The sequence below is a fragment of the Streptomyces sp. NPDC056296 genome (assembly GCF_042268605.1).
Classification (GTDB): domain Bacteria; phylum Actinomycetota; class Actinomycetes; order Streptomycetales; family Streptomycetaceae; genus Streptomyces.
In genome coordinates this window covers 1-55,394 of the sequence record NZ_JBHJRX010000021.1, presented here as the reverse complement: position 1 = coordinate 55,394, position 55,394 = coordinate 1, and the positions used below count along the sequence as shown (strand labels likewise).

The 55,394-nt window shown below is 72.0% G+C and carries 53 protein-coding genes and 2 pseudogenes (1 of these 55 running past the window's edge); 17 read left to right on the top strand and 38 right to left on the bottom strand.

Going from position 1 to position 55,394, the window contains the following annotated elements; genetic code table 11:
* The 5 genes from ACFCZF_RS17505 to ACFCZF_RS17485 form a co-directional block, all read right to left on the bottom strand.
* On the bottom strand, nt 1–913 hold the 5' portion of the coding sequence (locus ACFCZF_RS17505) for a ThuA domain-containing protein (protein WP_376672399.1). It extends 869 nt beyond the left edge of the window; the window shows 913 of its 1,782 coding nt (coding positions 1–913); the start codon lies at nt 911–913; its stop codon lies off the left edge, out of view.
* A gap of 26 nt (nt 914–939) precedes the next feature.
* Complete coding sequence (locus tag ACFCZF_RS17500) at nt 940–3,816, bottom strand: PQQ-dependent sugar dehydrogenase (RefSeq protein WP_376672398.1); 2,877 nt, start codon at nt 3,814–3,816, stop codon at nt 940–942.
* Nucleotides 3,817–4,121: 305 nt separating this feature from the next.
* A complete protein-coding gene (locus ACFCZF_RS17495; RefSeq protein WP_375918322.1) occupies nt 4,122–4,460 on the bottom strand; it encodes a hypothetical protein in 339 nt (112 codons plus the stop codon).
* Between the two features lie 99 nt (nt 4,461–4,559).
* Complete coding sequence (locus ACFCZF_RS17490; RefSeq protein ID WP_376672397.1) at nt 4,560–5,345, bottom strand: class F sortase; 786 nt, start codon at nt 5,343–5,345, stop codon at nt 4,560–4,562.
* 12 nt (nt 5,346–5,357) lie between these two features.
* Nucleotides 5,358–6,134 (bottom strand): CHRD domain-containing protein, encoded by a 777-nt coding sequence (locus tag ACFCZF_RS17485; RefSeq protein WP_376672396.1) that lies wholly within the window; start codon nt 6,132–6,134, stop codon nt 5,358–5,360.
* A gap of 284 nt (nt 6,135–6,418) precedes the next feature.
* Between ACFCZF_RS17485 and sigK the strand changes: the two genes are divergently transcribed.
* Complete coding sequence (gene sigK, locus ACFCZF_RS17480; protein ID WP_376672395.1) at nt 6,419–7,030, top strand: ECF RNA polymerase sigma factor SigK; 612 nt, start codon at nt 6,419–6,421, stop codon at nt 7,028–7,030.
* Nucleotides 7,027–7,773 (top strand): anti-sigma factor domain-containing protein, encoded by a 747-nt coding sequence (locus tag ACFCZF_RS17475; protein ID WP_376672394.1) that lies wholly within the window; start codon nt 7,027–7,029, stop codon nt 7,771–7,773. The genes sigK and ACFCZF_RS17475 overlap by 4 nt, the downstream gene beginning before the upstream one ends.
* 24 nt (nt 7,774–7,797) lie before the next feature.
* On the opposite strand, the gene sbnA is transcribed toward ACFCZF_RS17475, so the two are convergent.
* From sbnA to ACFCZF_RS17420, 11 genes are all read right to left on the bottom strand, one after another.
* A complete protein-coding gene (gene sbnA, locus ACFCZF_RS17470; protein ID WP_376672393.1) occupies nt 7,798–8,787 on the bottom strand; it encodes a 2,3-diaminopropionate biosynthesis protein SbnA in 990 nt (329 codons plus the stop codon).
* 48 nt (nt 8,788–8,835) lie between these two features.
* Nucleotides 8,836–9,906 carry a 2,3-diaminopropionate biosynthesis protein SbnB gene (gene sbnB, locus ACFCZF_RS17465; protein ID WP_376672392.1) on the bottom strand — a complete coding sequence of 357 codons (1,071 nt, stop codon included), beginning with the start codon at nt 9,904–9,906 and terminating at the stop codon, nt 8,836–8,838.
* Entirely contained in the window at nt 9,903–11,060 is a 1,158-nt protein-coding gene (locus tag ACFCZF_RS17460; RefSeq protein WP_376672457.1) for a TauD/TfdA family dioxygenase, read from the bottom strand. Before ACFCZF_RS17460 ends, sbnB begins: the two co-directional genes overlap by 4 nt.
* 28 nt (nt 11,061–11,088) lie before the next feature.
* Nucleotides 11,089–13,590, bottom strand: coding sequence for an amino acid adenylation domain-containing protein (locus ACFCZF_RS17455; protein ID WP_376672391.1), 2,502 nt, complete (start codon nt 13,588–13,590; stop codon nt 11,089–11,091).
* Complete coding sequence (locus ACFCZF_RS17450) at nt 13,590–16,154, bottom strand: Pls/PosA family non-ribosomal peptide synthetase (protein ID WP_376672390.1); 2,565 nt, start codon at nt 16,152–16,154, stop codon at nt 13,590–13,592. Before ACFCZF_RS17450 ends, ACFCZF_RS17455 begins: the two co-directional genes overlap by 1 nt.
* A 248-nt stretch (nt 16,155–16,402) precedes the next feature.
* Nucleotides 16,403–17,065: a fasciclin domain-containing protein gene (locus tag ACFCZF_RS17445; protein ID WP_376672389.1), complete on the bottom strand. Its 663-nt coding sequence runs from the start codon at nt 17,063–17,065 to the stop codon at nt 16,403–16,405.
* Nucleotides 17,066–17,133: 68 nt separating this feature from the next.
* On the bottom strand, nt 17,134–18,774 hold the full coding sequence (locus ACFCZF_RS17440; RefSeq protein ID WP_376672388.1) for a sulfite oxidase: 1,641 nt from the start codon (nt 18,772–18,774) through the stop codon (nt 17,134–17,136).
* 110 nt (nt 18,775–18,884) lie between these two features.
* The gene (locus tag ACFCZF_RS17435; protein ID WP_375918344.1) at nt 18,885–19,151 is read right to left on the bottom strand and encodes a chaplin; all 267 of its coding nucleotides are present in this window, start codon (nt 19,149–19,151) and stop codon (nt 18,885–18,887) included.
* A gap of 322 nt (nt 19,152–19,473) precedes the next feature.
* The gene (locus tag ACFCZF_RS17430) at nt 19,474–19,740 is read right to left on the bottom strand and encodes a hypothetical protein (RefSeq protein WP_375918346.1); all 267 of its coding nucleotides are present in this window, start codon (nt 19,738–19,740) and stop codon (nt 19,474–19,476) included.
* A gap of 36 nt (nt 19,741–19,776) precedes the next feature.
* Complete coding sequence (locus ACFCZF_RS17425) at nt 19,777–20,784, bottom strand: aminoglycoside phosphotransferase family protein (protein WP_376672387.1); 1,008 nt, start codon at nt 20,782–20,784, stop codon at nt 19,777–19,779.
* Between the two features lie 9 nt (nt 20,785–20,793).
* Nucleotides 20,794–22,113, bottom strand: a complete 1,320-nt coding sequence (locus ACFCZF_RS17420) for an MFS transporter (protein ID WP_376672386.1) — start codon at nt 22,111–22,113, stop codon at nt 20,794–20,796.
* 71 nt (nt 22,114–22,184) lie between these two features.
* Between ACFCZF_RS17420 and ACFCZF_RS17415 the strand changes: the two genes are divergently transcribed.
* Nucleotides 22,185–23,171, top strand: coding sequence for a GlxA family transcriptional regulator (locus ACFCZF_RS17415; RefSeq protein ID WP_376672385.1), 987 nt, complete (start codon nt 22,185–22,187; stop codon nt 23,169–23,171).
* 68 nt (nt 23,172–23,239) lie between these two features.
* Here ACFCZF_RS17415 and katG read toward each other — a convergent pair whose 3' ends face one another.
* Nucleotides 23,240–25,462, bottom strand: coding sequence for a catalase/peroxidase HPI (gene katG, locus ACFCZF_RS17410; RefSeq protein WP_376672384.1), 2,223 nt, complete (start codon nt 25,460–25,462; stop codon nt 23,240–23,242).
* 24 nt (nt 25,463–25,486) lie between these two features.
* The gene (locus tag ACFCZF_RS17405) at nt 25,487–25,933 is read right to left on the bottom strand and encodes a Fur family transcriptional regulator (protein WP_376672383.1); all 447 of its coding nucleotides are present in this window, start codon (nt 25,931–25,933) and stop codon (nt 25,487–25,489) included.
* A 192-nt stretch (nt 25,934–26,125) separates the two neighbouring features.
* Between ACFCZF_RS17405 and ACFCZF_RS17400 the strand changes: the two genes are divergently transcribed.
* Both ACFCZF_RS17400 and ACFCZF_RS17395 read left to right on the top strand, forming a co-directional pair.
* Nucleotides 26,126–27,226, top strand: a complete 1,101-nt coding sequence (locus tag ACFCZF_RS17400; protein WP_375910647.1) for a DUF475 domain-containing protein — start codon at nt 26,126–26,128, stop codon at nt 27,224–27,226.
* A gap of 128 nt (nt 27,227–27,354) precedes the next feature.
* The gene (locus ACFCZF_RS17395; RefSeq protein WP_121746189.1) at nt 27,355–27,777 is read left to right on the top strand and encodes a DUF350 domain-containing protein; all 423 of its coding nucleotides are present in this window, start codon (nt 27,355–27,357) and stop codon (nt 27,775–27,777) included.
* Nucleotides 27,778–27,817: 40 nt separating this feature from the next.
* Here the strand turns inward: ACFCZF_RS17395 and ACFCZF_RS17390 are convergent, their stop codons facing one another.
* The 5 genes from ACFCZF_RS17390 to ACFCZF_RS17370 all read right to left on the bottom strand — a co-directional run bounded on the left by ACFCZF_RS17390 (nt 27,818) and on the right by ACFCZF_RS17370 (nt 31,808).
* A complete protein-coding gene (locus ACFCZF_RS17390) occupies nt 27,818–28,978 on the bottom strand; it encodes an oxygenase MpaB family protein (protein ID WP_376672382.1) in 1,161 nt (386 codons plus the stop codon).
* A gap of 35 nt (nt 28,979–29,013) precedes the next feature.
* Nucleotides 29,014–30,072: a polyprenyl synthetase family protein gene (locus ACFCZF_RS17385; RefSeq protein WP_376672381.1), complete on the bottom strand. Its 1,059-nt coding sequence runs from the start codon at nt 30,070–30,072 to the stop codon at nt 29,014–29,016.
* Nucleotides 30,065–30,349, bottom strand: a complete 285-nt coding sequence (locus ACFCZF_RS17380; protein WP_376672380.1) for a polyprenyl synthetase — start codon at nt 30,347–30,349, stop codon at nt 30,065–30,067. The genes ACFCZF_RS17385 and ACFCZF_RS17380 overlap by 8 nt, the downstream gene beginning before the upstream one ends.
* A 139-nt stretch (nt 30,350–30,488) precedes the next feature.
* On the bottom strand, nt 30,489–30,668 hold the full coding sequence (locus tag ACFCZF_RS17375; protein WP_376672379.1) for a hypothetical protein: 180 nt from the start codon (nt 30,666–30,668) through the stop codon (nt 30,489–30,491).
* Nucleotides 30,669–30,734: 66 nt separating this feature from the next.
* Nucleotides 30,735–31,808 carry a polyprenyl synthetase family protein gene (locus ACFCZF_RS17370; protein WP_376672378.1) on the bottom strand — a complete coding sequence of 358 codons (1,074 nt, stop codon included), beginning with the start codon at nt 31,806–31,808 and terminating at the stop codon, nt 30,735–30,737.
* A gap of 150 nt (nt 31,809–31,958) precedes the next feature.
* Between ACFCZF_RS17370 and ACFCZF_RS17365 the strand changes: the two genes are divergently transcribed.
* Complete coding sequence (locus tag ACFCZF_RS17365) at nt 31,959–33,881, top strand: TerD family protein (protein WP_376672377.1); 1,923 nt, start codon at nt 31,959–31,961, stop codon at nt 33,879–33,881.
* Nucleotides 33,882–33,894: 13 nt separating this feature from the next.
* Here ACFCZF_RS17365 and ACFCZF_RS17360 read toward each other — a convergent pair.
* From ACFCZF_RS17360 to ACFCZF_RS17350, 3 genes and pseudogenes are all read right to left on the bottom strand, one after another.
* A pseudogene (locus ACFCZF_RS17360) lies at nt 33,895–35,213 on the bottom strand (M20/M25/M40 family metallo-hydrolase).
* Nucleotides 35,210–36,607 (bottom strand): cytosine permease, encoded by a 1,398-nt coding sequence (locus tag ACFCZF_RS17355; RefSeq protein WP_376672376.1) that lies wholly within the window; start codon nt 36,605–36,607, stop codon nt 35,210–35,212. Before ACFCZF_RS17355 ends, ACFCZF_RS17360 begins: the two are co-directional and overlap by 4 nt.
* 2 nt (nt 36,608–36,609) lie before the next feature.
* Nucleotides 36,610–37,563, bottom strand: coding sequence for a DUF1177 domain-containing protein (locus tag ACFCZF_RS17350; RefSeq protein ID WP_376672375.1), 954 nt, complete (start codon nt 37,561–37,563; stop codon nt 36,610–36,612).
* A 160-nt stretch (nt 37,564–37,723) separates the two neighbouring features.
* Between ACFCZF_RS17350 and ACFCZF_RS17345 the strand changes: the two genes are divergently transcribed.
* Nucleotides 37,724–38,566 (top strand): IclR family transcriptional regulator, encoded by an 843-nt coding sequence (locus ACFCZF_RS17345; protein WP_375910435.1) that lies wholly within the window; start codon nt 37,724–37,726, stop codon nt 38,564–38,566.
* A gap of 34 nt (nt 38,567–38,600) precedes the next feature.
* Nucleotides 38,601–39,332: a dipeptidase PepE gene (pepE, locus tag ACFCZF_RS17340; RefSeq protein ID WP_376672374.1), complete on the top strand. Its 732-nt coding sequence runs from the start codon at nt 38,601–38,603 to the stop codon at nt 39,330–39,332.
* Nucleotides 39,333–39,435: 103 nt separating this feature from the next.
* Here the strand turns inward: pepE and ACFCZF_RS17335 are convergent, their stop codons facing one another.
* Nucleotides 39,436–40,323 (bottom strand): LysR family transcriptional regulator, encoded by an 888-nt coding sequence (locus ACFCZF_RS17335; protein ID WP_376672373.1) that lies wholly within the window; start codon nt 40,321–40,323, stop codon nt 39,436–39,438.
* Between the two features lie 84 nt (nt 40,324–40,407).
* Here ACFCZF_RS17335 and ACFCZF_RS17330 point away from each other — a divergent pair, with 84 nt between their 5' ends.
* The 5 genes from ACFCZF_RS17330 (at nt 40,408) to ACFCZF_RS17310 (ending at nt 44,091) form a co-directional block, all read left to right on the top strand.
* Nucleotides 40,408–41,310 (top strand): PhzF family phenazine biosynthesis isomerase, encoded by a 903-nt coding sequence (locus ACFCZF_RS17330; protein WP_375910444.1) that lies wholly within the window; start codon nt 40,408–40,410, stop codon nt 41,308–41,310.
* Between the two features lie 98 nt (nt 41,311–41,408).
* Nucleotides 41,409–41,828 (top strand): hypothetical protein, encoded by a 420-nt coding sequence (locus tag ACFCZF_RS17325; protein ID WP_376672372.1) that lies wholly within the window; start codon nt 41,409–41,411, stop codon nt 41,826–41,828.
* A 50-nt stretch (nt 41,829–41,878) separates the two neighbouring features.
* On the top strand, nt 41,879–42,376 hold the full coding sequence (locus tag ACFCZF_RS17320) for a hypothetical protein (RefSeq protein WP_375910450.1): 498 nt from the start codon (nt 41,879–41,881) through the stop codon (nt 42,374–42,376).
* Between the two features lie 70 nt (nt 42,377–42,446).
* Nucleotides 42,447–43,253 (top strand): DsbA family protein, encoded by an 807-nt coding sequence (locus ACFCZF_RS17315; protein ID WP_376672371.1) that lies wholly within the window; start codon nt 42,447–42,449, stop codon nt 43,251–43,253.
* The gene (locus ACFCZF_RS17310; RefSeq protein WP_376672370.1) at nt 43,246–44,091 is read left to right on the top strand and encodes a cytochrome c biogenesis CcdA family protein; all 846 of its coding nucleotides are present in this window, start codon (nt 43,246–43,248) and stop codon (nt 44,089–44,091) included. Before ACFCZF_RS17315 ends, ACFCZF_RS17310 begins: the two co-directional genes overlap by 8 nt.
* 51 nt (nt 44,092–44,142) lie before the next feature.
* On the opposite strand, the gene ACFCZF_RS17305 is transcribed toward ACFCZF_RS17310, so the two are convergent.
* Entirely contained in the window at nt 44,143–45,156 is a 1,014-nt protein-coding gene (locus tag ACFCZF_RS17305) for a TIGR01777 family oxidoreductase (RefSeq protein WP_376672369.1), read from the bottom strand.
* A gap of 170 nt (nt 45,157–45,326) precedes the next feature.
* On the opposite strand from ACFCZF_RS17305, the gene ACFCZF_RS17300 reads away from it, so the two are divergent.
* A complete protein-coding gene (locus tag ACFCZF_RS17300; RefSeq protein ID WP_376672368.1) occupies nt 45,327–46,163 on the top strand; it encodes a lysozyme in 837 nt (278 codons plus the stop codon).
* A 33-nt stretch (nt 46,164–46,196) separates the two neighbouring features.
* On the opposite strand, the gene ACFCZF_RS17295 is transcribed toward ACFCZF_RS17300, so the two are convergent.
* The 8 genes and pseudogenes from ACFCZF_RS17295 to ACFCZF_RS17260 form a co-directional block, all read right to left on the bottom strand.
* Nucleotides 46,197–46,919 (bottom strand): FAD binding domain-containing protein, encoded by a 723-nt coding sequence (locus ACFCZF_RS17295; RefSeq protein WP_376672367.1) that lies wholly within the window; start codon nt 46,917–46,919, stop codon nt 46,197–46,199.
* Between the two features lie 115 nt (nt 46,920–47,034).
* The gene (locus ACFCZF_RS17290) at nt 47,035–47,625 is read right to left on the bottom strand and encodes a hypothetical protein (RefSeq protein ID WP_375910466.1); all 591 of its coding nucleotides are present in this window, start codon (nt 47,623–47,625) and stop codon (nt 47,035–47,037) included.
* Nucleotides 47,622–47,921: a hypothetical protein gene (locus tag ACFCZF_RS17285; protein ID WP_375910469.1), complete on the bottom strand. Its 300-nt coding sequence runs from the start codon at nt 47,919–47,921 to the stop codon at nt 47,622–47,624. Before ACFCZF_RS17285 ends, ACFCZF_RS17290 begins: the two co-directional genes overlap by 4 nt.
* 75 nt (nt 47,922–47,996) lie before the next feature.
* Complete coding sequence (locus ACFCZF_RS17280; protein ID WP_376672366.1) at nt 47,997–48,800, bottom strand: alpha/beta fold hydrolase; 804 nt, start codon at nt 48,798–48,800, stop codon at nt 47,997–47,999.
* A gap of 75 nt (nt 48,801–48,875) precedes the next feature.
* Nucleotides 48,876–49,670, bottom strand: a complete 795-nt coding sequence (locus tag ACFCZF_RS17275; RefSeq protein ID WP_376672365.1) for a hypothetical protein — start codon at nt 49,668–49,670, stop codon at nt 48,876–48,878.
* Nucleotides 49,671–49,770: 100 nt separating this feature from the next.
* Nucleotides 49,771–50,550: pseudogene (locus tag ACFCZF_RS17270) on the bottom strand (class I SAM-dependent methyltransferase).
* A gap of 164 nt (nt 50,551–50,714) precedes the next feature.
* Nucleotides 50,715–51,332, bottom strand: a complete 618-nt coding sequence (locus ACFCZF_RS17265) for a sigma-70 family RNA polymerase sigma factor (RefSeq protein ID WP_376672364.1) — start codon at nt 51,330–51,332, stop codon at nt 50,715–50,717.
* A 196-nt stretch (nt 51,333–51,528) separates the two neighbouring features.
* Nucleotides 51,529–52,266, bottom strand: coding sequence for a hypothetical protein (locus tag ACFCZF_RS17260; protein ID WP_376672363.1), 738 nt, complete (start codon nt 52,264–52,266; stop codon nt 51,529–51,531).
* Nucleotides 52,267–52,600: 334 nt separating this feature from the next.
* Between ACFCZF_RS17260 and ACFCZF_RS17255 the strand changes: the two genes are divergently transcribed.
* Together ACFCZF_RS17255 and ACFCZF_RS17250 are read left to right on the top strand one after the other, a co-directional pair.
* On the top strand, nt 52,601–52,816 hold the full coding sequence (locus ACFCZF_RS17255; protein WP_376672362.1) for a hypothetical protein: 216 nt from the start codon (nt 52,601–52,603) through the stop codon (nt 52,814–52,816).
* A 114-nt stretch (nt 52,817–52,930) separates the two neighbouring features.
* Nucleotides 52,931–53,536 (top strand): flavodoxin family protein, encoded by a 606-nt coding sequence (locus ACFCZF_RS17250; RefSeq protein ID WP_376672361.1) that lies wholly within the window; start codon nt 52,931–52,933, stop codon nt 53,534–53,536.
* On the opposite strand, the gene ACFCZF_RS17245 is transcribed toward ACFCZF_RS17250, so the two are convergent.
* The gene (locus ACFCZF_RS17245) at nt 53,502–53,639 is read right to left on the bottom strand and encodes a hypothetical protein (RefSeq protein ID WP_376672360.1); all 138 of its coding nucleotides are present in this window, start codon (nt 53,637–53,639) and stop codon (nt 53,502–53,504) included. The genes ACFCZF_RS17250 and ACFCZF_RS17245 overlap by 35 nt on opposite strands.
* Nucleotides 53,640–53,978: 339 nt before the next feature.
* Complete coding sequence (locus ACFCZF_RS17240; RefSeq protein WP_376672359.1) at nt 53,979–54,530, bottom strand: hypothetical protein; 552 nt, start codon at nt 54,528–54,530, stop codon at nt 53,979–53,981.
* A gap of 204 nt (nt 54,531–54,734) precedes the next feature.
* Here ACFCZF_RS17240 and ACFCZF_RS17235 point away from each other — a divergent pair, with 204 nt between their 5' ends.
* Nucleotides 54,735–55,298: a Dps family protein gene (locus ACFCZF_RS17235; RefSeq protein ID WP_375910494.1), complete on the top strand. Its 564-nt coding sequence runs from the start codon at nt 54,735–54,737 to the stop codon at nt 55,296–55,298.
* Nucleotides 55,299–55,394: the final 96 nt, after the last annotated feature.

Below are 55,394 nucleotides of genomic sequence, written 5' to 3'. Positions count from 1 at the left end.
CGAGGGTGAACCCGCCGGGGCCGGCCTGCTGCCAGCCGGTGGTGCCGGAGCCGTCGAAGAGGGACGTGTAGCCGCTCTCCGGGCGGCAGTCGGCGTTGGTCATCCCGGCCGCCCAGCGGACGCCGCCGAGCAGGTGTCGGCGGAAGGCCGGGTCGGTGAAGGACTCGTCGGTGTGGCCGCCGCCGGTGTAGAAGGCCCGGCCGCCCTCGTAGTCCTTGCACCAGGCGATCGGGTGGTCGCCGTTCATGTTCCCGCCCGAGTAGCTGGACTCGTCGAGCGAGGCCAGGACATGGGCGGTGGTGCGCGGGTTGGTGCGGTAGTTGTACCACTCGTCGGTCCGCTGCCAGGTGCCGCCCAGGTGCGCGGTGGCGTCGTGCGCCCGGTCCTCGATCTCGACGGTGGCGGACTGGATGGCCGGGTGGGAGTGGAAGAGGGCGCCGGCCAGTCCCTCGTAGAAGGGCCAGTCGTACTCGGTGTCGGCCGCCGCGTGGATGCCGACATACCCGCCGCCGCCGTTGACGTAACTCTCGAACGCCGTCTGCTGGGCGTCACCCAGCACGTCGCCCGTCGTCGACAGGAAGACGACCGCCTTGTACTGGGCGAGATTCCCGGTGGTGAAGGTCCCCGGGTCCTCGGTGGCGTCCACGGTGAAGTTGTTCGCCGTGCCGAGATCCCGCAGGGCCGCGATGCCGTCGTCGATCGAGGAGTGACGGAAACCCGCCGTCCGGGAGAAGACGAGGATCTTGTACGCCGGGTCCGCCGCGGCCTGTGCCGCGGTGTCCGGGACCGCCTGGGCGGCGGTGGTGCGGACGGTGTCGCCGGCGGCGGCACCAGGGAAGGCCGCGGCCTGCGGGGCCACGCACAGCATGGCGCCGACGAACAGGCCGAGGGCCGCTTTCAGCTGGTTGCGCATGTACGGTCGCCTCCTCTCTACGGAATCTACGGAAGGGTCCACTTCTGGTTGGGGCCGGTGTGGCAGGTCCACAGGTGGACCTGCGTCCCGTCGTTCCAGGTACCGCCCGACGCGTCCAGACACTTGCCCGACTGCGGATTGCGCACCGTGCCGTCCGACTGCGCCGCCCACTTCTGCGCACCCGTGCCGTTACAGGTCCACAGCTGGATCCGCGTACCGTCCGCGCTGCCGCCACCGGACACGTCCAGGCACTTGCCCAGCGCCTTCAGCGTCCCGTCACCGCCGACCGTCCAGTCCTGCGCCGCACTCCCGTTGCACGTCCAGATCTGCACTTCCGTACCGTCGGCCGTGCCCGAGTTGTCCACGTCCAGGCACTTGCCGTCGACCCCGGTGACCGGACCGGTGCGGGTGCCGCCTCCCGTCGTGCCGAACGAGAACTCGTCCACGTCGAACAGCGAGCCGGCGCCGCCCTTGAAGACGAGGAAGAGGGTCGTGGAGCCGGCCGGCTGGTTGCTCAGTGCGGCCGTCACGTCCTGGAAGGTCTCCCAGCCGCCGGTCACCGGCACGGTCGCCGTGCCGAGGAGGGTGCCGGTCGGGGATCCGGCGCGCACCTCGATCGTCCCGCCGGCGCCCGCCGAGGAGACCCGGGCGGTGAAGGCCGTGAGGTTGTCGAGGGCGTACGGCCGGAAGGAGATCCAGTCGCCGTTCTCGATGTGGCCGACCGTCCTGCCGCCGTGCGCGGGGGCGTGGGTGACGACCTGGACGCCCGAGGAGTCGCCGTAGTGCTCGGCCTGCCGGTGGCTGGGCTGGGTGATGTGCTGGTCGTGGGTGGTGAGGGCGGGCTGGCCGTTGGCGCCCTGGTCGGTGTACTCGGCGTCGATGACGCCGAAGATGTTGGCGTTGGGATCGTGTTCGCCGTCCGCCAGTGTGTGGAGGGTGCCGGTGCAGCCGGTGGCCGAGGTCTGCGGGTGTCCGTGGCTGTCGTGGCCGATGATGAAGGTGACCTTCACCTTGGCGCAGTCGACGGCGCCGTCCTCGGGGTCGGTCACCGTCACCTTGAACGGGATCGCGGCGCCGAAGTCGTAGACGCGTCCGTCGGTGGGCAGGTCGATGCTCACGGTGGGCGCGGTGTTGCCGACGGTGATCTGCACGGAGGCGGTGGCGGACTTGCCGGTCGCGTCCGTGACCTTGAGCGTGGCCGTGTACTGGCCGTTGGCGGTGTAGGTGTGGGTGGGGTCGGCCGCGGTGGAGGTGGCGCCGTCGCCGAAGTCCCAGGCGTGGGTGAGGGCGTCGCCGTCCGCGTCGGAGCTGCCGGCGGAGGAGAAGGTCACCGCGAGGGGCGCCGTGCCGGAGGTCTTGTTCGCCTTGGCCTGGGCGACCGGGGCGTGGCCGCCGGTGACGTGCTCGATGCGATACAGAGCGGAGTTGGCGTCGCCGTTGAAGTAGCCGGTGCCGTAGTCGAGGACGTAGAGGGCGCCGTCCGGGCCGAAGGCCATGTCCATCACCTGGGTGCCGCTCCAGGGGAAGGCGTTGATGGACTGCACGGCGCCGTCGCCGCCGGTCTCGATGCGCTTGATCCAGCGGCGGCCGAACTCGCCGGCGAAGAAGTCGCCGTCGTACGCCTCGGGGAACTTCACGTCGGAGGTGGAGTTCGCGTCGTAGCGGTAGACGGGGCCGCCCATGGGTGACTCGGAGCCGCCCCCGAACTCGGGTACGGAGCCGCCGTCGTAGGGGATCCAGGCGGGCTGGGCCGGCGGCAGTTCGGTCAGGCCGGTGTTGCGCGGTGAGGTGTTCCGGGGGGCGGCGCAGTCGAACGCGGCGCCCGTGCCGCCGGTGGCGAAGTCGTGGTCGACGTAGGCGTCGTTGTCGCCGGTGCAGTAGGGCCAGCCGAAGTTGCCGGCCTTGGTGATCCGGTTGAACTCGACCTGCCCGGCGGGGCCCCGGGAGGCGCCCGCGGTGCCCGCGTCGGGGCCGTAGTCGCCGACGTAGACGGTGCCGGTGGCCTTGTCGACGCTCATCCGGAAGGGGTTGCGGAAGCCCATGGCGTAGATCTCGGGCCGGGTCCTGGCGGTGCCGGGCGCGAAGAGGTTGCCCGACGGGATGCCGTACGACCCGTCGGCGTTCACCTTGATGCGCAGGATCTTGCCGCGCAGGTCGTTGGTGTTGCCGGACGAACGCTGGGCGTCGTAGGCGGGGTTGCGCGAGGCGCGCTCGTCGATGGGGGTGTAGCCGTCCGAGGCGAAGGGGTTGGTGTCGTCGCCCGTGGACAGGTACAGGTTGCCCTCCGCGTCGAAGTCGATGTCGCCGCCGACGTGGCAGCACAGACCGCGGGAGGCGGGCACGTCGAGGATCTTCTTCTCGCTGCCCGGGTCCAGGGTGCCGTCGGTCCTCAGGACGAACCGCGACAGGCGGTTGACCCCGTCGAACGGGGCGAAGTCGGACGCCGACCCGTCGGCCGGGGCGTCGCCGGCCGGTGTGTCGAGCTCGGGGGCGTAGTAGAGGTACACGAACCGGTTGGCGGAGAAGCCCGGGTCCGCGGCGACGCCCTGCAGTCCCTCCTCGTCGTGGCTGTAGACGTCGACTTTGCCCGCCACGCTGGTGGTGCCCGCCGCGTCGGTCAGCCGGAGGGTGCCGTCGCGCGAGGTGTGCAGCACCGAGCGGTTGGGCAGCACCGCCATCGTCATGGGCTCGCCCGTCTCGGCCACGCCCTTGGCGAGGGTGACCTGTTGGAACTCCTCGGCGGCCGCGGCCTCGGCCCCGCCGCCCGGGTCGGCCGGTACGGCGGCGGCCGGGTCCGCCGGTGCGGCGGCGGCCGGGCTTGTCGGCAGCGCCAGTGCGATGGCACATGCCAGGGCCGGCAGTAAGGAACGGACACGTCTATGTCCGAGCGGTCTCGTGCGCACAGAGTTCTCCCGGGGAGTGTGGGGTGGCGGCAGGCGTGCGAGGCCTGCCGTGAGGGAGTACGGGCGCGCGCCGTCGCGCCTTCGAGCCCGGTCCAGAGAGGTCTATGACCGGTTTATTTCAAGGAAGTTAGCGGCCTTGGTCCGCACCTGTAACCCCTTTCGCGCAAGATCTCGATTCTTCTTCCGCCAAGGGGACAAAGTGTCGTGTGCATCGGATCGGCCGGCGCGGGCATCGTGCCGCGCGCACGCGAGCGCTGGGGGCCGGGCAGATGCCCGCCCCCCAGCGCCTCATGACGGGACGCGCGCTAGTGGCGGCAGTCCCAGTGTCCCTTCTCCCAGACGTGGTCCCAGTGCCCGTGGACGTAGACCCACTTGTAGGACCAGTCATGACCCCATTCGCCGTGGTGCCAGCTCTTGTGCTCGTACCACTTCTTCTCCCAGTGGCCCTTCACCCACTTCTTCTCCCAGTGGCCCTTCTTCCACTCGCAGCGGTCGTGATGGTCACCGGTGACCACGGTCGCCGCCGACGCGGGTGCCGGGGCGGCGCTCGCCGTCCCCGCCATGCCCAGCGTGGCGCCGCCGGCGAGCAGCCCGGTCGCGGCGAGGCCCACCACGGCCCGGCGGATGCCGAGGGATGACGCCATTCGGCTCACCTCCTTCACAGACGGTGTCGAATGCGTCCTTGCACAAGCCATTCGAAGCAGTCGGCGACGTGGATGAGCGGAACGCCGGGAACTTCCCCTCTACTCGGTGTGGGTCAGCGTCGCGTACACGACGATGTTGTCGGCGTACCGGCGCTCGGCGGCGGAGTAGTCACCCGCGCAGGTGATCAGCCGCAGGCCGGCGTGGTCCAGGTCGCGGTAGACCTCCACGGTGGGGAACTCGTCCTTCGGGTACTGCTCGACCCGGTCCACGGTGAAGGTCGCGGTGCGGCCGTCCTCGCGGTCGACGGCGACGGTGTCGCCGGGGGCGAGTTCGCCCAGGCGGTAGAAGACCGACCGGTCGCCGTCCCAGGTGACGTGCCCGGCGATGACGGCGGGGCCGCGCTGGCCCGGCGCGGGACCGGGCGTGTACCAGCCGGCCAGGTCGGGATCGCGCGGGGTCTGCATCGCACCGTTGCCGTCGCGCCCGAGATCCTCCAGGGCGGAGGAGACGCCGATGGCCGGGACGGTCACCCTGGTGGGCGCGGACCGGGGAAGGGCTGCGGCCGGAGCGACGTGACCGGCGTCGTGCCGGTGCTCTTCCGGCGCGGGGCCGGTGCTCCGCCGGTCACCTTCCGGTGGGGGGTCGGTGCCCTGTCGGTCGCCTTCCGGAGCCGGGCCGGTGCTTTGCCGGTCGTCTTCCGGCGCGGGGTCGGTGGAGGCGCGGGCCCCCGGCCCGGCCGGTGCGGTGACCGACGGGGCCGGAGGTGCCGTGCGGGACTCCTCGGCGCCGCGCCACAGGCCCGCGGCCAGGGCGACGCCGGAGAGGACCGCGATCACCGCGCAGACGACCAGCAGCAGGCGCCGCCGGGAAGGCCCGCGGTTCACCGGGCGGCCCGGTCAGCGCTCACCGGCACGCCGCCACACGACCACTGCTCCGACGGCGGCCGCCATCAGGCCCGCCCCGCCGAGGGCCATCATCTGCCCCGCGTCGTCGCCGCCGGTCGCCGCGGTGCCGGTCTCGACTCCGCCCTCGGGCATCTCGCCGATGGACGCCCCGTGGACCATGCCGCAGCTGGCGGGGGCGGTCGCCTCCAGGGGGAGCTTCGGGTCGAGTTGGCTCTTGCCGGCGTCCATGTCGTAGGTGCCGTTGTCGTTGACGTCGATGCCGTGCTGCACGATGTGCAGGTCCTTGAAGTGGTCGGCGACGTCTTGCGAGACGGTGATGGTGCGCTCGTAGGACAGCTTGCCGTCCTTGCCGGCGGTGGGCATCCGGTCGACCGCGAGGCCGCTGTCCTTGCCGGTGTCCCCGCTGGTGGTCAGCGATATGTTGATGTCGCCGTAGGCGGGCAGTCCCTCCACGGTGGAGACGATGCCGTCGCCGTCCTCGTCGGCGCTCGCGTCGGGACAGTGGAAGTCCATGCCCTTGGTCGAGCCGTGGATGTGCTGGGCGTGCGGCGCTCCGGGTGTCAGGCCCTCGGCCTGGATCTTCACCGTGAGCTTCGTGCCCTCCAGGCTGACCATCGCGGTGCCGCTCGCGCCCGAGTCGTTCAGCTGCTTCAGGTCGATCTGGTACGCCTGGCTGTCGGCTGCCAGTGCGGGGGCCGCGGCTGGCAGGGCCAGCGCTGCGGGCAGTGCGGTGAGTGCGGCTATTCGTGCGATGCGTCGGTTCCTCACGCGGTCACTTCCTTACTCACGGTCCACCCGGAGGGGTGGACGGCCGGGGCGGTGCCCGGCACGGGGCCGGGCGGCCGCTGGTACCGGGAATCCGTAGCGCGCGGTCCACCGGATTGGTCGAAGTACGCCCCGTTCCGGACGATCCGCATCCGTAGGGGTCTCGGCTACGAACAATCAGTGAGGGCCCGTCCCCCGCTCACTCACCCGGTGTCACGCGGACGGCTCCCGACCACGTGCGCTCCCCTCGGAAAGGGACCAAGGTCGAGCAGAGCCGAGGAGCGACGATGGATCACCGAAGCGACGCCGACACGGAAAGCGACGCCCAGCCCCGCCCGGGGCGGTCTTCCGGCGATGCCCGGGTGGACGAGTTGCTCACCCGTGCCGCCGGCGGCGACGAGCAGGCGTTCGCCGGTGTCTACGACGCTCTGGCCGCACCGGTGATGGGGCTCGCCTGCCGGGTGCTGCGGGACGAGGCGCAGGCGGAGGAGGTGACCCAGGACGTGATGGTGGAGGTGTGGCGCACCGCCGACCGCTTCCGCCCGGAGCGGGGAGCCGCCCGGAACTGGGTGCTCACTCTCGCGCACCGCCGGGCCGTGGACCGGGTGCGGTCCGTCACCGCGGGCCGGGCCCGCGAGCTGCGCACCGGGGCCCGGGAGCAGGACCGGCCCTTCGACGCGGTCGCCGAGGAGGTCGAGGAACGGGAGGAGCATCGCGTGGTCTTCCGCTGCCTGGCGGAGCTGTCCGGGCAACTGCGGCTGCCCCTGGTGCTGGCGTACTACGAGGGATTGACGTACGCGGAGGTGGCCGATTCGCTGGCCACTCCGGCGGGCACCATCAAGTCGCGGATGCGTCAGGGGCTGCGGCGCCTGCGCGAGTGTCTGGAGACGGGATCATGAGAACCGGCGACGACCCGCACCTCGATGTGGGTGCCTACGCGCTGCACGCTCTCCCGCCCGACGAGGAAGCCGCGTTCGAGAACCACCTCGCGAGTTGCGCGGAGTGCCGGCGCGAGGTCGACGAGCTGACGCGGACGGCGAGCCTGCTGGGCGCGGGCGAAGCCCGTCAGCCGTCCCCCGAGCTGCGTCACCGGGTGCTCGGCCAGATCTCCACCGTCCGTCAGGAGCGCCTGGAGCGTCCCCACGTCAGGGAACGGCCCCGGCGGCGGCAGCGGATTCTCGGGTTCGCGCTGGCCGCCTCCGTGGCGGCCGCGGCGGCTCTCGGCGGTATCGCCTGGTGGCAGCACACGGAGGCCGACAGCGCCCAGGAGGAGGCCGCCGACCTCCACACCGGCGCGGAGGCGCTCGCCGACGTGCTGGCCGCCCCGGACGCCACGATCAACACCGCGGAGCTTCCGGACGGCGCCACGGCGAGCGTGGTCGCCTCGCGGGCCCAGGGCCAGGCCGCTTTCATCGCGTCGGGTCTGCCGCCGCTCACCGACGACCAGGTCTACGAGCTCTGGTACGCGGAGGAGGGGGAGTTCCGGCCCGCCGGACTCCTGTCCGGAGCGGGCGGCCGTCAGGCGCACATCCTCGACGGACCGCTCGAAGGGGCCACCGCCGTCGGCATCACCGTCGAGCCCGCCGGCGGGTCCCAGCAGCCCACGACCGACCCGCTCAGCGTCATCTCCGTCCCCGCGTGACACCGGGGACGGAGATGCCCACTGCTACGACGCCGACACCCCTCGGCCGGGCGGCGCCTGCGGCGCGAGCGCGTCGTCGCCGTAGACGCCCTGTACCCAGTTGCTCTGGTAGACGGTGTCGAGGTAGCGCTCTCCGAGGTCCGGGGCGATCGCCACGGGAGTGAGCCCGCGCCTGCCGTGCCGGGCCAGCCAGCTCGTCGCGCCGCTGACCACCGTGCCGGTGGACCCGCCGAAGAGGAAGCCGCGCCTCGCCAGGCTGCGGCAGGTGCGGATGGTGTCGGTCTCCTCCACGCGCACCGCCTCGTCCACATACGCCTCGTCGAGAAGCGGCGGCCGGACGCTCATGCCCAGGCCCGGGATCATCCGGCGGCCCGGCGGGTCGCCGAAGATGGCGGAGCCGACGCTGTCCACCGCGACGATGCGCACCGGTCGGTGCCAGGAGCGGAACCAGCGGGCGCAGCCCATCAGCGTGCCGGTGGTGCCGACGCCGATGAACAGCACGTCCAGTTGCGGGAACCAGCGGGCGATGGCCGGCGCCGTCCTGAAGTAGTGGGCCTTCCAGTTGTCGGCGTTGGTGTACTGACTCAGCCAGAGGTAGCGGTCGTCCGACGCGCACAGGCCGCGCACGTACGCCAGCCTGGCGCCCAGCAGGCCCCCGGCGGCGCCCTCGTCGGAGACGACGTGCACCTGGCTGCCCAGGGCCTCCATCATCAGCCGGGTGGTCAGGTTGCAACGGGAGTCGGTCACGCAGACGAACCGGTAGCCCTTGCTCGCCGCGATCATGCTCAGGGCCACCCCGAGGTTGCCGGAGGAGGACTCCACCAGGATCGAGTCCCGTTTCAAAGTCCCGCTCCGCTCGGCGGACTCCACCATCTCGGTCGCGGCCTTCAGCTTGATCGAACCGGCGAAGTTGAAACCCTCGCACTTGAGGAAGAGCCGGTGCCCGGACATCGACGCGAGGTCGACGTACAGGTCCTCCTCGTTGAAGGCCTGGGGAACGGATATGACTGGCACGATGGTCTCCTCGGGTGGGACCGGATGGTGGGCGGCGGTCCGCCGTCCTCAGCCGTGGCGCCGCAGTTCGTGGAAGAAGTCGTCGATGACGCGCAGTTCGCCGGAGCGGGCCACCTCGTCGTAGACGAACTTGCCGACGGCGAGGTCCAGCACGCCCAGGCCGAACGGCGAGAAGACCACCGTCCGGTCGGCCGGCACCGTCACCCGGCCGACCATCACGTCGTCGAGCGTGCCGAGCAGGAAGTCGCGGCGGCCGGTGAGGCGTTCGGTGAGGTGCGGTGAGGTGTCGGCCCGCAGGCAGTGGTCGATGTCGTCGACGACGTTGGTGGCGGACAGCAGCACCTGGGGCGCGAGGTCGCGAAGGGATATGTGCAGGACCACCGGGTTGTGGTGGAACCAGGACGGGTCGTCGATGTGAGGTCGGTCGGCGACCGTGGCGAAGACGATCAGGTCGCTGTTGCGGACCAGTTCCTCGGCGCTGTGGTGCACGGTGACGCGGCCGACCGCCCCGGACTGCTCCAGGTACGTCCGGAAGCCGGCCGAGCTGTCGGCGGACACGTCGTGCACGCCGATGGCGTCGAACGACCAGCCGGTGCCGTCGAGATAGGTGTGGATGTAACGGGCGATCAGGCCGGCCCCGACGAAGCCCAGCCGGGTGGGACGCGCTCGCCCCCTGCTGAGCCGGTCGGCGGCCGACGCGGCGGAGGCCGCGGTCCTGGCGGCGCTGATGATCGAACTCTCCATGCAGGCGAAGGGGTAGCCCGTGTCGTGGTCGTTGAGGACGAGCACGGCCGACGCCCTGGGGATGTCCGACGCGACGTTGGTGGGGAAGCTGGAGATCCACTTCAGGCCGTCCACGCTGTTCTCGCCGCCCAGGGAGGCCGGCAGCGCGATGATCCGTGACGTGGGCCGGTCGGTGAAGCGGAGGAAGGAGGACGGGGGATTGACCGAGCGGCCGGCGCCGTGCAGGCGGTAGGTCTCCTCGACGACCTCCATCACGGTCTTCTCCCGGCCCTCCAGGACGCCCTTGACCTGGGCCCCGGGGATGACGGCGAAGGGCGGCACGGACGGTGCGCCGACGCGTGCGGTTGCTGCTGTGGCGGCACGTACGGTGGTCATACCGCTGCCCTCCCGGATCGCGGGGCGGAGCGTTCGGCGTGTGCGGAGTGCGGGTGTACGGGGTTGCCCATCGCCACCAGCAACTCACGCGGTCCCTCGTACGCCTCCCGGCTGTGTGCGGTGCGGATGTTGTCGACGACCATCAGGTCTCCGGCGGCCCAGGGCCGGCGCACGGTGTGCGCCTCGTAGGCCTTGCCGATCTGCTCCACGACGTCCTGGGGCACCGGGTCGCCGTTGCCGTGACGGGTGTTGAAGGGAAGGCCGTCGGGGCCGTACTCCTCGACGAGGAACTCCCGCACTTCCGGGGGCATGGTCCACTCGTTGAGGAACGCGATCTGGTTGAACCAGCAGCGCACGCCGGAGACCGGGTGGCGCACCACGGCGGGGCGGTGCTGCCGGGTGCGCAGCGAGCCGTCCGGCTGCCAGGACCAGTCGATGGCGTTCGCGCGGCAGTACGCCTCGACGGCGCCCCGGTCCTCGGTGCCGAACGACTGGGTCAGCGTGGCGCCGATCTCGTCGTGGTAGGTGCGGGTGAGCAGCCAGCCCTCCCGCTCGAAACGGTCAACCAGTTCGGTGGGCAGCGTGCGCAGTACGGCGGCCGAGTCGGCCACGGCGGTGGCGCCGCCCTCGGTGGGCGGCCGGAGGCAGGCGAACAGCAGCAGGCCGGGGCACCGTGTCGCGTAGCTCAACTCGTGGTGCATGCACATGGGCTGATTGGGCGGCCACACCGATGACGAGTAGACGCCCTCCGCGTGGACGTCGCGGGCGGCGAACGCCTCCCGTTCGGTCGCGGGGCGGTCGGCCAGTCGGTGGAGGAGCGCCTCGACGTCGGCCGGGGTGCGGAGACCGAGGCCGCGGACAGTGAGCGCGCCGTGCTCGGCGACGAGGCCGAGCAGCGTGTCCCGGTGCTCCGCCGCCCAGGTGGCCGGGTCCGGGGTGCTCTGGGCGTCGATGACCGCGAGGCCGTCGACGACCGCAGGACCATCGTTGACCGCGGGGCCGTCGGTGAGCGCAGGGCCATCGTTGACCGCGGGGCCGTCGGTGAGCGCAGAGCCGTCGGTGGCCGCAGGGCCGTCGGCGTCCGGTGGTGCGGTGCTGCCGGTGGGCGGCGCCGACGCGGCGGGGGCCGCGTGCTTGCGGAACAGTGCGGACAGCATGGGTTTCTCCTCAGGAGGTGGGGCTTCAGGGCTCGGCCGGGGGCGGGGTGGTGCCCGTGCCGGTCCGGGCGTCGAGCAGCAGGGCCAGTTCGGCGAGTGCCGGATGGCCGGTGAGATCGCGCAGGGAGATCACCCGGTCCAGGCTGACCGCGAGCCGTACGGCCGACAGGGAGGTGCCGCCCAGTTCGAAGAAGTCGTCGCCCCGGCCGATCCGTTCGGGCGGTAGGCCCAGCACCGCCGCCCATGCCGTCGCGAGCCGTCGCTCGGTCGGGGTCCGCGGGGGCCGGTGCTCCTCCTGGCCGTCCTCGGCCGTGCCGAGCTCCTCGGCGAGCGCGGCCAGCGCCTTCTTGTCGGTCTTGCCGTTGGCCGTGAGCGGCAGGCTCTCCAGTTGGTGGAAGGAGGCCGGGACCATGTACTCGGGCAGCAGCTCGCCGAGCCGCTCCCGGAGGAGGTCGGCGGTCAGGGGCCGGCCGCCCGTGCAGAAGGCGGTCAGCTGTCGGCCGTGGCCCTCCGGGCCGGTCACCACGACCGCGCCGTCGCGGACGCCGTCCACCCGCAGCAGCGCGTTCTCGACCTCACCGGTCTCGATGCGGAACCCGCGGATCTTGACCTGCGCGTCCTCGCGGCCGAGGAACTCCAGCTTCCCGTCCGGCAGCCAGCGGCCGAAGTCGCCTCCCAGGTAGAGCCGTTGGCCCGGTCGGTACGGGTCGGTCCGGTAGGCGAGCCGGGTGCGCTCCGGGTCGTTGACGTAGCCGCGGCCGACGCAGACGCCGGAGAACACGATGGCACCGAGGGCGCCGAGCGGGACGGGGACGAGGTTGTCGTCGACGACGTAGACGCGCACGTTCCGCACGGGGCGGCCGAGCGGGATCCGGTCGGTGACCGGCATGCCGTCCATCACCTCGTGGTTGGTGTCGTCGGACGTCTCGGTCAGTCCGTAGGCGTTGACCAGCCGGACGCCGGGCCCGTCCTTGAACCATCGCTGGACGAGTTCCGTTCTGAGCGCCTCGCCGGTGACCGACACGCACCGCAGGTCCGGCAGGTCGCGCGGGGTGCGTTCGAGCGCGGTCAGGAGGACGTCGAGGTACGAGGGCACGACCTGGAGGACGTTGACCCGGCTCTCGGTGATCGTGTCGAGGAACCGGTCGGCGTCGAGGATCGCGTCCTGCTCGACCAGCAGGGTCCGTCCGCCGGTCAGGAGGCCGGCGAGCAGCTGCCACAGGGAGATGTCGAAGCACTGCGAGGCCGTCTGTGCCACGACCGTGCCTTCGCCGATGTCCAGGTCCTCGATCTTGGCGTGGAGGTGGTTGAGCAGACCGGCGTGCTCGCACATCGCGCCCTTGGGTTCTCCGGTGGAGCCGGAGGTGAAGAACACGTACGCGAGCCGGTCCGCCGGTATGTCCATGCCGAGGCTGGTGCCGTCGGTGGCCCGTTCGGTGAGGTCGGGGACGAGGAGCCTGCGGGTGCCGGGCAGGGAGGTGAGGGCTCGGTCCAGGTTGGCCGTGCTGCCCGGCTCGGTGAGCACGAGGGCGCAGTCGGCGCGGGTGAGCATGGTGGACATGCGGCCGGGCGGATAGTGCGGGTCGACGGGCAGGTAGGCGCCGCCGGCCTTGAGGACGGCGAGCACGGCGGCCGTCCAGTTCAGGTCGCGTCCGGTCACCACGGCGACCGTGTCCTCGGGGCGCAGCCCGCGCGCCAGCAGGGCGCGGGCCAGCCGGTTGGCCCGTACGTCGAGCTCCCGGTACGTCCACCGCCGGTCGCGGTGCACGGCCGCGACGGCCTCGGGATGGCGGCGTACGCGCTCCTCGAACAGTTCGTGGACGCGGCGGTCCGGCAGTTCGCGGCGCGGGCCGGCGAGGCCGTCGAGCTGGAAGCGGATCTCCTCGGGAGACAGCAGGGTGCGCCGGTCGTGCGGGGCGTCCGGGTCGGCGGCGATCTGTTCGAGCGCGGCCAGGTGGTAACCGGCGATCCGGGCGGCGCAGTCGGCGTCCAGCACGTCGGTCCGGTACCGCAGGCCCAGGACGCGCCGGCCGCTCCGCTCCCCCACCGTGACGGCGAGGACGGTGCCGTCCGCGAGGGTGCCGGGTTCGTGCCCGGTCGGGTCGAACACCACCTCGGGAGCCGGGGACGCCTCGGCCTTCGTGGGCGACGGCGTCGACGCCTGCGCCTCCGCCTGCGTGGCCGCGGCCACCAGTCGGCGCCAGGAGCCGGGGCCGACCGTCAACTCCCAGGGTAGCGGCCCGGTGCCGGCCGCAGGCAGGTAGCCGCCGCGGACCGCGGGGTCGCCGGAGAGCAGGGCGAGCACCTTGGCGTGGGCCGCCAGGAGGATCGCGGTGAGCGGCGCGCCCGGTTCACCTGCCCGCCGGTGCAGATCGGCGGTCACTCCGTCGGGGAGGACGAGGACGTGCTCCGCGGTGCCGGGTACGGGTGCGAGGGTCCAACGCGGGACGGTGGTGCGGCCGCCTCCGGTCCCCGTCTCCGGGGCCTCGGCTCCCGGGGCATGTCCGCCGGTCACTGCTGTCGCCATCACAGCCCACCTCCACTGCCATGGGTGCCGTCGGGTACGGGGCGGGCCGGATTCCCCGTCCAGTGAGCGTGTTCGGGGACGGTCTCGCCCTTCATCAGGAAGACGTCCGCGGCCAGTCGCGCCCCGTCGCCGACCGTCACGCCGTAGTGCACGAACGCTCCGACGCCGAGGGTGCAGCCGGCGCCGATCGCGCTGCGGTCCGACTTGAACGTGCCGTCCTCCTGCGAGTGGCACTGCACGGCGCTTCCCGCGTTGAGCGTGCAGCCGTCGCCGATGGCGACCATCGGGCGCTCGGTCAGGCTGAATCCGTCGTCGAACACCCGGGCTCCGATGCGGACGCCGAGCAGCCGCCACACGACGGGCTTGAACGGGGTGCCGTTGAGGACCTGGATGTACGTCTCCGACGGAACCTTCCAGTACCGCTCGCGGTGCCAGAAGCGTCGGTCGTAGATCGAGCAGAACAGCGGCTCCGGGGGGCGCAGGGCCGTGACGGCCCGCTCCACGGCGACGAAGTACAGGAGGGTGAACGGCAGCAGGACCGCGTTGGCCAGGGCGATCACCACCATGCCCCACCGCGGGTACAGGCTCGCCGCGCACGCGAAGAGCACGGTGACGCAGAAGAAGAACAGCCAGCCCGAGAAGAGATGGCAGGCCATCGTCATCGCGTTGTGCCGGTTCTTGGCCGCCAGGCGGCGGCGCAGGCCGTCCCCCTCCTTCAGCTCGTCGAAGGTGGCGTCCCGCGCCACCGACCGCGGAATCTCGAAGGAGGGGGAACCGAGCAGTCCCACGTCATGCCGCAGCGGGCCGTCGACGGGAATCATCACCTTGGTCGCCAGCAGGCAGTTGTCGCCGGTCCTGCCGCCCGGAGGGTAGGCGATCCGGTTGCCCAGGAAGTTGTGCGCCCCGATGGCGGTCCGCGACAGGCGGAAGGACGTGCTGGAGTACTCGCCGTTCATCATCGAGAGGCCGTCCGCGACCATGGTGCCGGTGCCGACCACGCTGGTGAAGGGGGTCTCGTGCTTGACCCGGGTGCCGAAGTTCGAACCGGTCTGCTCGATCCGGCACAGGTCGTACCCGATCCACCGCAGGTAGTGCACGATGCACGTGCTGTCGCCGAACAGCCGTGTGAGCGAAGCCCGGTTGCTGATCAGGAGCGTCGCCCGGTGCAGGGCGTGGTGGACGCCGTAGAGCGGGTACGTCCGGCCCGGGGTGACGCATCGGCTCAGCAGGCGCGGGACGGTGCCCACGACGGCGACGGCGACGAGCACGGCGCCGAAGAAGGTCACGGCCGTGATCACCAGTACGTCGACGTAGAGCACCCAGCCGGCCGGCGTCGCCCGTCCCCGGCTCAGCAGCGTGGACCCTTCCAGGATCGGAGAGAGCAGCGCGTCCAGGCAGCCCACCGCCAGCGGTATGTAGAGCAGCAGCGCGGTGAGCAGGAGGAGGACTCCGTTGACCGCCCGTCGTACGGTTCCGCAGCGGGCGGGCGGCACGGGCTGGAAGTCGGCGTCGGCGGGCTGGGCCGGTGACCCGTGCCAGTGCTCACCGTCCGGGACCCTCTGGCCGGTGTGCAGGGAGGACGCGTGGCCGAGCTGGGAGTTGTCGCCGAGCTGGGAGCCGATGTCCAGGACCGTCACCTCGCTCACGACCACGCTCCGGCCCAGGGTGACCGGTCCGGTCTCGATCACGCCGTCGTGGGCTCGGTAGCAGCTGATGAGTGAGTCCTTGCGGACGATCGTGCCGTCGCCGATCGTCAGCAGGTCGGTGCAGACGGGCACCGTTCGCGACAGGAACGTCACCCCTCGTCCGATCCGCGCGCCCAGTGCTCGGAGGTAGAGCGGGTACAGGGGCGAACCGGCGAACAGTACGAGGGGGCTCGTCCGGATCAGCGCCTTGACCAGCCAGAAGCGAAAGTAGGCGAGGCTCCAGACGTGGAACCGCCGTGGCGTCCACCGGCCGATCAGCAGCCACTTCGCGATCACCGGCAGGGCACACAGGACCACCAGCAGTACGGCGCCGAAGGCCACGGACCGCAGGTAGGAGTCGAGCAGGCCGGTTCCCGCGGAGATCCAGTCGTAGCCCCGGGCGCTGACGAAGGCGAGGAGGAGGGCGTAGCCGAGATAGCCCAGGAGTTGCACGGCTCCGCAGAGCGCGTGGTGCGGGCGGCCCGTCGGCGCCGGCACCTGCGGCCCGGGCTTCTCCGGGGCGGTCGCCTCGGGGGCAGGAACGGGCGGTGCGGTGTCCGCGAGGGCCGCTGTCAGGGCGGTGATGGTCGGATGCCGGTAGATGTCGCGCATCGACACCGACGGCAGATCCGTCCGCTTCCTGACTCGGGCGCAGAAGTGCGCCATGACCAGGGAGTCCGCGCCCAGGTCGTTGAAGAAGTGACTGTCGTGTGGCACCTCGTCGACGTGGGCGACGTCCGCCAGCACCCGCGCGAGGGTCTCTTCCATGTCGGGTGCTGGGGGGTCCATGCCGGGTGCGGGGGGAGCCGCGAGCCCTGGGGGGTGGTGAGTGGTGACCGAGGGGCCGGTGTCCCTCACCTCGAGCTGCTGTCCCGTCATGAGGACTCCCTGGGCTGCTGCCGGTCGAACGTCCTGCTGTCTTGCCAGGTATTCGTCGCCAGGGAGGCGAGGTATGAGGAGACCTCGCATTTTCTTGGCTGGTGAGCAGCTGTCTCACCAGGTGACCGCCTCGTTCACATGGAACAGGGCGGCCGGGTGGAAAACACCGGCCGCCCCTGCGGCTCCGGGTCACCGGAACCGTCCCCGCCGGGCGCCCTTGCGCGATATGCCCGGCAGACAACGGGCCGTCAGCTCTTGGGCATCAGGACGGTGTCGATGATGTACACGTTGGCGTTGGCGGTCTTGACGTTGCCGCAGACGACCTTGGCCGAGTCGTTGACCGTGTAGGACTCGTCCGAGCCGGACGTGGTCAGCTTGGACTTCTGCAGCGTCTCGAAGGAACCGCTCTCCAGGTCCTTCGGGGCGAGCTTCTGGCCCACGACGTGGTAGGTCAGGATGTCGGTGAGCATCGCCTTGTCGTTCAGGACCTTGTCCAGGTCGGCCTTCGGGATCTTGGCGAAGGCGTCGTTGGTCGGCGCGAACACCGTGATGTTCTCGGCGTTGTTCAGCGTGTCGACCAGACCGGCCTTCTTCACCGCCGTCACCAGCGTGGACAACGCCGGGTTGTTCGAGGCGGCGGTCGCGACCGGGTCCTTGGCCATGCCGTCGAACGAACCGGCACCGTCCTTCGGCACCGACGAACACGCCGGACCGAACGGCTCGTCCGCCGGGGCGGCGCTGGTGTCGGAACCGCCCATGCCGTCGTCCGAGGCCGGCGCGGAAGCCGACGCCTTGCTGTCGGACTCCGACTTCGCGGAGTCACCGCTGTCGTCGGAGCAGGCACTGAGCGTGAGCGGCAGGACGGCCACCGCGGCGACGGTTACGGCGATGCGGCGGATGCGGGTCTGCATGGTGTTACTCCTGCGGGGTTGCGCGGCTACTGCCGCTTGAGCGGGGGAAGGGTGGTTGGTCTGGTGAGTCACTCGACCGTCACCACGACGGAGTGCCATCCACTGGCGCCGTCGGGAACGGTGCGGGTGCGCTTCTCGGTCTGCACCTCGCCGGTGCGGTCGGTCGCCCGCACGGTGAGGGTGTGGCCGCCCTTGGCGGCCTGCCAGGCGTAGGACCACTGGCGCCAGGTGTCGCGCGAGTCCTCGGCCGCGAGGGTGGCCTCCTGCCAGGGCCCGTCGTCGACGCGCACCTCGACCTTGTCGATGCCGCGGTGCTGGGCCCAGGCGACGCCGGCCACCATCACGGTGCCCGCCTTCGGCCGGGCGAACGGCTTCGGGGTGTCGATCCGGGACTGGGTCTTGATCGGGGCCTCGCGGGCCCAGTCGCGCTTGACCCAGTAGGAGTCGTACGCGTCGAACGTGGTCAGCTCGATGTCCTTGATCCACTTGCAGGCGGACACGTAGCCGTACAGGCCGGGCACCAGCATGCGGACGGGAAAGCCGTGGTCGAACGGCAGCGGCCGGCCGTTCATGCCGATGGCGAGCATCGCGTCGCGGCCGTCCATGACGTCCTCGACCGGGCTGCCGATCGTCATGCCGTCCACGGAGCGGGCCACCAGCTGATCTGCGGGGCCGCCGGCCGACGGGGGCCGGACACCGCACTCCTTCAGCAGGTCGTCGAGCCGGACGCCGATCCAGCGGGCGTTGCCGACGTACGGGCCGCCGACCTCGTTGGAGACACAGGTGAGGGTGATGTCCCGCTCGATCAGCTCGCGGCGCAGCAGGTCGTCGAAGGTCAGGGTCTTCTCCCGGGTGACCCCCTTGCCGTGGATGCGCAGCCGCCAGGCCGTGGCGTCCACCTTGGGGACGACCAGGGCGGTGTCCACCCGGTAGAAGTCGCCGTTGGGCGTGATGAACGGGCTGACACCGGCGACCCTGACCTGTGCGCCCCGGGGCACCGCGGGTGCGCGTGAGTCGGGCGGCGGCAGGTCGATGTTCTTGCGGGAGGCCACGGCCTCCTGGCCACTGGAACCGTTCAGGACTCGGCCCAGTACGCCCGCCCCGGCCGAGGCGGCGGCAGCGGCGGTCGCCGCGATCACGAAACCGCGCCGGTCCCAGCCTTCGCCGTGCTCTCGCGGTGCCGCGTCCGGTGCGTCCGGTGCGTCCGGTGCGTCCTGTGCTGCCGGCACGTCCCGCGGCGACGCCAGGAGGCGGCCGACGAGGACGTAGAGGAGCCCCGCGCCGACGATCGCCCCCAGGACTGAGGGGAGCGCGTCGGTGAAGCTCGTGGAGTCGGGCCGGCTGGTGGCCGCCGCCGCTCCGACGGCCCCGAAGACCAGGACGCCCGCCGCCCCCGTACGCCGGTGCCGGACGGCGAACATGCCGAGGGCCAGGGCGAACAGCGCCAGGACGGCGAGGATGCCGAGCTGGAGGATCAGCTTGTCGTTGGTGCCGAAGTTGCGGATCGCCCAGTCCTTCACGGCGATCGGCGTACGGTCGATGGCCGCTCCGCCGACCGCGACGACCGGGCCGGCCTGTGGACGTACCGCCACGGCCACCAGTTCGGCGACGGCGAGCGCGGCGAAGCCCGCCAGGAGACCGCTCAGCGCGCCCGGCCCGAGCCGTGTCCTGCTTCCGGGATTCCGCGGTTTCTTCTCTTCGTCGCTCACGTCGGTAATCCGATCCCGCGCGATCGGCGGATTGGCCCGGAACTCAATGGAGTTCAATTCCCTTCCGGACCAATCCACGCGTTCACCGGCTACGGATGATTCCGCTCGCCTCAGTGGCCCATGTCCCAGCCGTCGCTCACGTTGGCGCAGCTGTTGCCGAACGCGGGGTTGAGCAGACCGATGACGTTGACCGTGTTGCCGCAGACGTTCACGGGGACGTGGACGGGGACCTGCACGACGTTGCCCGAGGCGACGCCCGGGGAACCGACCGCCGCGCCCTGGGCGCCGCTGTCCGCCGACGCCGCCGCGGCCCCGCCCAGCACCACGGCACCGGCGGCGGCGAAGAGACCGGCAGTCCTGATCGCGCGAGTCTTCATGGAGCTCTCCTTGCATCTGTGGTCCGGCAGCCGAATGCGCCGGACCCGCCGCATCGCGCGGCGGGCACGGGTAATCCGCGCTGCCGGGAAATCCGGATTGCCGGACCGTGTGGTTGTCACTCGAAGGAGGCAAGGAAGGCGAACGTGAAATCGATCGGGTGCGGGCCGGGCGAAAGAACGGCCGGTTCAGGCGTGCGCCACGGACCGGTACCTGGTCACGGCGATGACCATGAACGTCACGATGATCGCCCCGGCGCTGACGAAGGCGTACGGCAGGGCGTTCTCGCGGTGTGCCGCGTCGGCTGACGCGCTCCACCTGACGTCAGGGCACGTCGCCCCGCCAGTCGAAGCGGTGGGGGTCGCCCGGCCGTGGGGAGTAGGCGGAGCGGCCGCCCGGGCCGTAGCGGCCTATCTCCGTCGCCAGCGACACACCCCGGCCGCGCTCCGGCTCGGTGAGGTCGGTGACGTCCAGGAGCAGACCGTCCAGGGGGCCGCCCACCAGTTGCGCGTAGACGCGTCCGGTCCGCGGCCCGGGGTTGTCGTGGTCGGCGCCGTAGACCCTGCCCCGCATGAACTCCACCTCATCCATGCCTCGCAGCCTCGCATCCGCCACTGACAACGGCGTCTAGACCGGCGGCTCGTCGAGCAGTTCCAGCAGGCAGCGGGCGCCCTCCCCGGTCACCGCGGCACCGGCGGCGCCGTGCGCGGTGGGGAACAGCCTGCCGTAGGCGCCGGCCCGGCTCAGGGCACTCAGCCGCCACGCGAGGCTCACCGCACGCCGTAGTTCCGCCGTGCTCCGGCCGCCGCCCGTCCACGGCTCCAGGTAGGCGTCACGCAGCCGCGGCAGTACGTGCGGCCCGTATCGCTCGCGGGCCTGTCGGGCGGGGACCGGCAGGCTGCAGAAGGGGTGGGAGACGACGGCGTCTACCCAGTCGAAGAACGTGAACCTGCCCGGTCCGGGGTGGAACAACTGGCCGTCGTGCAGGTCCGCGTGGTCGAGGGAGTCCGGGACGTCCACGGCCGCGAGTTCCGCGCACCACTCCAGGAGGCGGGGGCGCAGGGCCCGGAGTCCTTCCCGTTCCTCCCGCCGCAGCGGGGTGTGGTCGAGCCGGTCGAAGACGTCGGGCAGTGCGGTGACCGGCGCGCCGGGGACACCCAGCCGCTCGATCTCCCGGGCGCGCGGAGTCAGGGCGTGCTGCATGGCGGCGTACTGGCGCAGCAGTTCCTCCCAGGCGTCGGGACCGGTCCGCTCCCGGTCGAGTACGTCCCGGAACAGCGGTCCCCCGTCGGGCAGCAGCGACCAGCCGCGGTCGGTGTCCACCGCCAGCGGCTCCAGTAAGTGCTCCGGCACCCAGCGGGCCAGCGCCGCGGTCAGCGGGCCCTCGAAGGCACTGGCCGGCGGATTCGCCTTGAACCAGACCGCGCCGTACCCCTCGACTGACAGGCGCACCAGGACGGACCAGGGCCGCAGCCGTACCCGCCGCTCCCCCGTCGCCCGCAGGCCGCGGGCGGCGAGCGCGCCCTCGGCCCAGCCGAGGGCCGCGGTCCGCCAGGCCTCGTCCTCCCAGGGAGTCACCGCGTCCTGGTACCGCCCCCGGTCCACGACCACCGGCGTCTCCGTCTCGCTCCGCATCACGCCATCTCAGCACCGCGTCCCACGGGCGGCCACCGCTTTTCGCCCCGGCAGGGGCGCCACGGTCGCGCGCGGCCCGGTACGGCGGACGGTGAGGGCGAGGAGGGCCGCGACGGCGCAGGCCGCGCCGAGGACGATCCAGACGGGGTCGTAGCCGGCGAAGGTGTCCCGGGCGACGCCGCCGAGGAAGGCGGCCAGTGCGGCGCCGACCTGGTGGGCCGCGTTGGTCCAGCCGAAGACGATGGCGCTGTCGTCGCCGTAGAACCGGCGGCACAGGGCGATGACGGGCGGCACCGTGGCGAGGTCGAGGAGGCCGAAGAGGACCACGAAGGCCATCATCGGGGGCGTGACGGTCGCGCTCATGATCACGGGCAGCGCCACCAGCAGGAGACCGCGCAGGGTGAAGACGACGGCGAGCAGCCTGCGGGCGTCGACGCGGTCGGTGAGCCATCCCGCGGCGACGGTTCCGGCGACGTTGAAGACCCCGATGAGGGCGAGCAGTGTGGACGCGGTGGTGACCGGCATGCCGTGGTCGTGGGCGGCGGGCGCGAAGTGGGTCCACATGACGCCGTTCGTCGACGCTCCGCAGACGGCGAACGCGGCGGCGAGCAGCCAGAAGGGGGCGGTACGGGCCGCGTGGCCGAGGACGGTGACGGCGCGGCGCGCGGCGCCGGGGACGGGTGGCGGCTTGGGGACGAAGACGGGGCTGCCGTAGGGGCGTCGGCCGCTGTCGGCGGGGTGGTCGCTCAGGGCGAGCCGCACGAGGAGCGCGGTGGCCAGTGCGGCGAGGGCGAGGGTGACCAGGGCGGGGCGCCAGTCGTAGTGGTCGATGGTCCAGGACAGGGCGGGCAGGAAGACCATCTGGCCGAGGACACCGGCCGAGGCGAGGATGCCGGTGACCAGGCCGCGCCGTTCGGTGAACCAGCGGTTCGCCACGGTGGTGGCGAGGGTCATGGACAGGGCTCCGGTGCCCAGCCCGACGAGGAGGCCCCAGAAGAGGGTGAACTGCCAGGCGGCGGCCATGACGGTGGTGAGCAGCGCTCCCCCGGCGACCACGCCCAGGGCGGTGACGGCGATCCGCCGGATGCCGAAGCGGTCCATCAGTGCGGCGGCGAACGGGGCGGTGAGGCCGTACAGGACCATGTTCAGCGACGCGGCGAGGCCGATGGAACCCCGGGACCAGTGGAAGTCGCGCTGCAGCGGGCCCTGGAGGATGCCGGGCATGGTGGAGAAGGCACCGGCGACGACGATCGCGATGCCGGTGACGGCTGCCACCCACCAGGCGCGGTGTCCGTGGAGGGCGCGGGGGTGTCGGGTCAGGTAGCGCATGCACCTCACCCTTCGCCGGGTGCGGGACACAAACCACTGGCCGGATGGACAGCGAGTGAAAGAATCTGGTCATGCGAAACACGACGGTCGACGCGGCGCACCGAGTGGTGGTGTTCGTACGTCCCGGCCTGCTGCCGATGGAGCTGGGGATCGTGCACCGCCTGTTCGGGACGGCCGCCGACGACGGCGGGCGGCCCTTGTACTCGGTGCTGACGTGCGCGTCCGCGCCGGGCGAGGTGGCCACCGACACGGACTTCAGCATCAACGTCCCCCACGGGCCGGAGGTCCTGGAGAGCGCCGACACGGTGGTCGTGCCGGCGGCCGTGGAGGACTACCGGCCGCAGGAGCGGGGGCGGCTCGCCGCGCCGGTGCGCGCGGCCCTGGAGCGGGTTCCGGCGAGGGCCCGGCTGGCGTCCATCTGCACCGGTTCGTTCGTGCTGGCCGCGGCCGGTGTGCTGGAGGGGCGCCGGGCCACCACGCACTGGAAGTCGTGCGCCGAACTGGCCGCGCTGTACCCGGAGGTCGACGTCGATCCGGACGTGCTCTACACCGACGACCGGGGCGTGCTCACCTCGGCCGGTGTCGCGGCCGGGATCGATCTGTGCCTGCACATGATCCGTGACGACCACGGCGCGGAGGTGGCGAACACGGTGGCTCGCGGCACCGTGGTACCGCCCCATCGCGAGGGCGGTCAGGCGCAGTACATCGACCGGCCGATCCGGCAGGTGGACGACTGCTCGACGGCCGCCGCCCGTACGTACGCGCTCCAGCGGCTGGGCGAGCCCCTCACCCTCGAAGAACTCGCCCGGCAGTCGGCGATGAGCGTGCGGACCCTCAACCGGAGGTTCCGGCAGGAGACCGGGGTGACGCCCATGCAGTGGCTCGGCAGGCAGCGTCTCGACTACGCCCGGCGGCTGCTGGAGCGCAGCGACGAGCCGGTCGACCGCGTCGCCGCCCGTTCCGGCTTCGGCACCGGGACCGCGATGCGCCAGCACTTCCGTGAGGTCCTCGGTGTGTCACCGCGCGCGTATCGCAACACCTTCCGCGGGGCGGCGTAGGACCGGGGCGTTCGGGACCGGGGCGTCCGGGCCGGCCGGGTGGGCCGGCCGGTCCGGACGCCGGTGGGTCAGACCAGGTCGAAGCGGTCGAGGTTCATGACCTTGACCCAGGCGGCGACGAAGTCGTGCACGAACTTCTCCTTCGCGTCGTCGCTCGCGTAGACCTCGGCGAGCGCCCGCAGCTCGGAGTTGGAGCCGAAGACCAGGTCGGCGCGGCTGCCGGCCCACTTGATCTCGCCCGTGGCGGCGTCGCGGCCCTCGAACGTGGTCTGGTCCTCGGACGTCGACTTCCACGTGGTGCCCAGGTCGAGCAGGTTGACGAAGAAGTCGTTGGTCAGCGAGCCGGGCGTCCTGGTGAAGGCGCCGAGCTGGGACTGCTGGTGGCCTGCGCCGAGGACCCGCAGGCCACCGACCAGGACGGTCATCTCGGGCGCGCTCAGGGTGAGCAGATTCGCCCGGTCGAGGAGCAGGAACTCGGCCGGCAGCCGGTTGCCCTTGCCGTGGTAGTTGCGGAACCCGTCGGCGGTCGGCTCCAGGGCCTCGAACGACTCGGCGTCGGTGTGCTCCTCCGTCGCGTCCACCCGGCCCGCGGTGAAGGGAACCTCCACCTGGAAGCCGGCTTCCTTGGCGGCCTTCTCGACGGCGGCGGTGCCGCCGAGGACGATCAGGTCGGCCAGGGAGACCCGCTTGGCGCCGGCGCCGGAGTTGAACTGCTGCTGGATGCCTTCCAGGACCCGCAGGACCTGCGCCAGTTCGTCGGGCTCGTTGACCTCCCAGCCGCGCTGCGGCTCAAGGCGGATGCGGGCGCCGTTGGCACCGCCGCGCTTGTCGCTGCCGCGGAAGGTGGACGCCGAGGCCCACGCGGTGGACACCAGCTGCGAGACGGACAGACCGGACTCGAGGAGCTTGGTCTTGAGGGTCGCGACGTCCTCTGCGTCGATGGCCTCGCCCTCGGGCTCGGGCAGCGGGTCCTGCCAGAGCAGGGTCTCCTCGGGGACCTCCGGGCCGAGGTACAGCGACTTCGGGCCCATGTCACGGTGGGTGAGCTTGTACCAGGCACGGGCGAAGGCGTCCGCGAACTCCTGCGGGTTCTCGTGGAACCGGCGGGAGATCGGCTCGTAGACCGGGTCGTAGCGCAGCGACAGGTCGGTGGTGAGCATCTTCGGGCGGTGCTTCTTCGCCGGGTCGTGCGCGTCCGGGACGATCTCCGGGGCGTCCTTCGCCACCCACTGGTTGGCGCCGGCCGGGCTCTGCTCCAGCTCGTACTCGTACTCGAAGAGGTTCTTGAAGAACCCGTTGCCCCACTGGGTCGGGGTCGTGGTCCAGGTGACCTCCAGGCCGGAGGTGATGGCGTCGCCGCCCTTGCCCGTGCCGTGGGTGCTCTTCCAGCCCAGGCCCATCTCCTCCATGGCGGCGGCCTCGGGGTCGTTCCCGACGGCGTCGGCGGGGCCCGCGCCGTGGGTCTTGCCGAAGGTGTGTCCGCCGGCGATCAGCGCGACGGTCTCCTCGTCGTTCATCGCCATGCGGCGGAACGTCTCCCGGATGTCGCGGGCGGCGGCGATCGGGTCCGGGTTGCCGTTCGGGCCCTCCGGGTTGACGTAGATCAAGCCCATCTGGACCGCGCCGAGCGGGTTCTCCAGCTCACGGTCGCCGGTGTAGCGCTCGTCGTCGAGCCAGGTCGTCTCGGGGCCCCAGTAGACGTCCTCCTCGGCCTCCCAGACGTCGGCGCGGCCACCGGCGAAGCCGAAGGTCTCGAAGCCCATCTGCTCCAGGGCGACGTTGCCGGTGAGGACCAGCAGGTCGGCCCAGGAGATGTTCTGGCCGTACTTCTTCTTGACGGGCCACAGCAGGCGGCGGGCCTTGTCGAGGTTGCCGTTGTCCGGCCAGCTGTTGAGCGGCGCGAAGCGCTGCTGGCCGGCGCCGGCGCCGCCGCGGCCGTCGCTGATGCGGTAGGTGCCGGCGCTGTGCCAGGCCATCCGGATCATCAGCGGGCCGTAGTGCCCGAAGTCGGCGGGCCACCAGTCCTGCGAGGTGGTCAGCACCTCGGCGATGTCGCGTTTCACGGCCGGCAGGTCGAGCGCCGCGAACGCCGCGGCGTAGTCGAACTCCTCACCCAGCGGGTTGGCGACGACCGGGTTCTTGGCGAGGATCTTCAGGTTGAGCCGCTCCGGCCACCACTGGCGGTTTCCGCCACCCTGTGTGGGGTGCGGGGCGCGTCCGTGGGCGACCGGGCAGCCACCCGTCTCCTCGGTTTTCGCGTCGGTCACGATGGCGTCGTGGTTCTCGGACATGGGAATCCTTCCAAGCGGGGCGGATCAAGGTGCTGGCGAACTGCCGGTGGTGGAGCAGTCGGGGCACAGGCCCCGGTAGATGACCTCGGCCTCGTCTATCGAGAAGCCGTGGTCGTCGGAGGCGGTCAGGCAGGGCGCCTCGCCGACGGCGCAGTCGACGTCGGCGAGCGCGCCGCAGGACCGGCACAGGACGTGGTGGTGGTTGTCCCCCACCCGTCCCTCGAACCGCGCCGGGCCGCCGGGCGGCTGGATGCGGCGCACGAGTCCCGCCGCGGTGAGCGCGTGCAGGCCCTCGTACACGGCCTGGAGGGAGACGTGACCCACGCGCAGGCGCACCCCGGACGCGATCGCCTCGACGCCGAGGTGATCGCCCTGCCGGACGGTCTCTAGCAGCGCGACACGGGCGGCGGTCACGCGCAGACCGGCCCCGCGCAGTTCCGAGGGTGCGGCCGGGTCCCGGGATGCGGTCATGGCGGTGAACCTACTCCCGTAAACACGAACCCCTCAAGGAAACGAACCGATCCATTTCGGTGACCGTCGGGTGCCGTGCCCGGCCTGCCCCGGTGGCGGCGAACGATCGTGGTAGACAACGTCGGTGAGGGGCACTGGCAACGAAACGCCACATCCCGGCACACCGCGACCACAGGAGTGAGTGAGCAGCCCGTGCTATTGAAGACGTTCCGTTGGGCCTTCGCCGTCACTGCCCTGGGCCTGGCCGCGGGAGTGCTGTACGAGGGGTGGACCGCCTTCGGCCTCGTGGCCATTCTCGCCGTGCTGGAGATCTCCCTGTCCTTCGACAACGCGGTGATCAACGCCGGAATCCTGAAGAAGATGAGCGCCTTCTGGCAGAAGATCTTCCTCACCGTCGGCATCCTGATCGCCGTCTTCGGCATGCGCCTGGTCTTCCCGGTGGTGATCGTGGCGATCAGCGCCCGGCTGAGCCCGTGGTCCGCGGTGCATCTGGCGCTCACCGACAAGCAGCGCTATCAGGAGCTGGTGACGGACGCCCATCCGTCGATCGCCGCCTTCGGTGGCATGTTCCTCCTGATGATCTTCCTCGACTTCGTCTTCACGGACCGGGAGATCAAGTGGCTGGGCCCGCTGGAGCGCCCGCTGGCCAAGCTCGGCAGGGTCGACATGCTGTCGGTCTGCATCGCCCTGATCGTGCTGCTCGTCGCGGCGATGACCGTCGGCGCCCACGCCCACCAGCACGGCGGCACCCACGTCGACAAGACGCAGACGGTCCTGCTCGCCGGGGTCGCCGGTCTGATCACCTACATGGTCGTCGGCGGTCTCTCCGGCTACTTCGAGGGGAAGCTCGAACGGGAGGAGGAGCGCGAGCACGCGGCCGAGGAGGAGGCCGAACGCGCCGGCAAGCCCCGCTCGGCCGTCGCCCTCACCGGCAAGGCCGCGTTCTTCATGTTCCTCTACCTGGAGGTCCTGGACGCGTCCTTCTCCTTCGACGGCGTCATCGGCGCCTTCGCCATCACCAACGACATCGTCCTGATGGCGATCGGCCTGGGCATCGGCGCCATGTACGTCCGGTCCCTCACCGTCTACCTGGTCCGCCAGGGCACCCTCGACGACTACGTCTACCTGGAGCACGGCGCGCACTACGCCATCGGCGCCCTCGCCACCGTCCTGCTGGTGACCATCCAGTACGAGATCAACGAGATCATCACCGGCCTCATCGGCGTGGTCCTGATCGGTGCCTCCTTCTGGTCGTCGGTGCGCCGCAACCGCGCACTCGCGGCGGCCTCCTGACTCCACGTCCGGTCGAATTACCGGATTGTCGGACCGCGGGGGCCGAGGGGCCGAACGGGTGCGCTACATTTTGCAGCGCCTTGACCACGATCACTCACGATCTCTCACGCTACGGAGCCGGCAACCCCATGAGCGACATCGTCAACGGACTCGGCCGTGCCACCGCCTACGGCGGCCTGGGCCTGGTCCTCCTGGTCCTCGGCATCGTCCTGGTCGACGTGCTGACGCCCGGAAAGCTCGGCCGGCAGATCTGGGAGCAGCGCAACCGCAACGCGGCCATGGTGCTCAGCTCCGCGCTGCTCGGCATCGGCGGCATCGTGTTCACCTCCATCTGGACGACGTACGAGGACTTCGGCAAGGGCCTGGTGTCCACCGCGGTGTTCGGGCTGCTGGGCCTCGTGATGATGGCCGTGGCCTTCCTGGTCGTCGACCTGATCACCCCGGGGAGGCTGGGCGAGACGCTGGTCGAGCCCGAGCCCCACCCCGCGGTGTGGGTGACGGCCTCCTGCAACCTGGCCGTTTCCGCGGTCATCTCGGCCTCCATCGCTTGACGCGGTTTCCTCGGTCCGGCCCGCCCGCGCACGCCGTGACTCAGGAGACGGTCGCGGGCGGCGGGGTCCAGCGGCGGGTGCGGGCGGCGCCCCCGGAGACGCCGTAGTCCTTCTTCAGTTGTTCGGGGATGGCGTAGTGCATGACGCGTCCGCGGGTGAGGGAGGACAGTTCGAGGATCGCGGTGAGGTGGCCGAGCCGGTCCAGCGCCCACGCGCCCATGGGTGAGCGGTCCTCGATCGTCTCCAGTACGCCGAGGAGGCGCGGGGCGGCCTTCACGAGGGTGTCCCAGGTGGTGCGGGGTACGTGCAGCCAGTCGGCGCACGTGTCCCCGACGAGGTAGCGGATCAGGGCCGAGACGACCGGGTCGAAGAGGGTGCCGGGGACTACTTCCTCGTACAGGTCGATCAGTTGCCTCGTCAGATGGGCGCCCTCCTCGGAGGGGCCCATGTGGCGCAGCATGTACAGGTCGAGGAACCGCCGTCCTTCGTCGAGCGTGGTGGGCACGGCCGCCTGGTCGACGCCGAGGATGGCACCGACCACGCGCCAGGCGTAGAAGTACGCGTCCGCTCCTTCGGCGGACATGTGGATGCCCAGACGGTGCAGGCTGTCCAGGACGAGCAGGGAGAAGAACATCTGGCCGCCGATCATGTCCTCCTGACAGATCGGTACGCCGAGGGTGTCGGTGTCCCAGCGGTTCTCCCGCTTCAGGTGGTGGCGGATGGCGGCGTGCAGCAGGCGTACCTTCTGGGCGGCCGGGATGAAGCGTCCGCCGGCCTCGAAGGCGTCCGGCTGCATGAGGTAGACGGTGAACTGGCCGGTCTCCGCCATCCGTTTGGAGGGATAGCTCAGCCCGTGGGTGGCCGACAGCAGTTTGGCCACGTGCGGGACGACGTAACAGGCGGGCATCGACGCGAACGACAGCGCGGTGGAGATGTGCACGTTGTTGTCGATGAAGAACAGGCGGGCCTTCTCCATCTCGCCCCAGTCCACCCAGTCCGGTGGGGCGGCCGTCACCCGCAGATACTCCCGGGCCACCCCGGGAAGGCCCTCCGGCAGTTCCTGACCGGTGGTGGAGACGTAGCGCATCAGGGAGTTGAACTTGCCGACCTCGCCGCGCTCGAAAAGGGTGGCGACGACGGCGTCGGCCAGTTCGTCGCCGCTGCTGCGCAGTGCGTCCATCGACGTCTCGGTGTAGGTCATCGCGGTCTCCTCGTCAGTGGATGCGGTCGGTTGCGTCAGTGGACGCGGTCGGTGGCCCGCTGTGCGAGCTCGCGCAGTGCCCGGCGCGCCTGCGGCGATGTCCCGGCGGCGTCCAGGGCGCGGGTGGCCCGCTCCACGCGGGCGACGATCATCCGCTCGACCCGTTGCGGCGCCTTCAGTTCCAGCATGAGGTCGCGTACCTCGCGCAGGTGGTTTCCGTCCAGGTCGCTCCGTCCCAGCACTTGGCGCAACCGCTCCCGTTGGGACGCGTCGGCGGCCCACCAGGTCTCGGCCAGCAGTGCGGTGGGCCGGTGGGCGCGCAGGTCGTCCAGTCCCGCCTTGCCGGTGTGCGCCGGGTCGCCGAACAGGCCGAGCAGGTCGTCGCGGAGCTGGAAGGCCTCGCCGAGCGGCAGGCCGTAGGCGGAGTAGGTGTCCCGCAGTGCGGTGGGGGCGCCGGCGAGCAGGCCGCCGATGAGCAGGGGGTGCTCGACGGTGTACTTGGCGGTCTTGTACCGGACCACCTTCAGGGAGGTTCCGGTGTCCGGCCGGCTCCCGGTGTGGAGGATTTCCAGGCACTCGCCGGCGATGAGTTCGCGGGCGAGCGCGGCCCACAGGCCCCGGGCGCGGGCGAGGTAGGCGGCGGGGAGACCGCTGGTGGCGAACAGCTGCCCGGCGAGCGCCATCAGGTGGTCGCCCACCAGCATGGCCAGGGACCGGGCGGCCCCGCGGGCCCGGCGGCGGCCGTCCCGGGTCAGTACGGCCTCCAGGGCGACGTGGGCGGTGGGCAGACCGTGGCGCAGGGCGCTGTCGTCGATGAGGTCGTCGTGGACGACGGCCGCGGCGTGCACCAGCTCCATGGCGGCCGCCGCCCGCACCAGAGCGTCGCTGTCGGGCTGTCCGGCCGCCCGCCAGCCCCAGTAGCAGAAGGCCGCTCGCAGCCGTTTGCCGTGCCCGGCCGCGTTCCGCAGCTGCTCGGCCACGGGCGCGAGCGCGTCGTCGACGACCACGAGGTGGCCGGCCTCCTCGTCCAGGAAGCTCCGCAGGACGCCGTCGACGCGGGTCCTGAAGCCGGCGGGGTCCCAGCCGTCAGTCATCGCTGCCGTCGGCCGCCCGCCGCGCCCGCACGTGCTGGGCGAGCACCTCCAGGTGGGCGGGCGGCACGTTCGCGCACCGGTCCAGGGCCAGCCTGCCCCGGGCCTGGAGGTCCTGTTCCGCCTCCCGCACCAGTTCGGCGGTGTCCGAGCGGCCGAGGAGCCCGCGCAGCCCGCCCACCGCCGAACCGATCGTGCTCACCGCCAGATCGGCGAGTCCGGCGACCAGCAGAACGGCCTGGCCGTCCAGGCCTGAACCCCGTTGCGTCGAGTGCGTCATGCTTCTCCCCCAGGGATCGCGTCGTCACCGATGCGCCTGGTCAACGGCGCATCAGGTCAGAGCATGACCGGACGCACGGGGCGGAAGATCCCGAATCCTCCTTTGAGCGACATGGGGAACAGGTGTCAGACGGACCGGTTCAGTCGTCCGAGCCCCCTCGTCCGCGCGAGCTCTTCGAGCTGCGCACCAGCTCGCCCGCCGCCAGGGTCACGGCGGACACCGCACGCACCCAGCGCGGACCGCCCCGCGCCGCCCACACGACGCAGACGCACCCGCCGACGACGAGCACGAGGACACCGGACAGAACCACCACACCCATGTTCGTTCCCTTGCCTTCCTTCGGTTCCTTCCCGCGATCCGCGGGCAAGGCCTGTGTTTCCCGGGTTCACCCGGCCCGTTCGACGCTCCACCGCGGCAGACGCTCGAAGAAGGCGACCGCCTCCTCGCGCCACCGCGGACGCCAGCCCTCGGCCACCAGGCGGGCCTGTTCGGCGTACTCCAGCATGTCCGCCCGCATCCGGTCGGCCACACCGCGTCGCTCCCCGATCTCGCGGACCGCGGTGACGGTCTCCGGCGTGCAGGCGGGGTTGCCCAGCGCCTCTTCGACGACGGCGCGCTCGGCGCCGCTCACGGCGGACAGCAGGCGGGCGACGGTGTAAGTGTGCCTCCCCTCGCGGATGTCGGTGCCGGTCGGTTTGCCCATCGCGGCCGCGTCGCCGAACAGGTCCAGGTAGTCGTCGCGCATCTGCCCGCAGATGCCGACCAGTCGCGCGTAGCGACGCAACTCCGTGTCGTAGGAGGCCGGTTGCTCGCCCGCGGCCAGGAGTCCGAGGTACAGGGGGGCGAGGACCGAGTAGCGGGCCGACTTGTGGTCGGCCACGTCGTGCAGGACCTCGTCGTCCAGGACCTCGGAAGCGAAGTCGCGCTCCAGGTCGATGATCTGGCCCACGAACGTGTCGGTCGCGGCGCGTGTCTGGACCTCGACCATGGCCTGACGCACCTCGACCGGGAGGTCGGCGTCCAGGAGTACGCGGAGCGAGAGGGCCAGCGCGAGGTCACCCGCGAGGACGGTGAGCCCGAGGGCCGCCTGCGGGTGCCGGGGGAACCGCTCCCGGTAGGCGTAGTAGGTGGTGGGCCCGCCCCGCCGGGTGGCGCTGTCGTCGATGAGGTCGTCGTGCACCAGGCCGTGGGTCTGGAGCAGTTCGACGCTCAGCGCGGCCGCGTCCAGCCCTTCGGCCGGCTCGTCACTCACCAGGCGCGCGGCCTCGTGGAGTAGCACGACCCGCATCCGCTTGCCGCCGCGCAGGGACAGGTCGCGCAGCAGTTCCAGGCAGTCCGGGGTGAAGCGGCTGGACTTCGGGGCGTCCAACGCCGTACCCAGCGTGTCGAAGTACTCCGCGAAGAGCGTGTTGAACCGTCGCTCGTACCGGGCGACACGGTCCAGCAACTGCTCGGTCATGACGAAGTCCTCCTGTGGGCGGGGTGGATGGCACGCCAGCAGTCTCTCAGGGAGCGCCCGGCCGCCGAGGGCGCGGTCGTGACCGCCGTAAACCGGGATCAATCGGCATTCGAGTTGAAGGAACCGTGGATATGCCTCCATCCTTCCTCCATGTCTCTCACGTCTGCCGCCACCGATCCGTCCGACCTGCGCGACTACGCCTTCGAATGGGCGCTGGTCGACGTGGAGACCTCCGGACTGGTACCACGCCGTGACCGGGTGCTGTCCGTGGCCGTGGTGACGCTGGGCCCGGACGGCGAGCAGACCGGGGAGTTCTCGACGCTGCTGGACCCCGGCTGCGACCCCGGCCCGGTGCACGTGCACGGTCTGACGCCCGAGCGGTTGCGTGGGGCGCCGTCCTTCGAGCAGGTGGCCGAACGGATCGGCACGCTGCTGGAGGGCCGGGTGCTGGTCGCCCACAACGCCCAGTTCGACTACGACTTCCTCGCCCACGAGTTCGCGCGGGCGCGGCTGCGGCTGCCCGTCGCCAGGCGGTTGTGCACGCTGGCCCTGAACCGCCGTGTGGACCCGCCGACCGGCGACCTGCGGCTCGGCACGCTCGCCGCGCACTACGGCGTCCCTCGGTTGAAGGCGCACGACGCGCTGGACGACACGCGGGTGCTGGCCGGTGTGCTGCGCGCCTCGCTGCGGGAGGCGGCGCAACTGGACCTGGCGTTGCCGCTGGTGGCCTGCCCGCCCCGGCAGGACGCGCAGTTCGCGCCGAAGCCGCCCAAGTCACCGTGCGCGTTCCGCAACCCGGGACGGCTCACCGCGGGCGGGTCGCTGAGGCAGGGCATGAAGATCGCCGTCACCGGGGAGACCCGGACGGCCCGGGCGGATCTGCTGCTGCGGGGCGCCGCGGCGGGGCTGAACATGATGACCTCCGTCAGCCGGCACACCAGCGCCCTGGTCACCAACGACACCTCCGCCGGCTCCGCAAAGGCCCGACGGGCGCTGGCCGAAGGCGTTCCCGTCATCGACGAGGCGTCCTTCCTGCGGCTGCTCGGTGATGTCCGGTCCGGCAGCTCGCACGAGGGGGTGCGGCCGGAGACCGACGCCGTCCCCTCCTCGGGTTCCCCCGCGCTGCCGGCCGTCCCGACGCCGCGCGGGCCCGAGGCGGCCGAGGCCGTGGACCCGGAGGCCGACCTCACCACCGCGGCCGTGCGAACGGAGCCGGCGGCCCCGCCGGCAGCCGACCCCAAGTCCGGCAGGCGCCCCGGGAAACCGCGCGGCCCGCTGACCGGACGGCGGGTCCTCGTGCTCGGCGGCACCCACCCCGACGCGGTGGCCGCACGTACGCGCGTCGTGGAACTCGGCGGGGCCGCGGCCATCAACCTGTCCGCCGGCGTCACCGACGTGGTCGTCCTCGACGGCGGCCACACCGACCGCAGGCTGCCCCGCATCACCGCGCTGCTGCTTCCCGTCCACGACGCCGCGTGGCTGGTCGCACCCGTCGTCACGGCGGTACCGCGGGCGGACGACCGGCGTACGGCCGCACATGTGCTGCCGCGCGGCGGCGTCGTCGACCTGCCCCTGCAGAACGGACGGGGCCCGGCGCACCGCTGGACGGTCACCGCGTCCTGGGCGCAGCAGACGGCGTGCGAGATCGACGTGGTCGCCTTCGTGCTGGACGAGGACGGGCAGGTCTCCTTCGACGAGGACTTCGTCTTCTACGGCGCCCCGGAGAATCCGGGCGGAACGGTGCGGCTGCTGAGTGACGGTCCGACCGAGCAGACCGTCAGCGTGGACCTCGCCACGCTGCCGCCCTCGGCCCGCAAGGTCGTCATCGCCGCCGCCGTCGACGGCTCCCCCGCGTTCGGCGACGTCGGTGCCCTGCACATCGTCTCCGGCCCCGGCAGCAGCGCGGCGGCCCTGGCGCAGGCCACGCTGGACGCCGCCACCACCGAGCGCACCATGCTGCTCACGGAGATCTACCGGCGCGGGCAGAGTTGGCGGCTTCGGGCGGTCGGTCAGGGCTACGACCACGGCCTCGGCGCTCTCGCCCGGGGCTACGGCGTCGACGTCGCCGACTGACCGCCGCCCGTGCTCAGCAGCCCTGCCACAGCCGGGTCATCACCCGTACCCCGAAGCGCAGTCCCTCCAGCGGCACCCGTTCGTCGACGCCGTGGAACAGGCGGCCGTAGTCGAGGTCGTGGGGCAGCTTCAGGCCCTTGAAGCCGAAGCAGCGAAGTCCAGCTTGGTGAAGGCCTTCGCGTCGGTGCCGCCCGGGTTGCAGTACGGCACCGGGTGGCCGTCGGGGTCCTCGGCGCGCACGGCGGCGCACATGGCGTCGACGAGCGGGCCGTCGAAGGTGGTCTCCATCGCGATGTCGTGGTTGACCCACTCGCGGGACACCGAGGGCAGGAGCAGCGCGTCGATCGTGTCGATCAGCTCCTGTTCGTGGCCCGGCAGGAAGCGGCCGTCGACGCGGGCCGTGGCCTTGCCCGGAATGACGTTGGTCTGGTAACCGGCCGTGAACATGGTGGGGTTGGCCGAGTTGCGCAGCACCACCTGCGTGAAGTCGGCCACGTGACCCAGCTTGGCCAGTTCGGCGTCCAGGTCCTCCGCGTCGAAGTCGATGTCGACGCCCCGCAGGCGGGCGGCCTCGGCGAGCAGGGCGCGCACCGGCTCGATCAGGCGGACCGAGAAGGTGTGCCGGCCGATGCGGGTGAGGGACTCGGCGAGGTCGGTGACGGCGTTCTCGTCGTTCGGAGACGATCCGTGCCCGGCCCGGCCGGTGGCCGTCAACTCCATCCAGGCCATGCCGCGCTGGGCGTTCTCGATCGGGTACAGGCGCCGGGTCTCGTCCAGGGCGTAGCTGAAGCCGCCGCCCTCGCCGATCGCCTCGGTGACGCCCGCGAACAGCTCGGGCCGGTGCTCGACCAGCCAGTGGGCGCCGTATTTGCCGCCCGCCTCCTCGTCGGCGAGGAAGGCGAGGACGATCTCGCGGGCGGGCCTGGTGCCGGTGCGGGCGAAGTGCCGTGCGGTGGCCAGCATGACGGCCACCGTGTCCTTCATGTCGATGGCGCCCCGGCCCCACAGGTAGCCGTCGCGGATCTCTCCGGAGAACGGCGGCACCCGCCACTCGGCCGGGTCGGCCGGTACGACGTCCAGGTGGCCGTGGACCAGCAGGGCACCGCGCGCCGGATCGGTGCCCGGGATGCGGGCCACGACGTTGGCGCGGCCCGGGGCGCTCTCCACCAGCTCCGAGGCGATGCCGGCCTCGGCGAGGCGGGCCATGACCCAGTCGGCGCAGGCACGCTCGTCGCTGGTGGGATTGGAGGTGTCGAAGCGGATCAGCTCCGCGCACAGGTCGACGACCTCGTGCTGCGCTGCGTCGGAAGCGGGGGCCGGGGTGGTGCTCATGGTGCTCCTACGGGGGCCGTGCCGGACGCGGCCGGGGTGCGGTCGGCGGCGGCGTCGTCGTCGTCGAGGGTGGTGGTGCCGTACGTCCTGATCCAGCCGGCGAGGCCGAGGACGCAGTAGAGGACGAACGCGGTCAGCAGGGAGTTCAGGGCGGGGATGCCACCGTCGTAGAACTTGCCGACGCAGAAGGCGAGGGCCCAGATGACCAGGGACATCGGGACCCAGGTCGGCGAGGTGGCGGGCAGGGTCTGAGCCTCGCGGGTGGCGTCCAGGGGTGCGCGCATGCGGCGCACCACCCAGTACTCGGCGACGATGATGCCGCCCACCGGCGGGATGGCGACGCCCAGCACGGACAGGAAGTCGGTGAAGTGGCTCATGATGCCGACGGCGGACAGGACGGTGCCGGCGATGCCGAGGACGATGGTGACCGCGCCGCGGTGCACGCGCTTCCCGAAGACCACCTGGAAGAAGTTGACGACGCCGAGCGAGGAGCCGTACAGGTTCCAGTCGTTGATCTTCGCCGTGGACATCAGGACGACGAGCACGCCGAAGACGCCGGAGGTGGAGAGCACGATCTGCGAGACCTGGCCGCTGCCGACCATGTGGCCGAGCAGCACACCGGTCATACCGACGATGTACTCGGAGAGGATCATCGACGAGGCGCTCTGCAGGAAGACGTGGCTGCCCTTGCGGTTGTAGCGGGTCATCTCCGGGGAGACGATCGCGCCGGTCATGAATCCGCCCGCGATGGCGGTCGCGGCGACGGCGAGCGGGATGGTCTCGCCGGGCGCCGGGGAGTTGATCAGCTCGGACAGCGAGTGGTCGCTCAGCGCGTCGGTGACCGACCAGGTGACCATCGCGAAGAACAGCGGGGTGACGATCTTCGCGAAGACGGCCATGTACCGGAAGCCGAAGATCACCAGGACGGTGATGGCGAAGCCGGCGGCCATGCACCACAGCCAGGAGGGACCGCCGACGAGCGCGGACACGCTGTCGCCGAAGATCGTGTTCTGGACGCCGAACCAGCCGACGAGACTGACCGAGATGACCAGGCTGACTAGCGCCGAGCCGTTGCGGCCGAAGCCAACCCAGCGGGTGAGCAGCGGGGTCGCCAGACCCTCGCGCATGCCGGCCAGGCCGATGGCGAAGATGACGACTTCGAGGATGACGGCACCGAGGGTGAACGCGAGGAACGCGTCGCCGAAGGACATGCCGACGCCGATGGTGGCGCCGAGGGTGAACTGCGAGATGGAGCCCGACTGCGCGAGCCACTGCAGCAGCATGGTCCAGAAGCCGAGCCGCTTGTCGCGCGGGACGCGGGACAGAGCGTAGTCGTCGCTGCCCACGGCCTTGGCGCCGCCCGCCTCCTCGGCGGTGTTCTTGTGCGCGGCCATGATCACGACTCCCGGGGTTCGCGGCCGAAGGTCTGCAGGTGGGTCAGGGAGCCGTAACGGGACACGAGCGCGTCGAACTCCTGGTCGTCGTGGAAGTCGAGGCGTCCGCCGCCGTAGGCCTTCGCGGTCTCGACGGCGAACCGGGCCGCCGCCGCGATGTCGGTCTCGTGGCTCGCGCCCGTCTGGCAGCCGGGCACCGCCGCCGCGGAGGTGATCGCCAGGCCGACGACCGGAGCGGCGGTCGCCGTGGCCGGCTGCAGGATCGAATTGATGTGGTGTACACCGTTACCGTACGGGGTGATGTCCTGGGTGGTCACCGGGTACGTGACCAACGGCTCACCGGTCACCACGGCCAGCAGTTCCCCGAGCTGCTCGCTCACCTTGAGCACCCAGCCCTCCTTGACGGTGGGCGACAGGGCGAGGCCCTTGTGGTTGATGATCCGGTTGCCCTTGGTGGTGTCGACGGAGAGCACGGCCTCCATCTCGCCGGTGACCTCGTGCCGGTTCATGGTCGCGATGTCGACGGGCGAGTCCATGAACGGCACCGGGTCGTGCGGTGCGGTCGGGGCGTTCGGGCAGATGTGCGTGGCGATGATCACGTCGCCTTCGAGCACGTCTTGGCGGCGGCGCATGTCGAGAAGCTTGGCGGCGGTGGCGAGCGCCGCGACCGCGCCGTCCGCGTCGGAGACCAGGCCGGTCATCTCCGGGCGCGCCCCGATGCCGCCGAGCCGCCCCACCACGCCGAGGGTGCGCGCCGGGCCGCCGCGGGAACGGCCGTCGCGGCCCGGCACCCGCACGAGCACGAAGTCCGTCGAGCCGCGCTCGCCGGTGACGGTGGTGACCTCCGCGCCGGAGCCCTCGGGTCCCGCCACGGAGTCGAGGTGGGCGGCGACGCGCTTGCCGTCGACGTCGGGATCGTCCAGCAGATCCACGAGGTCCAGGACGTACTTCAACATGGGCAGTTCTCCTGATCCGCACCTGGGACGGTGCTGACAGCAGGTTCGGGATCGACTAACGTTCTCCGCAACTGTTTCCCGTTATCTGCAATTCAGGTCTGAATGGTGAGATACACGGGGACGGTCGCACGAGTGAGGCGCACGAGTGAGAGGAGCCGCCGTGGCCGATCGGCCCGTTCAGCCCGTTCAGCCCGCGGACCGCAAGACCCCGGCCGGGGCACTGCAGACCGTCGACCGCGCCCTGCTGGTGCTGCTGGCGTTCGAGCGCACCCGGCCCGACTGGGGTGTGACGGAGATCGCCGGCGAGTTCGGCTGGGACACCTCGGTCGCCCAGCGGCTGCTGTCCACGCTCGCGGGCCGCGGCTTCCTGGTCTCCGACCCGGCGACCCGCCGCTACCGCATCGGCCCGGCCGCGCTGCGCCTGGGCCGCCTCTGGGAGCGTTCGGGCTCCCTGGAGCTGCTCGCGGAACCGGTCCTGCAGGACCTGCGGGCGGCGACCGGCGACACGGTGCTCTTCTGTCTGCCCGACAGCTTCCACATGCGCTGTGTCGCGGCCGTCGAGGGCGAGGAGGGGCCGCTGCGCTACTACCCGCTGGTCGGCGAGCTGTACCCGGCGCACGCGGGCGCCACCAGCAAGTCGTACTACGCCTTCCTGCCCGACGACCAGCGCCACCGGCTGTTCCGCGGGCGCCCCATGGCGCGCTTCACCGAGCGCACGGTCACCGACCCCGATCAACTGGAGCGCGAGTTCCGCGAGGTCCGCGCGCAGGGCTACGCCTGGACCGTCGGCGAGTACGACGCCGGTATCGGCACGGTCGCCATGCCGGTGTTCCTCGGCTCGGAGCCCTACGGCAGCCTCAGTCTCGGCGCGGCCAAGGAGCGCTTCCCCGAGGGACCCGAGGACCGGCTCGAAAGGCTGCGCCGCGCCGCACGGCTGCTGGAACAGCGCCTGACGCATCCGCCGCAGCACCAGCGCCGCCCGCGCTCCCCCCGCACCACCTGACGCACCGATCCACCCCGCCGATGAGGACCAACTCGTGAATCTGCTGCTCCTGTCCAACTCCACCCAGCACGGCCGCGGCTACCTGGAACACGCCCTGGACACCGTGACCGGCTTCCTGCCCCCGGGGGCGCGGCTGGTCTTCGTGCCGTACGCGCTCGCCGACCACGACGCCTACACCGCCAAGGTGCGCGGCGCACTCGCCGGCGCGGGGATCGACGTGCGGGGCGTCCACGAGGGCGGCGACCCGTCGGCCCGGCTCGGCGAGGCGGACGCCGTGTTCGTCGGCGGCGGCAACTCCTTCCGGCTGCTCAGCACGCTGTACCGCACCGGTCTGCGGGAGGCGCTGATCAAGGCGGTCGGTGACGGGCTGCCCTACATGGGCGCCAGCGCCGGCACCAACATGGCGGCGCCCTCGCTGCGCACCACCAACGACATGCCGATCGTAGAGCCCCCGTCCTTCGACGCGCTCGGGCTGGTGCCGTTCCAGATCAACCCGCACTACCTCGACCCGGACCCCGCCTCGACGCACAAGGGCGAGACGCGCGAGGAGCGGCTGACGGAGTTCCTGGAGGAGAACGACGTGCCCGTGCTCGGGCTGCGGGAGGGTTCCTGGCTGCGGGTCGAGGGCGACAGGGCCGTGACCGGGGGCGAACGGGACGCCCGGCTGTTCCGGCGGGGCTCGGCCCCCCGCGAGATCGCCGCGGGTTCGGACGTGTCCGAACTGCTGCGGACCACGGCCGCGTTCGACACGCGGGCCCAGGCGTGACAACGCCGGAGACCCGCGAACCGGGCTCCGGCGTCGCCTCCCGCTGAGGGGGGTGTCCCGACCCTGAGTGTCCCCGCCCGGGCTGTTCCGACCCGGGCACCGCTCAGTCGCCCAGGTACCGCACGAGTGCCCGCGCGACCTCCTGTGCGGCCGGTGCCGCCCACCGCCGGCGGTGCCGGGCCAGCCGCACCGGTACGTCGGGGAAGCGCGGTCCGTCGAGCCGTACCAGCCGCCCCCGTCGCAGCTCCTCCGCCACGGTGGTCAGGGGCAGCAGTGTCAGCCCCAGCCCCGCCGCCACGCAGTTGCGCGCCGCGTCCACGCTCCCGAACCGGGTCAGCCTCGGCCGCCCGCCCGGAACGTCGAGCAACCGCCGTGCCAGCGCGTCGCTGTAGGAACAGCCCTCCTCCAAAAGGAAGAAGCTCTCCGCCGCCAGTTCCGGCCAGCTCGCCGCGTGCGCACGTGCGGCGAGGGGGTGTCCGGGCGCGGATACGAGGGCGAGCGGCTCGCGGGCGACGGGTTCGCCCGTCACGTCGGGGAACTCGGTCTCCTCCTCCAGCAGCAGAGCCAGGTCGAGCCGTCCGGACCTCAGTCCTTCGAGGCACTGCGCGGTCCCGGCCGCGTACAGGTGGACATCCACCTCGGGATGACTCGTCCGCAGGGCGGCGACGATGCCGGGCAGGCGGCTCGCGCACAGGGACTCCGGGCTGCCGACCACCACCCGCCCCGACACGACGCCGGCGTCGTCGCACGCCGCGCGCAACCGCGCCACGGTGTCGAGCACCTCCTCGGCCCGCTCCAGGAGCCGGTGGCCGGTGTCGGTGAGCAGCGCGCCGGTGGGCAGGCGGTCGAAGAGCCGGACGCCGAGATCCCGTTCCAGGGTGCGGATGTGCACGGTGACGGTGGACTGGGCCAGGTGCAGTTCGGCGGCGGCGGCGGTGAAGCTGCCCGTGCGGGCGAGCGTGGTGAAGGTCGTCAGCAGTCGGGTGTCCACGCGGCCATCCTATGCGACTTATCGATGGGGAGTATCGCGATCGATCGTTGGACACGATCGATACCGGGTGGCAGCGTGGGGGTCATGAGCACCGACGTGACGGGAACGAGCGACGTGGCAGACCTTTCCGAGCCGACGAACGAGACCGGCATCCTGCGCTACTCCGCCTTCACCCACGACCCGGTGGGCGGGAACCCGGCCGGGGTGGTCCTCGACGCCTCCGGGCTCGACGGCACGGCGATGCGGGCGATCGCCGCCGAGGTGGGCTACTCCGAGACGGCCTTCGTCACCGGCGGCGACCCGGGGACGCGGCGGTTCCGGGTCCGCTACTTCAGTCCGCTCGCCGAGGTGGCGTTCTGCGGGCACGCGACGGTCGCGCTGGCCGTCGCCCTCGCCGAGCGGATGGGGCCCGGCGAGATCCTCCTCGACACGCCCGCCGGCGAGATCCCCGTGTCGACCGCGGCCGACGACGCCGGCGCGGTGCGGGCCACCCTCACCAGTGTGCCGACGCGTTCCCGCCCGGCTCTCGCCACGGAACTGGACGCGACGCTCCGGGCGCTCGGCTGGGCTCCGGACGACCTGGACCCCGCCCTGCCCCCGCACGTGGCGTTCGGCGGCAACGACCACCTGGTGCTCGCCGCGGCGTCCCGGGCCCGACTGGCCGACCTCGACTACGACTTCGACGGGCTCGCCGAGGTCATGCGGCGGCACGGCTGGACGACGGTGGACCTGGTGTGGCGCGAGTCGCCGGAGCGCTTCCACGCCCGCAACCCGTTCCCCGTCGGCGGTGTCGTGGAGGACCCGGCGACGGGAGCGGCCGCCGCCGCGTTCGGCGGGTACCTCCGTGAACTGGGCCTGGTGACCCGGCCCGGCACGGTCGCGATCCGCCAGGGAGAGGACATGGGCCGCCCCAGCGACCTGCTCATCGACGTGAGCCCGCGGGACCCTCGCACACGGGTCACGGGACAGGCGGTGCCCATCCCTTAGTCGCGTCGGCCGGCTCGGGGGCGGGTATGTAGGGTGGCTTCCGCGTACGTCGCTTCGTACACGTCCCCGAGCAGTCCCAGCGGTAGGAGCCGTCCCCCATGTCCCAGCGCGGCAGGCACACCTCAGCGGTGTCGCTGCTGCGTTGCGTGCTGGCGATGGTCACCGTGACCGTCGCCGTGCTGTGCGTGACGGGTGCGGGCCGCTCGACGGCCGCGAGCGCCGGTGAGGAGAGCGCCGTGACGGCCGCCTCGTCTCCGGTCGCCGTGCTCTCCGTCGACCTGGTCGCCGGGGACGAACTGGGGGCCACCGCGCCTCGCCCGTGCGAGAAGAAGGGCCTGTCCGAGCCGACCTCGACGCGCGGGGATCTCCGCACCGGCGAACCGTCGGCCGCGGGGTCGGCGGACACGAGCACACAGCGCGGAACGCCGCTGTCGTCGACGCCCGCCCACGCGTCCGCCGGGCCCGCCCCGCCACCGCGTTGTGCCAGTGGTGTCTCGACCACCGTTCTGAGGATCTAGACCGGCCCTTCGTGCCGCGTCCGTCTCATCCTCTCGAACGGAGCTTTCCCATGCCATCCTCCTCCCGGTCGCCGCGCCGGGCGGGAGCGGCGCTCGCGTCCTGGCGGGCCGCCCAGTGGTCCGCCGCCGGAGCCGGTGCCGTCCTGACCGCCGTCGTCGTGGGTGTCCCCACCGCGGTCGTGCCCTCCCCCTTCTTCGGCCGGACCGTCCCCGTCCAGTGGTGGAACTATCCGGTGCTCGCCGCCACCGCCGTGCTCGCGGGCGTGGTCCTGGCCACCTTCGTCCGCCTCCCCGGGGCCGTGGACTCGCCGCGGACCGACGGCCCCGGCAGCAGGCTCGGCCCGATCGGCGGCCTGCTGTCCTTCCTCGCCGTGGGCTGCCCCGTCTGCAACAAGGTCGTCCTGCTGCTGCTCGGCAGCTCCGGCGCGCTGACCTACTGGGCTCCGCTCCAGCCGGTCGTCGCCGTCGCCTCCCTGGTGCTGCTTGCCGAGGCGGCGCTGCGCAGGCTGTCGACGGCCGAGGCCTGCCCGCTGCCGGCCCGCGCCTGAGTCCGCACGCCGCGCATCCCCGCGTCTCGCTCTTCTTCCCTCACTTCTCCCCCTTCTGTGGAGTCGATCCATGAACGCTGAATCACGCATGCCCGAGAAGCCCGGCCCGGGCTCCACCCCCGGCAGGGGCCCGCTACCGCGTCGCCGTCTGCGACCGGCCCTCGCCGCCCTCGTCCTCGCGGTCTCCGTCGTCGTCGCCGTCGTCGCCCTGGGCGGAGGCGGGGAGTCCGCCGACCGTCCCGCCACCGCGTCGGCCTCCGACGCGCCGTCCGCGGCCCCTCCCGCCGACCCCGCGCTGCTCGCACTCGCCCGACGGGAGTCCGGTGACCCGTACGCCGTGGGGAAGCCGGACGCGCCCGTCGTACTGATCGAGTACTCGGACTTCCAGTGCCCCTTCTGCGGCCGGTTCGCCCGCGAGACCAAACCCGAACTCCTGCGTGACTACGTCGAGAAGGGCGTACTGCGGATCGAGTGGCGCAACTTCCCGGTCTTCGGCCAGGAGTCGGAGCAGGCGGCCCGGGCCGCCTGGGCGGCGGGACGGCAGGGCCGGTTCTGGCAGTTCCACGACACCGCCTACGCACATCCGCGCGAGCGCAACAAGGGCGACTTCGCCGAGAAGGCGCTGCTCAAGATGGCCGGGGAGGCGGGGATCGAGGACCTCGACCGCTTCCGCGCGGACATGGCCTCCCCGGCGGCCGACGCGGCCGTGACCCGGGACATCGAGGAGGGCTACGCGCTCGGCGTCAGCAGCACCCCCGCCTTCCTCGTCAACGACCGGCCGGTCCTGGGCGCCCAGCCCACGGACGTGTTCGCCGAGGCGATCGAGGCGGCCGAGGCAGCAGCGGAGGCCCGTGCACAGGGCGGCACCGATGAGTGATCCGGGCTTCGTGGTCGCCTTCCTCGGGGGACTGCTGGCGCTGCTCAGCCCGTGCTCGGCACTTCTGCTGCCCGCGTTCTTCGCCTACTCGTTCACCAGCCGCACCCGGCTGCTCGGACGCACCGCGCTGTTCTACGCCGGGCTGTGCCTGACCATGGTGCCGCTGGGTGTGGCGGGTTCGCTGGCCGGACGCCTCTTCTACGGGCATCGCGACCTTCTGGTCACGGCGGGCGGCTGGCTCGTCATCGCCCTCGGGGTGGCGCAACTGCTGGGCCTGGGGTTCGGTTCGCGCCGGCTGCAGCAGTCCGCCGGGGCACGCCGGTCCGGTTCGGCGCTGTCCGTGACGGCGCTGGGCGCGGTGTACGGGCTGGCCGGCTTCTGCGCGGGCCCCATCCTCGGCAGCGTTCTCACGGTGGCCGCGATCGGCGGCGACCCCTGGCGCGGCGGATCACTGCTCGCGGTGTACGCCCTCGGCATGGCCGTGCCGATGTTCGTGCTGGCGGCGTTGTGGGACCGGTTCGACCTGGGCCGGCGGCACTGGCTGCGTGGCCGGCCGGTACGACTGGGCCCGTTGCGGCTGCACTCCACGTCACTGCTCGGCGGGGCGATGTTCATCGCCCTGGGTGCGGTGTTCCTGCTGTTCGACGGGACGTCGGCGCTGCCGTCGCTGATGGGCGTGGACACGGAGTTCGCCTGGGAGCAGCGCCTGTCCCGTCTCGGGGACGCCGTCTCCGACCGGGCCCTGCTGGGCGTGCTCGCCCTCGTCGTGGCCGCGGGGGCCCTGGCCGTCCTGGTGCGCGGGGCCCGGGAGGCACGCCGCGGTGAACGGGGACGCTGACGGCGTCGGCTCGGCACAGAGCGGTGCCTCGCGGGGCCGCCACCCCTCTGCTCAGGGCGTCGGTCCGCCGGCTTCCGGCAGCGGTGTGCGCCGGTCCGGTCGTCCGGGCCGCCGCCCTCCCGGCCGGCCCCCGCGCACCCGCCGTACGAGGTCGTCGGCCGCTCCGGGCCACTCGGGGTGGTCGAAGGCGAACCCCGCCTCGCGCAGCCGGCCGGGGACGACGCGCCGGCTCTTGAGGAGCAGCTCGGTGTCCGAGCGCAGGACGAGGGCGCCGAGTTCGGCCATCCACCGCGTCGCGGGCAGACCCACCGGCATGCCCCACGCCTTCCGCAGGGCGCGCATGAAGGCGCGCTGGGGCAGCGGAGCCGGCGCGGCGAGGTTCACGGGGCCGGTGAGGTCGTCGTGGCCGATGAGGAAGTCGACCGCGCGGACGAAGTCCTGGTCGTGGATCCAGGACACGTACTGCGCGCCGCCCGCGACGGAGCCGCCGAGCCCCAGTCGCGCCAGCCACAGCAGGACGTCCAGGACACTGCCCCGGTCCGGGCTCATCACCATGGCGGAGCGCAGGGCCACCTTGCGGGTGTGCGGGGTGTCGGCCCGCTCCTGTTCGCGCTCCCAGGCCTTGGCGATGTCGACGCTGTAGGACCAGTAGTCCGGAACTCCGGGTTCGGCTCCGCCGAGCAGGCCGGTGGCCTCGTCGTTGGGCGCGTCGAAGCGGTGGGCGTAGACGGTGGCGGTGCTCATCTGCAGCCAGACGCGGGGCGGCTCGGCGGCCGCCGAGATCGCCTCGCCGACGACACGCGCGGAGTCCACGCGCGAGTCCATCATGGCCTTCAGGTTGCCGGGGGTGTAGCGGCAGCTCACGCTGCGGCCGGCCAGGTTGACGACCACGTCGCTGCCGTCGACCTCCTTGACCCACTCCCCCGGCGTCCGACCGTCCCACTGGACTTCGCCCGGCCGCCGCGGCCGCCTGGTGAGCACGACGACCTCATGGCCGGCGGCGGTCCACGCACGCTTCAGCACCGTACCGACCTGCCCGGTCCCCCCGGGAATCACGATCTTCATGGGACGCTCCCTCCCCCTCCTCATGTCTTCGCACGACCGAGCGTATCCCAGATTTGAACACGTTCAAACGCGAGGGACGGCGGGGCCCTACCCCTCGGCAGCCCGGCGCCCAACACCGTCTGGACGCCTGTGGGATGCGGTCGGGCGTGACAGCGGATCGGATGGGTGCCATGCGCAGACCCATAGCCGTGGCGTCCAGCCACTCACGCCGCCTGCTCACGTCAGGCGTCCTCCTCGCCTCCCAGTCACTCCTGCTCACCCTGTCCGCGGCACCCGCGTCGGCCGACGACGCGCGAACGCCCGTCCGCGGTACCGCCTACATGGGCAGTGGTGTTCTCGCCCACGAGGGGGTCCAGGGGCGGCCCGCCGACACCCGCGCCACCCAGACGGAGGGCGTGGACGTCTCCAGCCATCAGGGCAACGTCGCCTGGCCGACCCTCTGGAGCAGCGGGGTGAAGTGGGCCTACACGAAGGCCACCGAGGGGACTTCGTACCGCAATCCCTACTACTCCCAGCAGTACGACGGTTCGTACGACGTCGGCATGATCCGCGGCGCCTACCACTTCGCCATCCCGGACGGCGCCGGCGGCGCGGCCCAGGCCGACTACTTCGTCGACCACGGCGGCGGCTGGTCGAAGGACGGCAAGACACTGCCGGGCGTGCTCGACATCGAGTACAACCCGTACGGGGACACCTGCTACGGCAGGACGTCGAGTCAGATGGTCGGCTGGATCCGGGCCTTCCTCGACCGGTACGAGGAGCGCACCGGCCGCCAGGCCGTGATCTACACCTCCACCAACTGGTGGAAGCAGTGCACCGGGGATTACAGCGGCTTCGGCCCCACCAACCCGTTGTGGATCGCCCGGTACGCCTCGACCGTGGGACCCCTCCCGGCCGGCTGGGACGTCCACACGATGTGGCAGTACACCTCCTCCGGGCCGACCGTCGGGGACCACGACAAGTTCAACGGGACGCTCGATCGCGTCAAGGCGCTGGCCAACGGCTGACGCGGACCGCCGGGTCGCCGGCCGCCCGTGGCGTCAGCGATCGGTGAGAGAGCCCAGGATGTCGGCGACCTGCTCACGCACCACGTCCCGGGCCCCGGGAGGCAGGGCGCCGACGTCCGTACGTTCCAGAGCGCCGAGCACTTCGTCGGCGCCCGCGTCGCACGGTGCGCTCTCGCTGACGACCTCGTAGCCGTCGCGGACGGCGATCCGCAGGCGGTGCCGCCCCTCGCCGTCGGCGTGCACGGCGGTGGCGACGACCAGGGGCGGCGGCCCGCCGGCTTCGGCGGGCTCCTTGCGGTAGCCGCTGGCTATCGGGGTGCGCCAGCCGAGGCCCAGCAGCAGGTGACGCTTGGCCATGACCTCGGCGAGGTCGGTCTCGTAGGCCCGGTCCGGCCCCAGCACCGTGGTACGGGCGTCCAGGACGAGGGCCGCGGGCAGCAGGCAGCGCAGGCTGCTGCCGACGAGGTTGCCACCGACCGTGGCCGTCCGGCGCACCGCTCCGGTGCCCACCGTGCCGGCCGCCCTGCGCAGCACCTCGGGGACGCGGTCGTCGATGCGGTGCAGCACCACGGCCGCCCCGAGCGTCTCGGCTGCGACCGCGGTCGCCTCGGGCAGGTTCCGCAGCGACATGGCCAGTTCCGGGAAACCGTCCCGCTGCCAGGTGGCCCACACGAGGGTGGCACCGCCGACGGGCACCGCTCCCTCGGCCATGCACTCCTGCGCTTCGGACACGGACGTGGGCAGACGCAACAGCATGGCGATCGACCTGCTTTCCCGGGAAGGCGGCGGTGGACGACCCCGCGCCTCCCGCCGCGTGATCACGGCCACTGCGCATTGTCCGTATCGCCACGGGGGCGCGTACAGGGCTCACTCATTCACCATGTGCGCCCAGCGCGCGCCGGACAGGGCGCTTGTAGTAGCGCCACGGGAACGCCCCGGAGCCGACCTGTGTCCACCCCTGCTCCTCCATCCGCCGGTGCCGGGCGCCGACCGCGAAGGGAACCCTGCGGTGTTCCCAGGGGTGGCCGGATTTCTCCACGACATGGAAGAACGGACCGAAGTCCACCACGTGCCAGCCGTCCGTGCCGGCTTCGGCGAGCGCCTGCATCTCGTTGAACGCGGTCAGCGGGGTCAGCACCCGCCGTTCCGCCGCACCGGACGCGTCCGGACCGGGCCGCCCCCGGTCGGCGAACCTCTGCTGCGCGGCCTGCCGGCTCACGCCGAGGACACCGCCCACGGTGTCCCAGCTCTGCCCTGCGGCCCGCGCGCCCTGGACCGCCTCGCGGAGCAGCCTGCTCGTCTCCTCGGCGCCGACGCGACTGGCGGCCACCAGGCGGAGATAGCCCTCGGGATCATGTTCAAGCGACTCGACCAGTCCGTCCGGGGCATCGAGTACGGCGGCAGCGATGCCCTCCCTGATGCGCAGGATCTCCTCCTCGGTGAGCAGTTCGGTCCCGCTCACCGCCGCGCACCCTTCGCCTCGCCGGTGCGCAGCGGCTCCAGGCCGTCGAGCTTCTCCAGGTCCCGCTCCAGCCGCCCGGCGTCGGTGCCGGCCGCGGTGTGCCTCGTCAGGGACGCGGAGAGCAGTGCTCCCATGACGAGGACGACCAGGAGGTCCGCGGCGACCAGGACGAGGAAGGCCGGGGTGCCGAGGTCGTCGACGAGTGAGATCGCCAGGGCGATCAGGGCGGTCACCACAGCGAGCAAGGCGGTGGCGACCGTGGGCACGGTCGGGGAAGGGCGCGTCGGAGTGTGCATGCTGTCAAGGTTTCCTTGACAGCATGCACCTTGTCAAGGAAACCTTGACAGCCCCGGCGGGTGGCCCGCGCCCGATCACATCCGCGCGGCCAGGAAGTCCAGCAGTACGGCGTTGAAGCGCTCCGGTTGCTCGGCACCCGGGAGGTGACCGGCCTTGTCGATGACGGCGAGGGTGGCGTGCGGGACGAGGCGCCGGATGGACTCGGCCTCCGCCACGGGGGTGTAGACGTCGTCCGCGCCCACGACGATCAGGACCGGCGCCTCGACAGCGGCCAGGACGTCCCGGTAGTCGGGGCGTTCGGCACGTCCACGCAGCGCCGCCGCGGCGCCCCGCGGGTCGGTGGCGCACATCATCTCCAGGACGCGGGCGGCCACGTCCGGCATCGCGGTGACGTTGTAGGCGGCGAGCATCTTGTCGATGACCTCGTGCGCGTAACCGTCCATGCCCTCCGCGAGGAGCCTGTCGGCCAGCCGGTTGCGGAACCGCCTGCCCTCGGCGGTCTCGGCGGGAGCGGAGGTGTCGGACAGGACGAGGGCCCGCACCCGCCCCGGGTGACGCAGCTGGAACTCCATGGTGATCTGACCGCCCATGGAGACGCCGCCGACCACCGCGCGCTCGATGTCCAAGTGGTCCAGGAGCGCGGCGAGGTCGTCGGCGAAGTCGGCGAGCAGCACCTTGCCGGTACTCACGCTGCTGCGGCCGTAGCCGCGCAGGTCGGGGGTGACGACCCGGTAGCCGGCTTCCGTCAGCGCCGTCACCTGGGGCGCCCACAGGGTGCGGTTGAAGGGGTGCCCGTGGATCAGGAGGATCGGGAGCCCGGTCGAGGGACCGAGGTCGTCGTAGTCGATCGTGGCGCCGCGCACGGTTGTGGAGTTCATTCCGGGACCCTAACGGGGTGTCACCCGGCGGGGACCAGGGGGCGTACGGCAGCAGGGGTGCGTGCGGATGCTGCCTCAAGGGGCGAGCAGCGCACCGGTCAACTCCGCGCGCAGTTCCTCTCCTTCCTTGCGGACCAGCGCGGGCAGCCGCCCGTTCCACTCCCGCGCCGCGTCGTCCAGCGCCTCGGCGAAGGCCCTGTGCGCGCGGCGCCCCATGACGGCCATCGCGACGGGGAGCAGGGGCCGGGCGAAGGAGCGGCCCCTGACCCGCACCTTCACCGTCACCCGCCAGCGTCCGCCGGGGGCCGGGCGCGGTACGACCGTCACGGTGGCGCGGGCGAGTGCGTGTGTGAGGGTGCCGGTCAGGGGCGCGGCCAGGGGGCGGCGACCTCGGCCCGCCGCCGACGGCCACCATGCGCCGAGATCGAGGTGCAGTCGTACGGTGCCGCCGAGGTACTTCGACCGCTTCTCCCCGCTGGTCCGCAGCGTCGCCGAGAGCCACGCCTCTCGTGGCCGTGCGGCGTTCACGAGCCGGAGTACGCAGGTCGACTCGGCGCGGTGTGCCGGGTCTTCGTCGAGGGTGCCGACCTCCAGCGCCGTCTCGCGGTGACGGTCCCAGGCGAGGACGGTGACCGCCTGGTCGGCGTCCGGTTGCCCGTCCTTCTCGTTCACCGGCCGGTAGCGGGCGCCCGGCCGCAGGTGACTCCCCTCGGACAGGACCAGGCCGGGCAGCGGTCGCCCGCCGGGCAGGCGCAGGTACGCTCCCTCGACGTCGAGCCCTTCCGCGAGGTCGTGGAGCGTGGTGACGCATGACTCGAACCAGCGGCGGGGCACGGGGGCGAGCGTCACGGTGTGCTGAAGGCGGGCCATGGAACCAAGGATGGGCGCTCGGGGGCGCCGGGTCATGGGTGTGGCCCGGCAGTGAGGGGACGACGTCGGCTGCCGGTTTCCGGGGGCTCCCGCTCCTGGTTCACCCGGCCTGGCGTGGGGGCGGCTCGGGCCGGGCGGTGAACGGCCGGTCGCCCGCGGGGCGTCGTGCGACGAAGACGAACTCCCTGCCCGCGCGGTCGGGTGCGTCGCGCACCTCCTCCACCACGTAGCCCTGTGCGTCCAGGTCCGCCTCGACCTCCTGCCGCCCGCGGAAGCGCAACGTCGAGTCGGAGGTCAGCACTTCGCCGTCCGAGCCGAAGACGTAGGTCCAGCGGAAGGAGATCAGCGGCCACCTCACCTCCACCAACCGGCACCAGCTCTCGACCGCGCCCACGCCGGGGATCTCCGTGACCCGGTGGGTCGATGCGGGTTCCACTCCTCCCACGCGCGCCGGTCCGGGTCCCGCGTCTCGAACACCAGGTGCCCGCCGGGGCGCAGGGCTTCGTAGGCGCCCCTCAGCGTCCGGTGCCACATCCGGGTGTCGGTGATCTCCTGGGGAGCGTTCGCCGTCATGGTCGCCAGGTCCACCCGCAGCGCTGGCAGTGAGGTGGCGTCGCCCTCGATCCACCGCACTCGGTCGCCGCCCGCCTTGCCCCGAGCCACCTCGATGGACGCCCGGGCGGGGTCGACGCCGACGGTCTCCACACCGCGGTCGGCCAGCAGCAGGGCGAACACCCCTGTTCCGCAGCCGATGTCCAGCACCCGCCGCGCGCCGAACTCCTCGGCCCATGCGCACGTACGCGTCGAGGTCGCCGCGATCGGGGTCGAGGGCGTCGTACACCGCGGCGAGCCGTGGATGCCGGAAGCACTCGTCAGCCATGCGGCCGACGGTAGCCGAAGCCCTCCACGAAGTCCCCGGCCCGGGGACCGGTACGAGGACACGCGGGCGGGAACAGCGGCAGGCCGTCGCAGGACCGCTCCTCGTCGGCCGGGGTGGGCCCGGGTCACTCGGTGATCCGGGCCCACCGCCGTCCGGACCGGCCGTCACGCGGCGGCGGCCACCGGCACGGGACGCTCGGCGTCGTTCAGCCACTCGATCAGGGAGGCACGGGCGCGGGCGACCCGTGAACGCACCGTCCCTATCGGGCACTCGCTGACGTCGGCCGCCTCCGCGTAGGGCAGTCCCAGCAGCTGGGTGAGGACGAACGCCTCGCGGCGGTCGTCGGGCAGCGCGGCCAGCAGGTCGGCGAGGGCGATGCCGTCGTCGAAGCCGGGCAGATCGCGCGGCTGGGTGCGCTCCACGGCCGACTCCCAGTCGTCCGTGGCCGCCAGGCGGGGCCGGGAGGAGTCGTAACGGATGCTGTCGACCACCGCACGGCGGGCGATGGCGAGCAGCCAGGTGCGTGCCGAGGAGCGGCCTTCGAAGCGGTGCAGGCTGCCGAGGGCCCGCAGGAAGGTGTCCTGGGTCAGGTCCTCGGCGCTCTGCGGATCGGCGCCGAGGAAGGTCACGTAGTGGCGGACGTCCCGGTGCAGGGCGCGTACGAAGCGGTCGACGGCGACGGGGTCGCCGGTGCGCGCGGCGAGTGCCCAGGCCGTGATGGACGCCTCCTTCGTGGACGTACCCGGCTGCCGTCGCGGTGCGGTCAGGGCAGGAGTGATCACCTGTGTCTGTCCTTCTCGGGATCAGGGATCCGGTCTCCGGGCGGGGCCGGCCCGTGCGGGACGCGCCGGCGGCACGGCGGGACCGGCCAAGGGGTGGGCGGCCGGGCGCGGGAGCGCACGGCCGGTGCCCGAGGCGCGACGCCGGCGGCTCGACGGCTCGACGGATTCGCCTACGGCCTCGGGGAACCAGCTGTCGTCAGACGACAGCGGTCCCGGCGGGCGGACCCCGAGAAGTGATCGCATGGGCGAGGAGAAGACGGCGCGGTGCCCGGTCCGAGGACGCTCGGCGGACCGCACGGACGCGCGGGCGGTGCGGCGGCACGGGCAGCCGGAGCAGCAGGCGCAGGGGCGTGACGAGCCGGGTGGCGAGGCACCGCAGGATGCGGAAGACGGCGCGTTCGCCGTGGGCGAGCCAGAGGCCGCACAGCAGCGCGGCCACCAGGTGGGCGGCGAGCATGCCGGTCGAGGACATGCCGCCCATGGCGTGGCCCGCGGGGTCCATGGCGGGCATGGCGTCCATGCCGGGCATGGAGTGCCCGGCATGGAGGCCGTGGTCCGCGGTGCTCATGGACGTCGGCATGGCGCCGTGCTCCCCGCCCGGGCCGGACGGCATCCGGCACAGCAGGATGTCCAGCCACCGGCGCGCGAGGGACTCGTCGCCCGCAGACCGCGGCATCTTCGTCGCCTGGGCGAGCGAGAAGGACGTGTGCAGTACGGTCTGGGCGGCCACCGCGACGCAGACGACGGCGAGCGGTCCGCGTTCCCGGTCGGCGAGCCACCAGGCGGCGCCGCCCGTCGCCGCCGCGCCCGCCGCCATGGCCCACCAGGGCACCGCGGTCCCGGACATAAGGATGTGGCCCAAGGCGGCGAGCAGCACGCAGACGGCCGCGAACACCGCGGCCCGTACCGTGCGAGAACACCACCCTGCATTCATGGCGGCCTCATCCTCGCATCCGGGCTCCCGTGATCACCGGTGGGTACGGATTCCGGTCCGGCCCCCCACTCAACACGAAGCGCGTGATCCGCACCACACTTCACACACATACGGTCGGACGAAAGGCCCGTCCGGTTCCCGGCCGTCTCCGCCGGACCGGAGCAGCGGAAGCGGACACGGGAGCACCGGCGCACGGGGACCGCCCGCCGTGCCTCCGCGCCGGGCCGAGGCACGCGTCCGTGGCCGCCGCGCCGGGTATCCCCCAGTCAGTTCCCCACGACCGCCGGTGCGGACACCGGCGCGGACACCCGTCTCCCACGGAAGGTGCACCGGTATGAGCGATCCTCACGGCCTGGAGCCCGTAGCGACGTTCTGCGGAAACTGCGACTGCGGCTGCCCCCAGCTGTTCGTCGACCCCGACGCCCCGGCGGAGCAACGGATCGTCCTGACCGACGACTTCGGCCAGCGCGTGCAGATGAGCGCCGACCAGTTCTCGTCGCTGGTCGACGACGCCAAGCAGGGCAGACTGGACGGCATCGCCCTGCCCTGAGCGGACATCGCCGGTCCGCCGTCCGCCCGCTCACCCGGCCGCCGCGCGTCCGGGCGGGTGAACGGTCCCGCGTTCGGACGGTCGAAAGCCGCCGCCCGGGGAAGAGGGGTAGGCATGCGCGCACTCGTCATCAACTGCACTCTCAAGCCCTCCCCCCAGCCGTCGAACACCGAGGCCCTCGCCGCCACGGTCATCGCGGCCCTCAAAGGCCACGGGGCGGAGGTGGATGTCGTACGGGCCGTCGACCTGAACCTGAAACCGGGGGTCGAGACCGACATGGGCGACGGCGACGACTGGCCGGGCGTGCACGAGAAGCTGCTGGCGTCGGAGATCCTGATCATCGCCTCGCCGACCTGGCTCGGCCGCCCGTCCTCGGTCGCCCAGCGGGTCCTCGAACGCATGGACGCCATGCTCAGCGAGACCGACGACGAGGAGCGCCCCGTCGCCTACAACCGCGTCGCCGGGATCCTGGTCACCGGGAACGAGGACGGCGCCCACCACGTCATCAGTGAGATCAGCGGCGGGCTCTCGGACATCGGCTACACCATTCCGGGTCAGGCCTGGACCTACTGGCACCTCGGTCCCGGACCCGGACCCGACTACCTCGACGACGACCGCGGACACGACTGGTCGACCTCGACCGGCCGGGCCATGGCGTCCAACCTCGTCCACGCGGCGCGTGCGCTCAGCGCGATGCCCCTGCCCGCTCCGCCGTCCTGACGTCGTAGGCGCGCAGCGTGCGTACCTGAGGGGAGAGCAGGGCCGCCGCGGTGGCCAGGACGATCAGCGCCTCCCAGCCGGCCAGCGCGCGGGCGGTGCCCACCGCCGCCGCCACGGGGCCGGCGACGAGCAGGCCGAGCGGGGCGAAGGCGAGGGAGCCGAACCAGTCGTAGGAGCCGGCCCACGCCGGCCCCCGGCAGGGCGAGTACCGCGAACGCCAGCGCCACCCGTGCGAAGCCGTTGCCCAGTACCGAAATGACGCGTGTGCCCAGGAGCAGCACGAAGCGCTGGTCGCGCCACAGGGGCACGCTGTCGGGGGAATTCGGGGCATCCGTCACGGGCAGGCACCTTAGCTAGGGGGTGTCGTTTGGATCATGCCGGGATCGCGGGGTCCGGTCGCAAGGCACCGTTGCCCGGAGCCGACCTGATCCAAACGACACCCCTAGAGCCCCGTGATCGGCTCCCGCTCGGAACCGGCCACTGCGGGACGGCGTCGGCGGTAGTAGGAGACGGTGACGGCGCCGAGCAGCGGGCCCCAGGCGACCAGGGGCAGGTAGGCGAAGCCGAGGAGGGTCTCGCCGAGCGGGGTCATGTCGGGGTGGGGAGTGGCCCACCACCAGGCGAAGGGGGTCCACAGGGCGGTCAGCACGGCGGCGCCCAGGCCCGCCGGAAGGACCGCCGCCATCACCGGGACCGGCCGCCCGCCGAGCAGCGGTACCCAGCGCGGGACCACCTCGCCCCAGGGCCGGACCAGGCCGAGCGTGAGCAGGGCCAGCGCCTCGCTCACCACGCTCAGTCCGACCACGTACACCACGCCCCACCCGTCGATGCCCATCGCCTCGTAGCCCGCCTCGGTGTACCCGGCGGGCTGCCCCGCCGCCAGCAGGAGGCGCCAGAGCCCGGTCGGGAGGGTGAGGAGCGCGACGGCGTGAGCGGCGAGGACCGCCCAGCGGGCGGGGGCGGGAAGCTGTGATGTCGTGGTCATGCACATCATCCTGTCGGCGGGCGGCCGCCCCGACGTCGCTCCCGGGTACGGTCCGCGACGCGGCGCCGGAAGGACGTACCGAGGATTGACTCCCCCGCTCGGGGGAGACCCGTCCTCCTCAGGCACAGCGCCCGTGCATGTCTGCCGTCGCCGATGCGGGGCAGTCGTTCACGTGCAACGACGTACGAAACCCTTGAGGAGCTGGTGTCCGCCATGACGCACGACCTGACCCCGAAGTACACGGTCCCCGGCATCGAGCGGGAGGCCGCCGGCCGGCTGATCGGTGTGCTGCGGATGCGCCTGCACGCCCTCAACGACCTGCATCTCACCCTCAAGCACGTGCACTGGAACGTCGTGGGACCGCACTTCATCGCGGTGCACGAGATGATCGACCCGCAGGTCGACCAGGTGCGCGAGATGGCCGACGACGTCGCGGAGCGCATCGCCGCACTCGGCGGGGTGGCGCAGGGCACGCCCGGGGCCCTGGTGGCCGAGCGGGCCTGGGACGACTACTCCATCGGCCGGGCCGACGCCATCGCCCATCTCGGCGCGCTCGACGTCGTGTACACCGGCGTGATCGAGGGTGTGCGCGAGGCGGTGAAGGAGGCGGGCGACATCGACCCCGCCACGGAGGACCTCCTGATCGGTCAGCTCCGGGACCTGGAGCAGTTCCAGTGGTTCGTGCGGGCCCATCTGGAGAGCTCCGGAGGCACCCTGGCGACGGGCGGCGCGACGTCCGAGACGGAGGCCGCGGAACGCGGCGCGGAACTGGCCTAGCTGTACTGCCCAGCCAGGTTGGTCGAGTTTGTGCGACGACACGGTCTGAATCTGTAGGACGGCGAAGGCCTCCGGTTGTGGAGTGGAGCTGTCGAA

Excerpts from the sequence above, each read along its gene's own strand:
- ACFCZF_RS17390 (WP_376672382.1), bottom strand. The coding sequence starts at position 28,978 with ATGACCTACACCGAGACGTCGATGGACGCACTGCGCAGCAGCGGCGAC.
- ACFCZF_RS17275 (WP_376672365.1), bottom strand. The coding sequence starts at position 49,670 with ATGGCCCGCCTTCAGCACACCGTGACGCTCGCCCCCGTGCCCCGCCGC.
- ACFCZF_RS17240 (WP_376672359.1), bottom strand. The coding sequence starts at position 54,530 with ATGATGTGCATGACCACGACATCACAGCTTCCCGCCCCCGCCCGCTGG.
- ACFCZF_RS17260 (WP_376672363.1), bottom strand. The coding sequence starts at position 52,266 with ATGAATGCAGGGTGGTGTTCTCGCACGGTACGGGCCGCGGTGTTCGCG.
- ACFCZF_RS17415 (WP_376672385.1), top strand. The coding sequence starts at position 22,185 with ATGCGAAACACGACGGTCGACGCGGCGCACCGAGTGGTGGTGTTCGTA.
- ACFCZF_RS17235 (WP_375910494.1), top strand. The coding sequence starts at position 54,735 with ATGACGCACGACCTGACCCCGAAGTACACGGTCCCCGGCATCGAGCGG.
- ACFCZF_RS17435 (WP_375918344.1), bottom strand. The coding sequence starts at position 19,151 with ATGAAGACTCGCGCGATCAGGACTGCCGGTCTCTTCGCCGCCGCCGGT.
- ACFCZF_RS17445 (WP_376672389.1), bottom strand. The coding sequence starts at position 17,065 with ATGCAGACCCGCATCCGCCGCATCGCCGTAACCGTCGCCGCGGTGGCC.
- ACFCZF_RS17420 (WP_376672386.1), bottom strand. The coding sequence starts at position 22,113 with ATGCGCTACCTGACCCGACACCCCCGCGCCCTCCACGGACACCGCGCC.
- ACFCZF_RS17395 (WP_121746189.1), top strand. The coding sequence starts at position 27,355 with ATGAGCGACATCGTCAACGGACTCGGCCGTGCCACCGCCTACGGCGGC.
- ACFCZF_RS17430 (WP_375918346.1), bottom strand. The coding sequence starts at position 19,740 with ATGGATGAGGTGGAGTTCATGCGGGGCAGGGTCTACGGCGCCGACCAC.
- ACFCZF_RS17385 (WP_376672381.1), bottom strand. The coding sequence starts at position 30,072 with ATGACTGACGGCTGGGACCCCGCCGGCTTCAGGACCCGCGTCGACGGC.
- ACFCZF_RS17370 (WP_376672378.1), bottom strand. The coding sequence starts at position 31,808 with ATGACCGAGCAGTTGCTGGACCGTGTCGCCCGGTACGAGCGACGGTTC.
- ACFCZF_RS17300 (WP_376672368.1), top strand. The coding sequence starts at position 45,327 with ATGCGCAGACCCATAGCCGTGGCGTCCAGCCACTCACGCCGCCTGCTC.
- ACFCZF_RS17305 (WP_376672369.1), bottom strand. The coding sequence starts at position 45,156 with ATGAAGATCGTGATTCCCGGGGGGACCGGGCAGGTCGGTACGGTGCTG.
- sigK (WP_376672395.1), top strand. The coding sequence starts at position 6,419 with ATGGATCACCGAAGCGACGCCGACACGGAAAGCGACGCCCAGCCCCGC.
- ACFCZF_RS17310 (WP_376672370.1), top strand. The coding sequence starts at position 43,246 with ATGAGTGATCCGGGCTTCGTGGTCGCCTTCCTCGGGGGACTGCTGGCG.
- ACFCZF_RS17405 (WP_376672383.1), bottom strand. The coding sequence starts at position 25,933 with ATGACCGCATCCCGGGACCCGGCCGCACCCTCGGAACTGCGCGGGGCC.
- ACFCZF_RS17295 (WP_376672367.1), bottom strand. The coding sequence starts at position 46,919 with ATGCTGTTGCGTCTGCCCACGTCCGTGTCCGAAGCGCAGGAGTGCATG.
- ACFCZF_RS17350 (WP_376672375.1), bottom strand. The coding sequence starts at position 37,563 with ATGTTGAAGTACGTCCTGGACCTCGTGGATCTGCTGGACGATCCCGAC.
- ACFCZF_RS17375 (WP_376672379.1), bottom strand. The coding sequence starts at position 30,668 with ATGGGTGTGGTGGTTCTGTCCGGTGTCCTCGTGCTCGTCGTCGGCGGG.
- ACFCZF_RS17250 (WP_376672361.1), top strand. The coding sequence starts at position 52,931 with ATGCGCGCACTCGTCATCAACTGCACTCTCAAGCCCTCCCCCCAGCCG.
- ACFCZF_RS17495 (WP_375918322.1), bottom strand. The coding sequence starts at position 4,460 with ATGGCGTCATCCCTCGGCATCCGCCGGGCCGTGGTGGGCCTCGCCGCG.
- ACFCZF_RS17285 (WP_375910469.1), bottom strand. The coding sequence starts at position 47,921 with ATGCACACTCCGACGCGCCCTTCCCCGACCGTGCCCACGGTCGCCACC.
- ACFCZF_RS17330 (WP_375910444.1), top strand. The coding sequence starts at position 40,408 with ATGAGCACCGACGTGACGGGAACGAGCGACGTGGCAGACCTTTCCGAG.
- ACFCZF_RS17255 (WP_376672362.1), top strand. The coding sequence starts at position 52,601 with ATGAGCGATCCTCACGGCCTGGAGCCCGTAGCGACGTTCTGCGGAAAC.
- ACFCZF_RS17475 (WP_376672394.1), top strand. The coding sequence starts at position 7,027 with ATGAGAACCGGCGACGACCCGCACCTCGATGTGGGTGCCTACGCGCTG.
- ACFCZF_RS17425 (WP_376672387.1), bottom strand. The coding sequence starts at position 20,784 with ATGCGGAGCGAGACGGAGACGCCGGTGGTCGTGGACCGGGGGCGGTAC.
- ACFCZF_RS17280 (WP_376672366.1), bottom strand. The coding sequence starts at position 48,800 with ATGAACTCCACAACCGTGCGCGGCGCCACGATCGACTACGACGACCTC.
- ACFCZF_RS17355 (WP_376672376.1), bottom strand. The coding sequence starts at position 36,607 with ATGGCCGCGCACAAGAACACCGCCGAGGAGGCGGGCGGCGCCAAGGCC.
- ACFCZF_RS17325 (WP_376672372.1), top strand. The coding sequence starts at position 41,409 with ATGTCCCAGCGCGGCAGGCACACCTCAGCGGTGTCGCTGCTGCGTTGC.
- katG (WP_376672384.1), bottom strand. The coding sequence starts at position 25,462 with ATGTCCGAGAACCACGACGCCATCGTGACCGACGCGAAAACCGAGGAG.
- sbnB (WP_376672392.1), bottom strand. The coding sequence starts at position 9,906 with ATGACCACCGTACGTGCCGCCACAGCAGCAACCGCACGCGTCGGCGCA.
- ACFCZF_RS17450 (WP_376672390.1), bottom strand. The coding sequence starts at position 16,154 with ATGACGGGACAGCAGCTCGAGGTGAGGGACACCGGCCCCTCGGTCACC.
- ACFCZF_RS17320 (WP_375910450.1), top strand. The coding sequence starts at position 41,879 with ATGCCATCCTCCTCCCGGTCGCCGCGCCGGGCGGGAGCGGCGCTCGCG.
- ACFCZF_RS17365 (WP_376672377.1), top strand. The coding sequence starts at position 31,959 with ATGTCTCTCACGTCTGCCGCCACCGATCCGTCCGACCTGCGCGACTAC.
- ACFCZF_RS17315 (WP_376672371.1), top strand. The coding sequence starts at position 42,447 with ATGAACGCTGAATCACGCATGCCCGAGAAGCCCGGCCCGGGCTCCACC.
- ACFCZF_RS17455 (WP_376672391.1), bottom strand. The coding sequence starts at position 13,590 with ATGGCGACAGCAGTGACCGGCGGACATGCCCCGGGAGCCGAGGCCCCG.
- ACFCZF_RS17380 (WP_376672380.1), bottom strand. The coding sequence starts at position 30,349 with ATGACGCACTCGACGCAACGGGGTTCAGGCCTGGACGGCCAGGCCGTT.